At 45.4% G+C, this 57671-nt stretch carries 57 protein-coding genes and 1 tRNA gene (1 of these 58 running past the window's edge); 37 read left to right on the top strand and 21 right to left on the bottom strand.

The genetic code is table 11. The annotated features are described in order from the left end of the window. Window positions 1-137: 137 nt before the first annotated feature. From OCV68_RS04695 to OCV68_RS04710, 4 genes are all read left to right on the top strand, one after another. A complete protein-coding gene (locus tag OCV68_RS04695; RefSeq protein WP_262571108.1) occupies window positions 138-1313 on the top strand; it encodes a cation diffusion facilitator family transporter in 1176 nt (391 codons plus the stop codon). 603 nt (window positions 1314-1916) lie between these two features. Next, on the top strand, window positions 1917-2927 hold the full coding sequence (locus OCV68_RS04700; RefSeq protein WP_262571110.1) for an McrB family protein: 1011 nt from the start codon (window positions 1917-1919) through the stop codon (window positions 2925-2927). Window positions 2928-2945: 18 nt separating this feature from the next. Then, on the top strand, window positions 2946-4277 hold the full coding sequence (locus tag OCV68_RS04705; protein ID WP_022473804.1) for an McrC family protein: 1332 nt from the start codon (window positions 2946-2948) through the stop codon (window positions 4275-4277). A gap of 160 nt (window positions 4278-4437) precedes the next feature. Continuing rightward, window positions 4438-6333, top strand: a complete 1896-nt coding sequence (locus tag OCV68_RS04710; protein WP_262571113.1) for a bifunctional diguanylate cyclase/phosphodiesterase — start codon at window positions 4438-4440, stop codon at window positions 6331-6333. Between the two features lie 174 nt (window positions 6334-6507). On the opposite strand, the gene OCV68_RS04715 is transcribed toward OCV68_RS04710, so the two are convergent. From OCV68_RS04715 to OCV68_RS04730, 4 genes are all read right to left on the bottom strand, one after another. Then, window positions 6508-8907 (bottom strand): glycogen/starch/alpha-glucan phosphorylase, encoded by a 2400-nt coding sequence (locus tag OCV68_RS04715; protein WP_262571115.1) that lies wholly within the window; start codon window positions 8905-8907, stop codon window positions 6508-6510. A gap of 327 nt (window positions 8908-9234) precedes the next feature. Further along, the gene (locus OCV68_RS04720) at window positions 9235-10284 is read right to left on the bottom strand and encodes a DDRGK domain-containing protein (protein ID WP_262571117.1); all 1050 of its coding nucleotides are present in this window, start codon (window positions 10282-10284) and stop codon (window positions 9235-9237) included. A 305-nt stretch (window positions 10285-10589) separates the two neighbouring features. Next, window positions 10590-11597, bottom strand: a complete 1008-nt coding sequence (gene galE, locus OCV68_RS04725; RefSeq protein ID WP_022474762.1) for a UDP-glucose 4-epimerase GalE — start codon at window positions 11595-11597, stop codon at window positions 10590-10592. A 116-nt stretch (window positions 11598-11713) separates the two neighbouring features. Then, window positions 11714-12538, bottom strand: coding sequence for a helix-turn-helix domain-containing protein (locus tag OCV68_RS04730; RefSeq protein ID WP_022474761.1), 825 nt, complete (start codon window positions 12536-12538; stop codon window positions 11714-11716). A gap of 207 nt (window positions 12539-12745) precedes the next feature. On the opposite strand from OCV68_RS04730, the gene OCV68_RS04735 reads away from it, so the two are divergent. From OCV68_RS04735 to OCV68_RS04745, 3 genes are all read left to right on the top strand, one after another. After that, complete coding sequence (locus OCV68_RS04735; protein WP_262571119.1) at window positions 12746-13504, top strand: tRNA 2-thiocytidine biosynthesis TtcA family protein; 759 nt, start codon at window positions 12746-12748, stop codon at window positions 13502-13504. Between the two features lie 4 nt (window positions 13505-13508). Beyond that, window positions 13509-15074, top strand: a complete 1566-nt coding sequence (locus tag OCV68_RS04740; protein ID WP_262571121.1) for an NAD(P)H-hydrate dehydratase — start codon at window positions 13509-13511, stop codon at window positions 15072-15074. A gap of 63 nt (window positions 15075-15137) precedes the next feature. After that, the gene (locus tag OCV68_RS04745; RefSeq protein WP_262571123.1) at window positions 15138-15956 is read left to right on the top strand and encodes a hypothetical protein; all 819 of its coding nucleotides are present in this window, start codon (window positions 15138-15140) and stop codon (window positions 15954-15956) included. Between the two features lie 417 nt (window positions 15957-16373). Here OCV68_RS04745 and OCV68_RS04750 read toward each other — a convergent pair whose 3' ends face one another. From OCV68_RS04750 to OCV68_RS04810, 13 genes are all read right to left on the bottom strand, one after another. Then, a complete protein-coding gene (locus OCV68_RS04750; RefSeq protein ID WP_262571125.1) occupies window positions 16374-17108 on the bottom strand; it encodes an LppM family (lipo)protein in 735 nt (244 codons plus the stop codon). Window positions 17109-17211: 103 nt separating this feature from the next. Further along, window positions 17212-18228 (bottom strand): tRNA (adenosine(37)-N6)-threonylcarbamoyltransferase complex transferase subunit TsaD, encoded by a 1017-nt coding sequence (tsaD, locus tag OCV68_RS04755; RefSeq protein WP_022474756.1) that lies wholly within the window; start codon window positions 18226-18228, stop codon window positions 17212-17214. Then, window positions 18218-18670, bottom strand: a complete 453-nt coding sequence (gene rimI, locus OCV68_RS04760) for a ribosomal protein S18-alanine N-acetyltransferase (protein ID WP_262571127.1) — start codon at window positions 18668-18670, stop codon at window positions 18218-18220. Before rimI ends, tsaD begins: the two co-directional genes overlap by 11 nt. A gap of 86 nt (window positions 18671-18756) precedes the next feature. Beyond that, complete coding sequence (dusB, locus tag OCV68_RS04765; protein ID WP_022474754.1) at window positions 18757-19743, bottom strand: tRNA dihydrouridine synthase DusB; 987 nt, start codon at window positions 19741-19743, stop codon at window positions 18757-18759. Between the two features lie 23 nt (window positions 19744-19766). Next, a complete protein-coding gene (locus OCV68_RS04770) occupies window positions 19767-20939 on the bottom strand; it encodes a hypothetical protein (protein WP_262571130.1) in 1173 nt (390 codons plus the stop codon). Between the two features lie 41 nt (window positions 20940-20980). Next, the gene (prmA, locus tag OCV68_RS04775) at window positions 20981-21943 is read right to left on the bottom strand and encodes a 50S ribosomal protein L11 methyltransferase (RefSeq protein WP_022474752.1); all 963 of its coding nucleotides are present in this window, start codon (window positions 21941-21943) and stop codon (window positions 20981-20983) included. Window positions 21944-22211: 268 nt separating this feature from the next. Then, window positions 22212-24626, bottom strand: coding sequence for a phenylalanine--tRNA ligase subunit beta (gene pheT, locus OCV68_RS04780; RefSeq protein ID WP_262571132.1), 2415 nt, complete (start codon window positions 24624-24626; stop codon window positions 22212-22214). 15 nt (window positions 24627-24641) lie between these two features. Beyond that, window positions 24642-25253 (bottom strand): hypothetical protein, encoded by a 612-nt coding sequence (locus tag OCV68_RS04785; protein ID WP_262571134.1) that lies wholly within the window; start codon window positions 25251-25253, stop codon window positions 24642-24644. 4 nt (window positions 25254-25257) lie between these two features. Continuing rightward, complete coding sequence (pheS, locus tag OCV68_RS04790; protein ID WP_262571136.1) at window positions 25258-26277, bottom strand: phenylalanine--tRNA ligase subunit alpha; 1020 nt, start codon at window positions 26275-26277, stop codon at window positions 25258-25260. 426 nt (window positions 26278-26703) lie between these two features. Next, on the bottom strand, window positions 26704-27111 hold the full coding sequence (locus OCV68_RS04795) for an RNHCP domain-containing protein (RefSeq protein WP_147622963.1): 408 nt from the start codon (window positions 27109-27111) through the stop codon (window positions 26704-26706). Between the two features lie 155 nt (window positions 27112-27266). Then, a complete protein-coding gene (locus OCV68_RS04800; protein WP_262571138.1) occupies window positions 27267-28910 on the bottom strand; it encodes a glycosyl hydrolase in 1644 nt (547 codons plus the stop codon). Between the two features lie 3 nt (window positions 28911-28913). Further along, window positions 28914-30071 carry an amidohydrolase gene (locus OCV68_RS04805; RefSeq protein ID WP_262571140.1) on the bottom strand — a complete coding sequence of 386 codons (1158 nt, stop codon included), beginning with the start codon at window positions 30069-30071 and terminating at the stop codon, window positions 28914-28916. Continuing rightward, window positions 30071-30250, bottom strand: coding sequence for a hypothetical protein (locus tag OCV68_RS04810; protein ID WP_022474745.1), 180 nt, complete (start codon window positions 30248-30250; stop codon window positions 30071-30073). Before OCV68_RS04810 ends, OCV68_RS04805 begins: the two co-directional genes overlap by 1 nt. Window positions 30251-30952: 702 nt before the next feature. Between OCV68_RS04810 and OCV68_RS04815 the strand changes: the two genes are divergently transcribed. The 8 genes from OCV68_RS04815 (at window position 30953) to OCV68_RS14680 (ending at window position 36778) form a co-directional block, all read left to right on the top strand. Continuing rightward, window positions 30953-32011 (top strand): 3D domain-containing protein, encoded by a 1059-nt coding sequence (locus OCV68_RS04815; protein WP_262571141.1) that lies wholly within the window; start codon window positions 30953-30955, stop codon window positions 32009-32011. A gap of 331 nt (window positions 32012-32342) precedes the next feature. Beyond that, window positions 32343-33092, top strand: coding sequence for a sigma-70 family RNA polymerase sigma factor (locus OCV68_RS04820; RefSeq protein ID WP_022474743.1), 750 nt, complete (start codon window positions 32343-32345; stop codon window positions 33090-33092). Window positions 33093-33124: 32 nt separating this feature from the next. After that, window positions 33125-33598, top strand: a complete 474-nt coding sequence (locus OCV68_RS04825; protein WP_262571143.1) for a chemotaxis protein CheD — start codon at window positions 33125-33127, stop codon at window positions 33596-33598. 15 nt (window positions 33599-33613) lie between these two features. After that, on the top strand, window positions 33614-34396 hold the full coding sequence (locus OCV68_RS04830) for a helix-turn-helix domain-containing protein (RefSeq protein ID WP_022474741.1): 783 nt from the start codon (window positions 33614-33616) through the stop codon (window positions 34394-34396). Window positions 34397-34498: 102 nt separating this feature from the next. Beyond that, window positions 34499-34575 (top strand) — tRNA-Arg (locus tag OCV68_RS04835). Window positions 34576-34909: 334 nt separating this feature from the next. Continuing rightward, window positions 34910-36178, top strand: a complete 1269-nt coding sequence (locus tag OCV68_RS04840) for an MFS transporter (RefSeq protein WP_262571145.1) — start codon at window positions 34910-34912, stop codon at window positions 36176-36178. A 97-nt stretch (window positions 36179-36275) separates the two neighbouring features. After that, a complete protein-coding gene (locus tag OCV68_RS04845) occupies window positions 36276-36635 on the top strand; it encodes an AraC family transcriptional regulator (protein ID WP_317259200.1) in 360 nt (119 codons plus the stop codon). Further along, a complete protein-coding gene (locus OCV68_RS14680) occupies window positions 36632-36778 on the top strand; it encodes a GyrI-like domain-containing protein (protein ID WP_317259201.1) in 147 nt (48 codons plus the stop codon). The genes OCV68_RS04845 and OCV68_RS14680 overlap by 4 nt, the downstream gene beginning before the upstream one ends. Before the next feature lie 81 nt (window positions 36779-36859). Here OCV68_RS14680 and OCV68_RS04850 read toward each other — a convergent pair whose 3' ends face one another. The 3 genes from OCV68_RS04850 to OCV68_RS04860 form a co-directional block, all read right to left on the bottom strand. Then, complete coding sequence (locus OCV68_RS04850) at window positions 36860-39586, bottom strand: calcium-translocating P-type ATPase, PMCA-type (RefSeq protein ID WP_262571147.1); 2727 nt, start codon at window positions 39584-39586, stop codon at window positions 36860-36862. Between the two features lie 212 nt (window positions 39587-39798). Further along, window positions 39799-41745: a beta-propeller domain-containing protein gene (locus tag OCV68_RS04855; RefSeq protein WP_262571149.1), complete on the bottom strand. Its 1947-nt coding sequence runs from the start codon at window positions 41743-41745 to the stop codon at window positions 39799-39801. A 27-nt stretch (window positions 41746-41772) separates the two neighbouring features. Continuing rightward, complete coding sequence (locus OCV68_RS04860) at window positions 41773-42300, bottom strand: RNA polymerase sigma factor (RefSeq protein WP_022474736.1); 528 nt, start codon at window positions 42298-42300, stop codon at window positions 41773-41775. Between the two features lie 974 nt (window positions 42301-43274). Between OCV68_RS04860 and OCV68_RS04865 the strand changes: the two genes are divergently transcribed. From OCV68_RS04865 to OCV68_RS04955, 19 genes are all read left to right on the top strand, one after another. Then, entirely contained in the window at window positions 43275-43559 is a 285-nt protein-coding gene (locus OCV68_RS04865) for a hypothetical protein (protein WP_262571152.1), read from the top strand. Beyond that, complete coding sequence (locus OCV68_RS04870) at window positions 43549-43884, top strand: hypothetical protein (RefSeq protein WP_262571154.1); 336 nt, start codon at window positions 43549-43551, stop codon at window positions 43882-43884. The genes OCV68_RS04865 and OCV68_RS04870 overlap by 11 nt, the downstream gene beginning before the upstream one ends. 20 nt (window positions 43885-43904) lie before the next feature. Beyond that, window positions 43905-45044 carry a helix-turn-helix domain-containing protein gene (locus OCV68_RS04875; RefSeq protein ID WP_262571156.1) on the top strand — a complete coding sequence of 380 codons (1140 nt, stop codon included), beginning with the start codon at window positions 43905-43907 and terminating at the stop codon, window positions 45042-45044. Window positions 45045-45293: 249 nt separating this feature from the next. Further along, on the top strand, window positions 45294-46238 hold the full coding sequence (locus tag OCV68_RS04880; protein ID WP_262571157.1) for a 3'-5' exonuclease: 945 nt from the start codon (window positions 45294-45296) through the stop codon (window positions 46236-46238). 82 nt (window positions 46239-46320) lie between these two features. Next, on the top strand, window positions 46321-46608 hold the full coding sequence (locus OCV68_RS04885) for a hypothetical protein (protein WP_262571159.1): 288 nt from the start codon (window positions 46321-46323) through the stop codon (window positions 46606-46608). Next, window positions 46598-46828: a helix-turn-helix domain-containing protein gene (locus tag OCV68_RS04890; protein WP_262571161.1), complete on the top strand. Its 231-nt coding sequence runs from the start codon at window positions 46598-46600 to the stop codon at window positions 46826-46828. The genes OCV68_RS04885 and OCV68_RS04890 overlap by 11 nt, the downstream gene beginning before the upstream one ends. 213 nt (window positions 46829-47041) lie before the next feature. After that, complete coding sequence (locus OCV68_RS04895) at window positions 47042-47383, top strand: MobC family plasmid mobilization relaxosome protein (RefSeq protein ID WP_262571162.1); 342 nt, start codon at window positions 47042-47044, stop codon at window positions 47381-47383. A gap of 1 nt (window position 47384) precedes the next feature. Continuing rightward, a complete protein-coding gene (locus tag OCV68_RS04900; RefSeq protein WP_262571164.1) occupies window positions 47385-48818 on the top strand; it encodes a relaxase/mobilization nuclease domain-containing protein in 1434 nt (477 codons plus the stop codon). Next, window positions 48818-49072: a hypothetical protein gene (locus OCV68_RS04905; RefSeq protein ID WP_262571167.1), complete on the top strand. Its 255-nt coding sequence runs from the start codon at window positions 48818-48820 to the stop codon at window positions 49070-49072. Before OCV68_RS04900 ends, OCV68_RS04905 begins: the two co-directional genes overlap by 1 nt. Then, entirely contained in the window at window positions 49054-49419 is a 366-nt protein-coding gene (locus OCV68_RS04910) for a hypothetical protein (protein WP_262571169.1), read from the top strand. Before OCV68_RS04905 ends, OCV68_RS04910 begins: the two co-directional genes overlap by 19 nt. A gap of 2 nt (window positions 49420-49421) precedes the next feature. Then, window positions 49422-50396 carry a hypothetical protein gene (locus tag OCV68_RS04915; RefSeq protein WP_262571170.1) on the top strand — a complete coding sequence of 325 codons (975 nt, stop codon included), beginning with the start codon at window positions 49422-49424 and terminating at the stop codon, window positions 50394-50396. Between the two features lies 1 nt (window position 50397). Next, window positions 50398-50712, top strand: coding sequence for a hypothetical protein (locus tag OCV68_RS04920; protein WP_262571173.1), 315 nt, complete (start codon window positions 50398-50400; stop codon window positions 50710-50712). 40 nt (window positions 50713-50752) lie between these two features. Further along, window positions 50753-51118 carry a hypothetical protein gene (locus OCV68_RS04925; protein ID WP_262571174.1) on the top strand — a complete coding sequence of 122 codons (366 nt, stop codon included), beginning with the start codon at window positions 50753-50755 and terminating at the stop codon, window positions 51116-51118. 79 nt (window positions 51119-51197) lie between these two features. Then, window positions 51198-52037, top strand: coding sequence for a hypothetical protein (locus OCV68_RS04930; RefSeq protein WP_262571175.1), 840 nt, complete (start codon window positions 51198-51200; stop codon window positions 52035-52037). A gap of 2 nt (window positions 52038-52039) precedes the next feature. Then, on the top strand, window positions 52040-52426 hold the full coding sequence (locus OCV68_RS04935) for a helix-turn-helix domain-containing protein (RefSeq protein ID WP_262571177.1): 387 nt from the start codon (window positions 52040-52042) through the stop codon (window positions 52424-52426). A 54-nt stretch (window positions 52427-52480) separates the two neighbouring features. Beyond that, complete coding sequence (locus OCV68_RS04940) at window positions 52481-53791, top strand: DUF4116 domain-containing protein (RefSeq protein WP_262571179.1); 1311 nt, start codon at window positions 52481-52483, stop codon at window positions 53789-53791. Between the two features lie 16 nt (window positions 53792-53807). Next, window positions 53808-54062: a hypothetical protein gene (locus OCV68_RS04945; RefSeq protein ID WP_262571180.1), complete on the top strand. Its 255-nt coding sequence runs from the start codon at window positions 53808-53810 to the stop codon at window positions 54060-54062. 2 nt (window positions 54063-54064) lie between these two features. Further along, window positions 54065-54664, top strand: a complete 600-nt coding sequence (locus OCV68_RS04950; RefSeq protein WP_262571182.1) for a 3'-5' exonuclease family protein — start codon at window positions 54065-54067, stop codon at window positions 54662-54664. Window positions 54665-54705: 41 nt separating this feature from the next. Continuing rightward, entirely contained in the window at window positions 54706-56517 is a 1812-nt protein-coding gene (locus OCV68_RS04955; RefSeq protein ID WP_262571183.1) for a PcfJ domain-containing protein, read from the top strand. Between the two features lie 73 nt (window positions 56518-56590). Here the strand turns inward: OCV68_RS04955 and OCV68_RS04960 are convergent, their stop codons facing one another. Further along, on the bottom strand, window positions 56591-56800 hold the full coding sequence (locus tag OCV68_RS04960; protein ID WP_262571184.1) for a hypothetical protein: 210 nt from the start codon (window positions 56798-56800) through the stop codon (window positions 56591-56593). A gap of 201 nt (window positions 56801-57001) precedes the next feature. On the opposite strand from OCV68_RS04960, the gene OCV68_RS04965 reads away from it, so the two are divergent. The 3 genes in view from OCV68_RS04965 to OCV68_RS04975 are tightly spaced (at most 15 nt apart) and all read left to right on the top strand, a layout consistent with a single transcriptional unit that may run on beyond the window. Further along, entirely contained in the window at window positions 57002-57334 is a 333-nt protein-coding gene (locus tag OCV68_RS04965) for a hypothetical protein (RefSeq protein WP_262571185.1), read from the top strand. 15 nt (window positions 57335-57349) lie between these two features. Then, entirely contained in the window at window positions 57350-57592 is a 243-nt protein-coding gene (locus tag OCV68_RS04970; protein WP_022475864.1) for a hypothetical protein, read from the top strand. Window positions 57593-57607: 15 nt separating this feature from the next. Then, window positions 57608-57671, top strand: the 5' portion of a protein-coding gene (locus OCV68_RS04975) for a TnpV protein (RefSeq protein WP_262571187.1). Its footprint extends 266 nt past the window's final position; 64 of the gene's 330 nt are visible here — the first part of the coding sequence; the start codon lies at window positions 57608-57610; the stop codon falls past the right edge of the window.

The following is a 57671-nucleotide window of genomic DNA, read 5'->3' on the forward strand; positions in this document are numbered from 1 at the left end:
AACCGATTTGTTATTTGTTACAGATTGTAAATTTCGTGATTAGCCCAATGCAACGTATTGCAAAAAAATATTACTTGTGGTAATATTATAGGAAACACTGTAAGAATGATTTAACTTTTCATAAAGTGAGGCATATTATGACAGATTTTCTTGTTAAGCACTTTGTAAAAAACTACACCGACACCGAAGATATAAAGGTGCGTGAGAATTACGGCACAATGGCGGGGATAACGGGCATTGTGTGCAATATTTTTCTGTTCGTGCTGAAATTTGCCGTGGGAACGCTTTCAGGCTCCATATCCGTGCTGTCGGACGCATTCAACAACCTGTCGGACAGCGCCAGCTGTGTGGTGACGCTTTTCGGCTGCAAAATGGCTGCAAAGCCGGCGGATAAGGATCACCCGTTCGGTCACGGCAGAGCGGAATATCTCACTTCCCTTATCATCGCCGTTATCATAATTCTGGTGGGCTTTGAGCTGCTCAGATCATCGGCAGGGAAGATAGTCTCCCCCGATGAGGTAAAGTTCAGCGCCGCAGCACTCATCTCCCTTTTTGCGTCCATAGGCGTAAAGCTGTGGATGTCCGTTTTCAACACAAAGCTGGGCAAGCGCATAAACTCCCCCGTGATGATGGCAACAGCGCAGGACAGCAGGAGCGACGTTATCGCCACATCTGCCGCTGTTATCGGTCTTACCGCCTCCCTTTTCACCACTCTCCCCATAGACGGTGCAATGGGCATAGTGGTATCAATATTCATTATCAAGGGCGGCTTCGGCATCGTTAAGGACACTGTAGATGACCTTATCGGCAAGCCCGCCGACCATGAGCTTATCAAAAAGATAGAGGATATCGTCACCGCTCCCGACAAGATAATCGGCGTGCATGACCTGGTAGTCCACGACTACGGCCCCGGAAAGAAGCTGGCAAGCTGCCATGCGGAGGTGCGCAGCGATGAAAATTTCGTAGCCGCCCATGACGTGATAGACGGCATTGAGCGTGATATTTTCAAAAAGCTTGGCATTATGATGACCATACATATGGACCCTGTTGATGTGGATAACGAGCAGACAAACGCCTGCCGCAAGGCTGTCGAGGAATATGCGGCGCAGCTTGACCCACGGCTCAGGATACACGACTTCCGCCTTGTCCCCGGCGACACCCACACAAACCTTGTTTTTGACATTGTTGTCCCCTACGACTGCAAATATTCAGAAAGCGAGCTGAAAGAGAAGCTTTCCCAGCTTATGAACGCCTCGGAGGACACCAGATATTACCTTGTTATAACCATCGACCGTGACTTCGGCGAGGAGTAATGCCCTTTGCATAAACAGGCCGTTTACCTACTGTAAAATCTGCACAAAATCAGTATCTAATATTTTCTTTTTTCAATCGTTTACGACCCTTGACATTATTCCCTGCCTGTGTTATAATCATACTTGCAACAAAGTAATTGATGCGGCCGGATTGAACTGCATCTTATATTGTGACAGCGCAGCAGATGATACTCAGTGTATAACTTCTTGTTTGCAGTACATTTTGTATAATGAATATTGCACTAAATTGTGCATTCATACGAAAATGTAAAAGTTGTTATATAGATATTGACTAAAGCGCATATATGAGTTATAATATATATGATGTTAAGTTCTTATATTTCAATGTTAACATCCGTTTTGTTGTCTCCTTTCTTTTGTTCTACACATATTATTTTATGTAATCTGATCTTGGTTAAGCAGGGCTTATGCTCTGCCTTTTTTTTGCACGGTTACGAAAACGTATTCGTTATTAAACATAATGTGAACTCGTTCAGGAAGCGTGCAGAATATACAATTTAACATGAAACTATATTGCGTTTTTAATGCAAATGTGATATAATGAAAAAAGAGTATTTTTTTGTGAAAGGCATGGTCATGTTTATGGGTAAAAACATCATTCTTTACGGTCCTCCCGGTACAGGTAAAACTTACAACTCGGTCAACTATGCTCTGGCTATAATTTATAACATTCCTGTTGAAGCTGTTATGAAAAAAGATTACAACGCCATGCTGGACCGCTACAACGAGCTGAAAAACAATTTCGGTCAGATAGAATTCACCACCTTCCACCAGTCTATGGGATACGAGGAATTCATCGAGGGTATCAAGCCCGTTTTTCTCGAAACTATGAACGAGCGTGGTGAGCGTACACGTAAAAAGGAAATGGTCTATGTCGTTGACAAGGGTATCTTCCGTGAGTTCTGCCAGAAAGCCGCAGAGCACCCCGACGAAAGATATGTTTTCATCATAGATGAGATCAACCGTGGTAATATCTCCAAGATCTTCGGTGAGCTTATCACCGTTATCGAGCCTTCAAAGCGCCTCGGTATGCCCGAAGAAGTAAAGGTAAGGCTGGCATATTCCCAGGAGCCTTTCGGCGTTCCCAACAACGTTTATATCGTCGGAACCATGAATACCGCCGACCGCTCCATCGCCCTGCTGGATACTGCTATACGCCGTCGTTTCGACTTCGTCGAGATGCTCCCTCAGCCCGAGCTTTTCCACGACACCTATGTCGAGGGCGTAAGCATAGAGCAGCTGCTCACAATTATCAACAAGCGTGTTGAGATACTCTGCGACAGAGAGCACACTATCGGACATGCCTACTTCATGTCACTGAAGGAAGACCCCTCTATCCAGCGTCTCGGCTCTATCTTCAAGAACTCTATCGTTCCTCTGCTCCAGGAGTATTTCTATGGCGATTACCAGAAGATACGCTGGGTTCTGGGCGACTACAACAAGGAGCCTGAGGAGCAGTTTGTAAAGGCTCTCGCCATCGACTACAAAAAGACCTTCGGCGAAAACGTTGAGCTTTTCCTCGATGTCGATGATACATACGAAATAAACGAAGCCGCTTTCTGGAACATAAACGCTTACAGCAAGCTGCTGTAATTTGGAGGGCTTCCGCAAATGGGAAAAAGAGACCGTTACAAGCTGCGTGAAACGCAGTTCTTCACCATAGAGGGCTCTTCGGAACGGGAGGGCGGTATCCCGCTGCCTGAGCATATTTTTGATATGCTTGAAGGCTTTGTGCTGGAAAAGAAAATGCCCGACCCAAGGGGCATAAACAGCTATATCCTCACCGCTGAGGGAGAGGGAAGCGAACGTATCCTCCGTGCAGGCGGATATGTGGGTGCTATGGTCTTCAAGGACGGAACTCAGGTAGAGATCCTGCCCATGCTTGCCGCAAGGAACCGCAAGGGCGAATATCTTTCAAACAAAAGAGTTCTGCTCAATATGCTCAAATCAATGAAAGCCCTGCCTCTTACAAACTACAATCTTAACACCCGTGCAGCCGAAAATCTGAATATATTCGAAACTTTCATCCTTGCCTTTATTAACGAGGTTCAGGCGATAGTTCACAACGGTCTGAAGCAGTGCTATGCTCCTCACATCGAAAATGAACGCTTCCTGAAAGGAAAGGTAATATATTCTCTCCACGCCACCAAAAACTTTGCCCACAAGGACAAATTCTACGTTCAGTACGATGTTTTCACCGTTGACCGCCCCGAAAACAGGCTTATAAAGTCAACGCTGAAATATCTGCGGAACATAACCTCCTCCGCCCGAAGCAGAAACAAGCTGGAGGCGCTTATAGCAAACTTTGACGGCGTTGAGTATTCCCAGAATTACGAAAGGGACTTTTCCGCTTCCGTAATCGACCGCAGTATGCAGGGCTATGCAAATGCGCTGCGCTGGGCGGAAATATTCCTGCTCAGCCGATATGTCACCGTGACAAAGGGCAGAAACATGGCATATGCCGTTATCTTCCCCACAGGCGAGCTTTTCGACAGCTACACCGTGTATAATCTGGGAAGAATGCTGGATAATCAGCGCTTCCGTGCTGAAATTCAGAAAAAGCGCTATCCGATGCTCAACAGGCCAATGCCAAAGGACAGCTCACAGGCGCTGGCTGTTATGACCTGCCGTGAAAACGGTATGAGAGTTGTTTTTGACTCAAAGTGGCAGGAGCTTAACGCAGATGATGAAAACTGCGGTATTCTCCAGACTGATATTTACGATTTGTATAATCTTCTTGAAATATACAAATCGAACAGTGTCTGCTACATATACCCCCTCACAAGAGAAATGCGTGAGGACAGGCGTGAGATATGCTTCAAAAACGAGGACGGTATCCTTGGAAGAGTATGCTTCGTGGATATCGGCGACATGGAGGGCAGCCTTTCGGCAGTCCTCGAACACATCTTCGGTCAGAAGATATCCGCAGATACCGCAGTATAAATACCATAATATAACACATCAAAATCCCGATATTCCGAAACATAGCGGAATATCGGGATTTTTTTATTGGTTATAAGATGATTATAATTAAATTAAAGAGATTGAAGATTTATTCACAATATGATATAATACAAGCATAAGATATATATGGGGTGATATTTTGCTTTTTTTCAACAATATCCGCTTCCAGATAGCAGCTGCCGCAGTGCTTATAATAATCATTTTCGATTACCTGCGCAACCCGCACCTGAAGCTGATGTCAACAAGCGCATTCCGTGCAATGCTTATATGCACTGTCTGCAACCTTATGCTTGATATTTCGACAGTTTATACAGTGACGCATCTTGATACAGTCCCCCCGCAGCTCAACAGGTTTCTGCACCAGCTGTTCATCGCCAGCGTTATAATGGTGCTGTTCTTCAACTTCCTGTATGTGCTTATCCTGAACAGAAATCAGGAAAGGCTTACAAAGCGCACTTTCGGGGCTGTGATAGCTCCGCTGGCAATATCTGCCGCAGTGATCATCGCAGGCAAGCTCGAATTTTTCGCCTCCGACAAGGGCGCATATTCCTATGGTCCCATGGCGGATATGGTCTATGTCTGCGGTCTTATCTACCTTGTGATGACCTTCGGTATAATCTACAGCAAAAAATGCACATTGTCATCATATCAGAAAATATCCGTTCAGGTAGGTATGTTCATATGGCTGGGCAGCCTGGTAGTGCAGAGAATATTCCCTACGGCACTGCTTTCGGGACTGGGCTGCGTGCTGATGGTGCTGTGCGTATATTTCTCCTTTGAGAACCAGAGGGAGAATTACGACGCTGAGACCATGTGCTTCAACCGAAACGCATTTCACCGCCAGATGGCTGAATATTACGCCAACCGCAAGCCCCTGAGCATAGTGAACGTTACGCTGGAAAATTACGAGCGCATCAACACAATGTACGGCCATGAGTACGGCAGAAAAGCCATGCTGTGCGCCAAGGAAATGATAGACGGAGTTCTGGGCGGAAGCGTTTTCCACTCCCGCAGCAACACGTTCACCGTTTTCTACAGCGACTGCGAGATAGATTGCCGCAAGCTGGAATCGCTGCGCCACGCACTCTGCTCCCACTGCTTCCCCGACGCTCAGCTGGAATTCAGGATAAGCGTTATCGACCTGCGGAAATATTCCAACGGCACCGACGAGGCATATGAGCTTATGCGCTTTATGAAAGAATACGGCAAAAGCTCCGACGAGGTAATATGCAGGCTGGACGACAGCATTATCGAAAAGAAGTTCCGCCGTGACAAGATAGATAAGCTCCTTACCGAAGCCGTGCAGAACGACGGATTTGAGATGGTATATCAGCCCATCTACAGCACCGAACAGGGCAGGTTCAGGTCTGCGGAAGCGCTTGTGCGAATGAAAAACACAGGCGACCTGGGCTTTATCTCGCCCGAGGAGTTTATTCCCATTGCCGAGGAAAAGGGGCTTATAATGGATATAGGCGACATTACCCTGCGCCTTGTGGCGGACTTTGCCAAGCGCCGCACACTTACCGACAAGCTGGAATATATCGAGGTGAACCTTTCGGGAATACAGGCGTGCGCCCCCGAGCTGGAGGGCAGGCTCACAAAGATACTGGCTGAATATGATATCCCGCCCGCATTCATCAATCTGGAGATAACCGAGACCGCCGCACTTGATTCGGGCGAGGCATTCGATACAAACGTGTCCGCCCTCAGGGAAAGCGGATTCAGCTTTTCAATGGACGATTTCGGCACAGGCTACTCCAATCTTTCACAGATGAACCAGATGCGCTATGACCTGGTAAAAATGGATAAGAGCATAATCTGGGACGCATTCGGCAAGGGTAATGAAACGTCCGAGCGTCTGCTTGCTTCGGTTATTCGACTGCTGAAAGCCATAAATGTAAAGATAGTAGCCGAGGGCGTTGAAACCAAGGAAATGACCGATTATCTCACCGAAAGGGGAGTTGATTATTTGCAGGGATATTATTTCTCGAAGCCTGTAAATGAAGATAAGTTCCTTGAAGTTATATCGGCATAAATACAAACAAAAGCACCCTGCACTGACTGTGCAGGGTATTTTTGTGGGCGATGCGGCAAGCAAACCCTTTGCCTTGTGCTTATTTGTGCTGACTTTTTCATTTGCTTCACGCCCTTTGGGACGAAAAAAAGGCTGATGCGTTTGCACCAGCCTTTTCTTATATAAAGCTTATTCTTACTTGGTAAGCTTCCAGATGTTCTTTGCGTACTCGTCAACAGCACGGTCAGCAGAGAACACACCTGCACCTGCAATGTTGTAAAGGGACATATTGTTCCACTTTGCAGGATCCTTGTAGCACTCGGAAACATACTGCTGTGCGGACTGATATGCGTCAAAGTCAGCCAGAACCATGTAGGGATCCTTGTACTTGAGGGTGTTTGCAACTTCCTCAAATGTGCAGCCGTTGATGCCCCTGTACATCTTGTTGAGTGCCTTGCGGATAACCTCGTTGTTGTTTACGTACTCTTCGGGACGGTAGCCCTGTGCCTTCTTTGCAAGGACTTCTTCTGTGGTCATACCGAAGATGAAGATGTTGTTCTTGCCTACCTGCTCCTTGATCTCAACGTTTGCGCCGTCAAGTGTACCAAGGGTAAGAGCACCGTTGAGCATGAGCTTCATGTTACCTGTTCCCGATGCCTCTGTACCTGCCAGAGAGATCTGCTCGGAAACCTCTGCTGCGGGCATGAGCAGCTCGGAAAGTGTTACACGGTAATCTTCAAGGAAGAATACCTGAAGCTTCTTGCTGATAACAGGGTTCTTCTTGATCTCCTCGCCCAGTGCCCAGATCATCTTGATGATCTGCTTTGCAAGATAGTAGCCGGGAGCTGCCTTAGCTGCAAATACGTAGGTCTTGGGCTGGAACTCCATGTTGGGGTCCTCCAGGAGAGCGTTGTACTCTGCAATGATATTGAGAGCGTTGAGGTTCTGTCTCTTATATTCGTGGAGACGCTTTACCTGAACGTCAAAGATTGCATCGGTGTTAAGAACAGTACCGTAGTTCTGCTTAACGAACTTTGCAAATCTCTTCTTGTTTTCCAGCTTGATCTTAGCCAGCTGCTCAAGTACCTGCTTGTCGCTGTCGTACTTAGCAAACTTGGAAAGCTCCGCTGCGTTCTTCTTGAAGCCGGGGCCGATGGTATCGGTAAGGAGCTGGGTAAGTCCGGGGTTGGACTGGAGAAGCCATCTTCTGTATGCGATACCGTTGGTAACGTTCTGGAACTTATGAGGAGTGTAGCTGTACTCGTTCTTGAATACATCTTCCTTGATGATCTCGGAGTGAAGCTTGGAAACGCCGTTTACGCAGTGAGAAGCGCATACGCACAGGAGTGCCATGTGGATCTGGTTGTTCTGGATAATGGACATTCTGGAAACCTTGTTTCCGTCGCCAAGACGCTCCATAAGCTCTTCGCAGTAACGGCGGTTGATCTCGCAGATAATGTCGAAGATACGGGGAGTGATCTGGCGGACAAGGTTAACGTCCCACTTCTCCAGAGCTTCAGCCATAACGGTGTGGTTGGTGTAAGCAAAGGTGTTGGTAACGATGTACCAGCTCTTGTCCCAGCTGTAGCCGCAGTCATCGAGGAGAACACGCATAAGCTCGGGGATAGCAAGAGTGGGGTGAGTATCGTTGATGTGGATAGCTACCTTCTCGTGGAGGTTATCGAGGGTGCCGTAAACGCTCATATGGCGGTTTACGATATCGCCGATGGAAGCTGCGCACATAAAGTACTGCTGACGGTATCTGAGGCTCTTGCCCTCAAGGTGGTTATCGTTGGGGTAAAGTACCTTGGAGATAGCCTGTGCAACAGTGTTCTGGCTGAGAGCCTTAGCGTAGTCGCCCTGATTGAACATAGCCATATCAAAGGAAGGAGCCTTTGCCTTCCACAGTCTCAGAACGGAAACGCCATCGCTGTCGTAGCCGGGAACATACATATCGTAAGGAACAGCAACAACGGTGCTGTAGTTCTTGTAGGAAACGTGGTGGTACTGCTGATCCCAGTATTCCTGAAGCTCGCCGTCGAAATGAACTTCGATGGACTTATCGGTCTTGGGAACAAGCCAGCTCTCGCCGCCGGGAAGCCAGTTATCGGGAAGCTCTGTCTGCCAGCCGTCCTCTATCTTCTGCTTGAAGATACCGTACTCGTAGCAGATGGAGTAGCCCATTGCAGGATAGCCGTCGGTAGCAAGACCGTCAAGGTAGCAGGCAGCAAGTCTGCCCAGGCCGCCGTTTCCGAGACCTGCATCAGGCTCGTAATCGTAGATACGGTCAATGTTAACGTCCCACTTCTTGAGGATATCCGTTACCATATCGTTTATTTCAAGGTTATAAAGGCTTGTCTTGAGAGAACGTCCCATAAGGAACTCCATGGAAAGGTAGTATATTTCCTTCTTTCCTGCAGAATGTACCTGATTGCTGAACTTTCTTCTCTTTTCTTTCAGCAGTCCTACAACGACTGCTGAAAGTGCCTTGTAGATCTGATTATCGGAAGCGTCGATAGGAGTGACATTTGCTTCGTTCTGAAGCTCCTGACGGAGTCTCTCCTCAAAATCTTCCTTATTGATTATTGGCGTCATGATTTTTTCCCCTTCTTTTGAATAATTTTCAGCAGCCTTGAATGAATGTATATCAGGTGATATACACCGGCCGCCATAACTGCTCAGAAACAATGCTGCACAGAAAGAATACCCACAGATGCCTGCGCAGCCCGTATGCGTATCCACGCAAGGAAAAATAAGCAAAATATGCCTATCTAAATTATAAAATACAGATGAACTTTTTTCAATAGGTATTATATACAAATATTTTCTACCGCCGCAACGATAACTTGATTAAACGTTTAATCTTACAGCATATGGCCGAAAAAAGCCGAACAGAAGCGATATCCTGCCCGGCTTTGTAAGTTATTCCGTTACGTTTGCGGCTGTGTCGGAGATGTCGGTATCCTCTTCATACTCGGCATATTCATCGGGCAGAGGCTCGGGGTCGGGAACAGCTTCAAGCTCCAGACCATCTGCACGGTGCTCGGAAAGGAAATTGCGCCAGAAATCAACGGCATAGTCAAAATTAGTCTGCATCTTCTCTTCGCTCATGCCCATGGTCTTTACAGGCTTTCTGAAAGAAACATACAGGTCGGTGTCGTCAACAGTATCGCAGCCCAGCAGCTCCATAAAATCGGTGCCTGCAAGGCGGTATCCTATCTCCTCGGCATAAGGGTCATCGGGGAACAGCTCACGGCAGTCCGCAAAAACGCCGTCCAGTATGTCAAGCTCCTGATATGACTCCTTGTCGCCTATGACCATGACCATATTTCCCGACTGGAACTCGCCGATAAGCTTTGTGCGGTCGCTCTGGGCAAGATAAGCCGATGCCCTGTCATTATCCTCATAGCCTGCGGGGATATAGTACAGGCGGACAAGCTTTTCGCCGTTGCCGTTAACATCTTCGCCGTACTGGCTCCACAGGGGAGTGAGCTGACCCGAATAATAGCTCATATCATAATCGGAAGCGATGTACATGGCGGAAATATCGGGGCGCTCACGGGTAACAAGGTCCTGTATAAGGAACGCCGCCAGGCCGATGAAAAGCGCTCCCACAATAAGATATGCCTTGTTGTGATAGATAAAGTTCGTGAACTTTTCCCATGCGGAGTATTTCTTCTCGGGAACTTTTTCCTCGGGGATATCCTCCTCGGAGATAATGCCCTGTTTCAGCTTTATAAGCTCCAACCTTTCCTTTCGGAGCTTTTCCTCATATGCCTTGCGGCGCTGCTCCTCACGCTTTGCACGTTCCTCATTCTGACGTGCTTCCTCTTCAAGCTCTTTGCGTCTTTCCTCTGCGTCTATCTCACGGACAGTCTGCATAAAGGACTTGGGCTTCTGCTTTTTGCCGCTTGCTTCTTTGTTTTCGGATTCTGCGCCGTTCAGCTCATTTTCTTTTTTTTCGTTATCCATCTTATCACCCTGTAAATTTTATAAAAGACTTTATAAATTTTATAAAAAAGGGGACAGCAAACACACTGTCCCCTTATGTTCTTTTATTCTATTATAAGCCTTTGCAAGAGATGTGTCAAGGGTGATTTTGTAAACAGTAATACTAATCTTCAATCGTTCTATAGGCAAAGCCGACAGATGAAATAAGACCAATCTAGGAAAGTGACCGCAGGCGGGCTTGCCGCCCGGCAAGGGAGCTTGACGAAGAATGGGCTTATTTCAGCCGAGGATTTGTCTGTAGGTTGATTGAAGATTAGTATAATATATCAAAGTCCCTCGGGATTGTTCTTGATAAATCTCCAGCTGTCCTCGCACATTTCCTCAATGCCTCTTTCAGCTCTCCAGCCAAGCTCTTTTGCAGCCTTTTCGGGGTCTGCATAGCACTCGGCGATATCGCCTGCACGTCTGGGCTTGATAACATAGGGAATGTTTACGCCGCTTGCCTTGATGAACGCATTGACAACATCAAGAACGGAATATCCCTTGCCTGTGCCAAGGTTCCAGATTCCGACACCTGTCATGGAACGAACCTTCTGTATAGCCTTTACATGACCAAGCGCCAGGTCAACAACATGGATATAGTCTCTTACGCCTGTGCCGTCGTGGGTGGGATAATCGTTGCCGAATACGCCAAGCTCAGGAAGCTTGCCCACTGCCACCTGCTGGATATAGGGCATAAGGTTGTTGGGGATACCGTTGGGGTTCTCGCCAAGCTTGCCGCTCTTGTGGGCGCCGATGGGGTTAAAGTATCTGAGGAGAGCTATGCTCCACTCGTTGTCGGAGGTGTAGATATCCTTTAAAATGCCCTCTATCATAAGCTTTGTGGAGCCGTAGGGGTTAGTGGTGGAAAGAGGGAAGTCCTCTCTGATAGGCACGCTCTTGGGGGAGCCGTAAACAGTTGCGGAGGAGCTGAAAACTATTCTCTTGCAGCCGTGGTTCCTCATAACATCGCAGAGGATAAGTGTGCCTGTAATGTTGTTGTGATAATATTCGATAGGCTTTCTTACGGACTCGCCTACTGCCTTGAGGCCTGCAAAATGGATAACGGAATCTATCTTGTTTTCCTCAAACACCTTTTCAACAGCAGCTCGGTCAAGAAGGTCTGCATTGTATGACTTGAAATCCTTGCCTGTAAGCTCCTTTACGATCTCAAGAGCCCTGGGTTTTGAGTTGCAGAAGTTATCGAGGACAACTATCTCCTCGCCTGCATTGAGAAGCTCCACACAGGTGTGTGAGCCGATATATCCTGCGCCGCCTGTTACCAGAATTGCCATAATAAAACTTCCTTTCTGTATTGGTGGTTTTCGCTTTTGTTATCTTGTAACCTCATTATATCATCATAAGCCGCCGATTGCAATAAAAAATAATATCATTTATATGGATTATAGTATCATTTTTTAGACTGCCTGTATTCCGAGGGAGATATGCCCACGGCTTTTCGGAATGCTCTGGAAAAATACATTCCGTCCTCATATCCTGCGGAGCGTGCCACTGCACCTATGGAAAGGTCTGTGGAAGCAAGCAGATTTTTTGCTCTGCTCATGCGGCAGCGGATAAGGTACTCCGCAGGAGTTATGCCCAGCTCCGACTTAAAGAGCCTGAAAAGGGTTATTCGGGTGATATCCGCCGCATCGGCGATATCGTCCGCAGAAATGGGCAGAGGATAATTTGTCTCGATAAACGCCTTTGCCGCCTCCAGCCTGCGCAGATTCCTGTTCTCACGCAGCTGCGCCGAGGTGGATTTCTTTATGAGCAGCGATAAGAGAATATAAAGCCTGCCCGTAAGCTCCACGTTCTCAAAAAGCTCCTTTGCCGGGCAGGACAGGATATTCTCCATAGCCGCAGCCACGTCCGCACCGCAGCCGTGCATAACGGGAGACGAAGCGGAAAAGTCCGTTTTGCCAAGGATAGCATCAGCATCGGAACCTCCGAAATTCACCCAGTAATATTCCCACGGGTCGTCATTGTCCGCAAAATATTCTATCTCGGTAAGGGGACGGATAAGGAAAACATCGCCTGCGGAAAGGGAAAAGCTGCCCTCGGGAGTGATGTAAGTACCCTTTCCCGAAACGATAAAATGAAGTATGAACTGCTCTCTTACGCCCTTGCCCCAACGCTGAGAAGGCTCGCATTTCTGATGTCCCGAGTATGTGACCGTCAGCGAAATGCTCTCCCCGGGAACGGCTCTCACGGTATGCTTGAATGCCCCTGACATATTACAGCCCCTTTTCTTATTGTTAGGACTATTATAACATATGCCAATGGATTTTACAAGCACATAATACTAATCTTCAATCAACCTACAGACAAATCCTCGGCTGAAATAAGCCCATAGAACGATTGAAGATTAGTATAAGGCTCTGTTTTTCTTGATTTGCTCCGTCTGTTATGCTATAATATCACATAGAAAGAGGTGCGGATAATGCAGAAAATGCTTGGATATATGAGAAAGACTATTCAGGAGTTTGACATGATACAGGACGGCGACAGGATCGCCGTGGGCGTTTCGGGCGGCAAGGACAGCCTTGTGCTGCTTAAAGGGCTTATCGAGCTGAGGCGGTTCATCGGCATCGATTACGATGTGGTCGCCATTACCCTTGACCCACGCTTCGGCGGCGTGGAGGGGGACTACAGCAGCGTGGCTCAGATGTGCAGCGAGGCGGGAGTTGAATACCACCTTATCCCCACGGACATCGGGCAGATAGTTTTTGATATCCGCAAAGAGCTGAACCCCTGCAGCCTGTGCGCAAAGCTCCGCCGGGGCGCTCTCCATAACGCCGCTAAGGACGCAGGCTGCAACAAGATAGCGCTGGGTCATCACTTTGACGATGCGGTGGAGACCTTTATGATGAACCTGCTGAACGAGGGCCGTATAGGCTGCTTTTCTCCCGTTACTCACCTTGCCCGCTGCGGACTGGTGCAGATACGCCCTATGGTCATGGCTCCCGAAAAGGAGATAATACGTGCAGCAAGGCGACTTGACCTTAATGTGGTAAAATCAAAATGTCCCGCTGACGGTCACACCTCCCGCCAGAGAACAAAGGAGCTTCTGGCAGAGCTTGAAAAGACCAACAAGGGCGTTACCGAGCGCATTTTCGGTGCCATGCGCCGTGGAAAGATAGACGGCTGGGCAGGAAAAAGCTTTGAAAATTACGAGAATAATATAAAGGATAAGGAGTGATGATATGTACCTCGCCACCCCCTCACAAATGAAAGCCGCCGAGGCAAATGCCGTTGCCGCAGGCGAGACCTACATCGGGCTGATGGAAAATGCAGGTGCCGCCGCTGTCCAAGAGCTTTGCAGGTGTGTTGATATAAATGCTGACAGCCGTGTGCTCATAATATGCGGCAGAGGCAACAACGGCGGTGACGGCTTTGTTATGGCACGTCTCATTGCAGATATGGGCGCCCGGGTTTTTGTTACCCTGCCCTGCGGCGCTCCCAAAAGCGGCATTGCGCTGGAGGAATACGCAAAGATAGCCCACAGCAAAATAACATTCCTCGACACGGACGATGAACGGATATCCGACAGATATGACGCTGTTGTTGACGCAGTTTTCGGCACAGGCTTCCACGGAGAGCTATCCGCCGATATTATCAGCCTGTTTTCAAGAATATCAAAGGACAGCTTTATCCTTGCGGCAGATATCCCCTCGGGGGCTGACAGCGTAACGGGAAAAATATCGGCAGGAACGCTTATGTGCGGTCTTACCATCACATTCGGCGCTCCAAAGATAGGCATGACCCTTTTGCCCGCACAAATAAACTGCAGTAAAATAATTGTCCGTGAGATAGGCATTACCGAAAGCTGCTTTGAAAATACGGGCGCTCCCATTATGATGACCGATGCTATGGCGGAGAAATGCGTTCCCGCAAGGGGACAAAGCTGCCACAAGGGAACTTTCGGCAGGCTGCTTATAATCGCAGGCTCGGAAAATATGAGCGGTGCGGCTGCCATGAACCTGAAAGCTGCCCTCAGGAGCGGTGCGGGACTGGTAAAGCTGGCTTCCGTCCCCGCTGTTATCGACCGTGCGGCGGCAGGAATATACGAAGCCACTTTCTGCACTCTTTCGGCAAACGAAAGCGGAGCCATATCCTCGGACGGGCTGACAAAATTATGCTCAGCTGCCGAAAATATGACCGTCATTGCCATGGGCAGCGGTCTTTCCTGCTGCGATGACACCAAAGAGCTGGTACGTGGAATGATAAGCTTCTGCGGCGAAAAAAATATTCCCCTCATTCTTGATGCCGATGGTCTAAACTGCATCGCCGACAGCATAGATATTATCAGAAATGCAAACTGCAAAGCTGTGCTTACTCCGCACGTCGGCGAGCTTGCCCGCCTGCTGGGTATAACTGCTGCCGAGGTAATGGCAGACAGGCTTTCCGCCGCTGCGGCTCTCAGTGAGAAAACAGGCGCTGTGGTAGTTGCCAAGGGCATTCCCACATATATCGTCTCCCCCCAAAAGCGCTGCGCTTCCTACAGCGGCAACGGCGGACTTTCCAGAGGAGGCAGCGGAGATGTGCTCACGGGCATCATCTCAGGCATATGCTCCATGAACCGTGGGGAAAGGCTGTATGAGTGCGTGTGCGCCGCAGTGCATATTTTCGGCATTGCCGCCGATATGGCTGCCGAAAAGCTTTCCATGAGCGGAATGCTGCCCACGGACGTTATCGCACAGCTTCCTTTTGCGTTCAAGCAAATACGTCCCGAAAAAATGTGCCGATTCAGTGCCGAATACCGCAGGTAGCGAGCAGCGATACGTATCACGGCTCGGAAGGGGACGAAATCCAACCGTGAAAGGAATGGGTATATGAAAAAGCTCATGGGTATGATAACTGTTATGATGTGCGTTACAGCCACAGGCTGTTCGGCAGCGGAGGTGCTTTCCTCGCCACCGCAGCCGCAGATAACAGGCGGCTTCACCGCCGACTGCTCTGTGACTGCCTACATAATCCCCCCGGGGGAGAATGCGGAAAGCGAAACGGAATTTACCTTTTCGGGGCAGACAAAGCGGCTGGGAAGCGGCTTCTGGAGCATGGAGATAACCTCTCCCGAGACCATAGCGGGGCTTACCGTATCTTCGGCGGACGATGTTCTCACCTCGCATCTGGGCGATCTTACCTTTGATGTTCAGACCTCATCTCTGCCCGATTCATCTCCCCTGACGGCTTTTTTCTCCGCCATGGACAATGCGGCGGCTCAGCTTGAAAGCACTTCTCTTTCAGCAGGGGAAGACGGCGGCTGGGTATATTCTGGTGACGGCTGCACTATCATTTTTGACAGCTGCGGAGTTCCAGTATCGCTGGCAACAGGTCAGCCCAAAATGACCGTAAGCTTCTCAAATTTCACAGCAGGGGAGATATCCGAGACTCCTTCGTCTGAGATCACATCAGAAACAACTCCAGCAACAATCGGTGAAACGGAAATTCAGACATCTGCTGAGACTACAGCCGAGACAACTGCTGTTACAACTGCTATCACAACGTCCGTATCAACAGAACTTTCAACAACTGCTGTTGAAAGTGTCACGGAAGCCACCGTTTCAACTGCGCATACAACTCATACCGAAGCACATGAACCTGCTGAGACTACTGTTCCCACATCGGCTGAAACAAGCGTGAATACATAAAATTCTTTCTTGTGCTTGTGACTTATGTTGATTTGTCCGTACCTGCGCCTTACGGCGGAAACCAAAATCGCCGTTCCTGACGGAACGTCTCTTGGTTTCAAGCCGCCTGCACTTTAATAGTTTTTTGCTTATATTGATAGAAAATATTTATTTGCAGGGCTTTGAACTCAATGCGCAGGCGGCTTATTAGAATTTATAATTTGCACGCTATAGCTTAATTGCTTTTACCGTTAACGAACGGATTTCGTCCTCTGCGGAGGACGACCAGATGGCTCTGCCCTCTGGACACCCGCAAGCCTTTCGGGAAAAAGGCTTGACCCAAACCCTTTACCTTTGTGCTTATTTGTGCGGATTTGCCATTATACTTCACTATATAAAAAATGAGCTGCTGCATCTTTGTGCAACAGCTCATTTTGCTTATTCAATTATCTCATCATCTGGATCGGTGATAGGCTCGGGGCTTTTTTCCTCGGGCTTTTTCTTTGACTTTACAGCCACGACTGCAATAACTGCGATTATAACGACAACTGCCGCCGCAGTTCCCGCAATGAGAGGAATATTTACCTCCTGCGATACCGCAGAGCAAACTGTCTCGGCACAGGGGCTTATTTCAAAGGTTATCACGCCGTCATCGCCCACAGTTCCGCCTGTGCAGGACTTAACCTTGCCGGGGAGCTTCATTGTGAAGCCGATTTTGAACATTGAGTTTGCCATTTCCTCATACTGAGCTGCGTCCTCGCCCTCTTCTGCCATTTCCTCGCCAAGCAGGTTTGCAAACACGCCGTTAAAGGTATAGGTGCGCACAAAGGGATTGCCGCTCTTTACAACGGAGAACTCATTGAAAATGGTGTCGCCCTGCTCGCTGGGATTGGTCATATCCTCGGCAAGCTCGCCGTATGTGGCATAATCGCTGGTATATTCATAGCCCAGATACTCGTCGCCGTCGATGGTAAAGGTCTGTATCTCGTGCTCGGTACCTTCAAACATCTCATCGCTGTAATAATCCTTCTGAACGGCATATCTGCCCACCGCATTTGCTGTTCCGTCGGGATTTACCGTAATGTCGATGCCGATGTGCATACAGCCTGTCATAAACAGCGCCATTGCTGCGGAGCATACTGCCGCCGCTGCTTTTTTAAATGATCTTTTCATATTTACCCCCATATTTTTCTCTTAAAAGATTGATAATCTTATAACAATATTTTATCACATATTGTTACAGATTTCAACATTTATTTCAAATTTAACATTTTATTTATATATCTTCCAGACTGAGCGTTGCTATGGCATTAAGGCTCTCGTCCCCACGCTTGCCTGCCATATAATCATAATAGCCCTGACAGGATATCATTGCGCCGTTGTCGCCGCAAAGGTAAAGGGGAGGCATATAAACGGAAAAGCCACGCTTTTTGCACTCCTTTTCCAGCAGTCCTCTTACGCCTGAGTTTGCGGAAACTCCGCCTGCAAGGGCAACTGTCTTATAGCCCAGCGCCTTTGCCGCTGCGATAGTCCTGCTGACAAGCATTTCGGAAGCCGTTTTCTGGAATGATGCCGCAAGGCTGTTCTTGTCAAGCTCCTCGCCCTTTTGCTCGGCGTTATGGGCAAGGTTTATGACAGCTGTTTTAAGTCCGCTGAACGAAAAATCAAACTCGCTGCCCGTTACCCTTGGTATTGGCAGATGATATTTGTTGGGGTCGCCCAGCTGAGCTGCCTTATCAACATGAACTCCGCCGGGGTACGGATATCCCAGAACTCTTGCGCACTTATCAAACGCCTCTCCTGCCGCATCGTCTCTTGTCCTGCCTATTACCCTGAACTTGGTATAGCTCAGCACCTCGACTATATGGGAATGACCGCCGCTTGCCACAAGGCACAGATATGGCGGCTCCAACTCGGGGTGGGCGATGTAGTTTGTGGCAATATGCCCTGCAATATGATGAACTGGGATAAGGGGCTTGTCAAGCGCCATTGCCAGTCCCTTTGCAAAGCTTGTTCCCACCAGCAGCGCTCCGATAAGTCCCGGGGCATATGTTACCGCAATGCCGTCAAGGTCATCAAGGGTGCAGTGAGCCTCGTCCAGCGCCATGCGCACCGTGTCAAGGATATTTTCGCAGTGCCGCCTTGAAGCTATCTCGGGCACAACTCCGCCGAACTTTTTGTGCTCCTCCACCTGTGAAGCCACGATATTTGAAAGAATAGTGCGTCCGTCCAGCGAAACGGAAGCAGCTGTTTCGTCGCATGAGGACTCTATTCCTAAGATCTTAACACTCATCCTGATCCCTCTCTATCCTGCGTATCATAACGATTCCGTTCTCCTTGGGGTCGGAGTAGAAATTCTTCCTGATACCAACGCTTTCAAAGCCGTTTTTCTCGTATATTGCAATGGCGTGGGCGTTGGACTCACGCACTTCCAGCGCTATCTCCTCCGCCGTGTCGGGCAAAGCGCATATGAACGCTTCAAGCAGACTGTCTCCGATGCCCTTTCTGCGCATTTGGGGGCTTACGGCAAAATTTTCGATATATCCCTGATGACCGTCGCAGTTGCCGATGATATATCCCGCAATTTTTCCGTTCTCCTCAGCGGCAAGGATAATCTCCGCCTGTGAACCGACAGAGCTTTCAAACGCCGCCTCCGACCATGGGTCAGTGAAGCATTCCTTTTCGATTTCCGCCATCTGACCGATATACTTTTTTTCAGCTCTGATAATGTTCATATTACCATTTCCTTTTTTACTGCATGAAGATATGTGAGCCGTGTGCCGATATTTTTCAAAAGCAGAAATTGTTCTGCAAGAACATATCAGCAAATACCTTCTGCTTTGCGAATTTCTTCAATAAGTGCTTTTAAGTCTGCAAGGGAAGCAAGACTGCCGCATCGGCTGCGATAGGAAGCCGCTCCCTTTATGCCCTTGAGATAGAAGGCACATTCCCGTCGGGCTTCCGCCATGGCAGTATGCTCACCCTTGAAGCTCACCGCAAGCTCCGTCTGATGATACATAGCTTCCAGACGTTCTTCCAACGTAGGCTCGGGGGGGATAATGCCATTTTCAAAATAGCTTTCTATCTGGGAAAATATCCACGGATTGCCGTAGCTTCCCCTGCCAACCATTACAAGGTCGCAGCCTGTCCGGCGGTACATATCGGCAGCACTTTCGGCGCAGTCGATATCGCCGTTGCCGATAACGGGAATTTTTACAGCCGCCTTGACCTGCCTTATAATATCACGGTCGGCTTTGCCGTGGTACATCTGAGTTTTTGTCCTGCCGTGAACGGTAAGCCCCATTGCCCCCGCCGCTTCCATAGCCTTTGCAAACTCGGGAGCGTTTATGGAATTTTCGTCCCAACCCGAGCGGAACTTCACCGTAACAGGCACATTGCTTGCGGCAACAACTGCCTTTGTAATGGCATATGCCCTGTCAATATCCTTCATAAGGGCGCTTCCGCTGCCGTTTCCTGCAATTTTGGGAACAGGACAGCCCATATTGATATCAAGGATATCGGGCTTGTATTTCATAAGCATCGCCGCCGCTCTGGCGCAGAAATCAGGCTCCTCGCCGAATATCTGCAAGGCATACGGGCGTTCCCTGTCGTCAACGGTGCAAAGCTCTTCGGTCTTGCGGTCGCTGTAGCAAAGCCCCTTGGCGGATATCATTTCGGAGACCATGTATGCCGCTCCGTGCTCCTTACACACCAGCCGATAAGCCCTGTCCGCCACCGATGCCATTGGCGCAAGTGCGGCAGTCTGCTTTATCTCCACGTCTCCTATTTTAATGGTCTTTATTTCCATGACAAAACTCTTTCAACACAAAATCATTTATTTTCTGACATTCCTGCCTGCAAATTGCGAGCAAGGTAAGCCTTTGTCACAAGGGTCTCGTTACCGTCGGCAAACAGTGTTATCTGCCTGCCGTTGGAGATAAGGATACCCTCATCGCACAGGGAGTAGTCAAGCACGCCCTTTTTCAGCACGGTCTCGGTGCCGTCAGCCTCACGCTTCACAAGCACTCGGCTCAGGGGCATAAAGCCCGAAAGCTCGCCGTCCTTTGCGTCCTCAGCCTTGGCTATCTCCTTGGCTTTTATAACATTTCCGTCGATGATGATGTCCTTGGCGCTGCGTTCCTTTGTCTTTTCATTGTTCGGCAGACCCGAGCCGCCGCTTTTGAGTGGTTCGCCGCCCCATATTGTGCACATAAAGTTCAGCCAGCCGAAAAGCCCTTTCAGCAGCCTTACAGGGAAGAAAAGCACGTCGGTGAACTTGATACCGTCCCTGCTCTTTTCGCCGCCGTAGGGCTGGCGTATGTAGTAGATATTGCCGTATTTATCATCTTTTATCTTGTAATAGTCATACTTTGGGTCGGTGAGAAACTCCTCCATCTCACGGGTAACAGTGTCAAGATATGCGCCGCTTCTGGGAGAAATGCCGCCGATAACGCCGTTTGCATCTCTGCCGTAGCCTGCGGTGGAAAAATATATCCTGCCCTTGTTAAAGCGGCTCCAGTAAGGGTCTTCCTCAATGGTGTCGCCGTCGGTGAACTCCTCATATGCGGAAGAAGGCGGCTCCATCACGCCGATATGCAGGTGCATTGAGCTGCCAATGCTCACCGCCAGCTTGCCGTCAAGGAAATCAAATGCGCCGAAGCTTATGTCGTTGCCCGAAAGTATAAGCCCCTCGTTCATATCCGTGCGATCGGTGCTGCGGCGGTAAAGGGAAGAAGAGCCGTCCAGCTGAATGCCGTAGATAAGCCCTCCGTCTTTGTCGCCGCAGCAGGCAAGCCCCGTTATTCTCGCAGGCATTTCGATAGTCTCCGCTTTCATTGCAGTGCCTGTGAACATTGCGCCCGAACCTGTGGTCTTCCACTCGCTTCTCCTGCGAATACTGTCAAGGGTCTCCTTGTATTTTATAACACGTCCGCAGGGGATTTCGGTCTTGTTTGAGTTTTCAAAGCTGTAAATTTTGTTTTCAGAGGTGTAGATGATATTCATATCGGTCAGCCTTTCCGCAAAGTATTCTGTCTGATAAGCAATTATTTTACAAAGGAAGCCGCAGCCCAGCCGCCCGATTCCCTAAGCTCTGTGCGCTTGAAGCCTGCCTTTTCCATAGCAGCCATTACCTCGTCGCAGCGCTCGATGATGATTCCCGAAATGATCACGGTTCCCATGGGAACCAGGAAGTCGCCGAACAGGGGAGCCATGGCAATAAGCACGTCCGCAACGATATTTGCAGTGATAAGGTTATATCCGCCGCCTATCTTTTTGCGAAGCTCCTCATCGCCTATAATGTTGCCCGCATAGGTAACGTACTTATCGGGAGTGATGTGGTTCTTTTCCGCATTCTGCTTTGCGATCTTCACGCTGTTAAGGTCAATATCAACAGCGCAGGCATTGTCCGCACCAAGCAGAAGAGCTGCAATGGAAAGGATACCGCTTCCGCAGCCAAGGTCAAGCACCTTGTCATTCTCGTGAAGTGTTTTTTCAAGCAGTTCAAGGCAAAGCTGTGTTGTGTTGTGCTGACCTGTTCCGAAGGAGGACTCGGGATCTATTTCAAGAACAGTCCTGTCGGTCTCCTCCAGAGGCTCCCAGGAGGGCTTTACAACAAGCTTGTCGCCCACTTTAAGGGGCTTGAAATACTGCTTCCAGTTGTTAGCCCAGTCCTCTTCACGGACGTTGGAAAGCTCACAGACAAGGCGGCCGAACTTCTTTTCGGTATCAAGAGCGGCAAGCTCAGCCATCTCGCTCCTTACCATAGCCAGCATATCTGCCCCCTGAGAATTATCCGCAAGATAGAATGTTACGCAGGTCTCGCAGTTTTTCAGGTTCATAAGGTCATCGTCGATATAATCCCAGTTGCCTGTTTTGTCGTTGAGGAAGTCCTCAAAATCCTTAGCATCCTTTATAGCAAAGCCTGTAACGCCTACGCCAAGCAGTCTGCCGCAGACAGGCTCGATACCTTCGGTGGTGGTATAAACGTTTACTTCTGTCCAGTTCATATTAAATTCCTCCGTGTATTTATTTACGCATTGCTCCTTTTATTATAGTACAAATCCGACTTTTTTGCAATAGAAAGTGAAAAATAAACATATGCTATAATACTAATCACCAATAAAACTATAGACAAAAAATCATCGCATAATCCATATACGCAAGATTATGCTCGATTTTTTGTATAGTTTTTAATTGGTTCTTAGTATAAAAAATAATACAAAAGAGCTGCTGCATCTTGTGCAACAGCTCTTTCGGATATGCTGTGATCATTTATCAGCTTCTTATCTCAGCGCCCAGCTCGGAGAGCTTCTTCAGCGCCTTCTTGACAGCTGCGTCAGCCTGTTCGTCGGTAAGAGTACCGTCGTGAGAACGCATTACAATGCTGAATGCGGCGGACTTCTTGCCGTCGGCTATCTGCTTGCCCTTGTAGATATCGAAGAGCTTTACGCTTTCAAGTATCTTGCCAACGCCCTCGGAAATTGCCTTTTCAAGGTGAGCAACGGGGATATCCTCATCGCATACAACTGCAAGGTCACGGGTGGTAGCGGGGTACTTGGGCAGGGGCTTATATACCTTCTGAATGGAAGCGGCCATCATCTCGGGGAGATTGAGCTTTGCGGCATATGCCTTTACGCCGATGCCGTAGTTTTCGAGAGTTTCGGGGTGAAGCTCGCCGAAGATACCGATGGCAACGCCATCCTTGAATACCTCTGCGCATCTGCCGGGGTGGAATGCGGGAGCTTCGCCGAAGTTCTCGGAGGTTCCCTTGCAAGGCTCATACTCAGCGCCTACGATTCCCAGTGTGTCAAGGAGCTTTTCGATAATGCCCTTCATGCTGTAGAAATCGTACTGTGCGCCGTACATACCGAAGCACATTCTTGCAGGCTCCTCAGGCAGTTCGCCGCCCTTGGGGAGATATTCGTTGCCCATTTCAAAGAGGCAAACGCTTGCGTTTCTGTTATTGTAGTTGGAAGCCATTATCTCGCACATGGAGGGCAGGAGAGATGTTCTCATAACAGAGGTATCCTCGCCCAGAGGGTTTGTGATAACAACAGTGTTTCTAAGATTGCTGTCCTTGGGAAGTCTTATCTTGTCGAAATACTTGGGGGAGATAAAGGAGAATGTGGTTATCTCGTAAGCGCCCAGAGCAACGGCAGTATTCATTGCCTTTCTGGTGAACTTCTGTGCAGGGGTCAGCTCACCGCTGGCAATACCTCTGATAATGGTCTGAGGGATATTGTTGTAGCCGTAAAGACGTGCTATCTCTTCTGCAAGGTCGTTCTTGTACTCGATATCTATTCTGTAAGCGGGAGCATATGCCCAGCCGTCCTTAACTTCAATTTCAAGCTTCTTGAGGTATTTTATCATATCCTCCTCGGAAATATCTGTGCCAAGGAAGTTGTTTATCCACTTTGCGTCAAAGGGAGCCTTTTTCTGAGTGTCCTTGTGGGTATCGCAGTCAATAAGCTCGGTAACGACCTCGCCGCAGCCCAGCTCTTCAACCAGCTCCAGCGCTCTCTTGATGGCAGGCATACACATTCTGGGGTCAAGACCCTTTTCAAAACGTGCGGAAGCGTCTGTTCTCATGCCCAGAGCCTTTGCAGTGGTTCTTACGCTTGCGCCGTCAAAGCACGCAGCCTCGAATACAACGTCAGTTGTGTCGTCCATGATACCGCTGTATTCGCCGCCCATAACGCCTGCAACGGCAACGGGCTTCTTGCTGTCGGCAATTACCAGCATCTTGGGGGAAAGCTCTCTCTCAACGCCGTCAAGAGTGGTTATCTTCTCGCCCTCTGCGGCATTTCTGATGTTGATGGAGCCGCCCTCGATGTAGCGGATATCAAATGCGTGCATGGGGTGACCGTATTCCAGCATTACAAAGTTTGTGATATCAACAAAGTTGTTGATGGGGCGAACGCCGCTGGCACGAAGTCTTTCTCTCATCCACAGAGGAGAGGGGCCTATCTTTACGTTCTTTACAACGCCTGCGATATAGCGTGAGCAAAGCTCGGTGTTCTCGATATTTACTTTGAGATAATCGGCAGCAGTTCCGCCGATGCCCTTTATCTCAGGCTCCTTGATGTTAAGGGGAAGATCAAAGGTAGCGGCAGTCTCTCTTGCAAGGCCCAGAACGGACATACAGTCGGGGCGGTTTGAGGTTATCTCAAACTCAACTGTGGTATCGCCGAAGTCGATAGCCTCGTGGATATCCATACCGGGATAAAGAGCCTTTTCGGTCTCCTGCTTTAAGATGAAAATGCCGTCAGCAATGGCATAGGGGAAGTCGTGGGTAGTAAGACCCAGCTCGCCCAGTGAGCAGAGCATACCGTTGGAAGCAACGCCTCTCAGCTTGCCCTTCTTTATCTTAACGCCGCCGGGAAGGGTGGAGCCGTCCAGCGCAGCGGGAACGAAATCGCCAACGTTGTTTTCTCTGATATTGGGTGCGCCTGTAACGATCTGAACAGGCTCAGCCTCGCCCACATCTACCTGGCATACAACAAGGTGGTCGGAATTTTCGTGGGGCTTAACGTCCAGTATCTTTCCCACAACGACCTTGGATATCTCGCTGCCCTCAGTTTCATAGCTTTCTACCTTGGAGCCGCTCATTGTGATGCCCTGGCAGAAATCCTTTATGCTCATGTCTCCGATATCAACATAATCGGAGAGCCATTTCATTGAAAGATCCATTTATATATTTCCTCCTCATTTTTTTCTGATAACGATAATGCTTCCTGCCTTTAAAGTATTATAATACTCTTCCATATTCGCTTTCTGATAATTCACACGGAATTTAAGCTCCGCATTGGGGCATTTCTCTGAAAGCAGCTTATAAAAGCTTTCGTCCATATTTCCCAGTCCCACGGGAACATATATCCTGCCGAAGCTTCTTGTTCTGAAAGTCATATTTGTGGCAGAGGGTGAACCGACATATGTGTTTGTGATGATCTCCATTATCTCGTAGTAGGGAAGTATAAGCCCCTCCTTTGAGAAGAGATATTCTGAGGTCAGTGCGAAAACTCTGTACCACTCACAACGTTCAAGCTCTGCTGCAATTTTTTCGGCAGATGCTTCCGATATCGCTTCAAGCTGTCTTTTCATCGACCTGCTCTGAATAAGATTCATCGTGATAAGAGCCACGGTGGTCACAACGGAAATTATCCGCCAGACCACGCTGTAATCCCTGCCGTCAAGGAACCTGAGCAGCGGGATAAGTATAAGCGTATAGACTATGCTCAGAATATTCCACAAACGCTGCTTAAATTTAAAGCGCTTTTTGTACTGCCCGAACAGGCTGTTTTTGTCGGCACTGTCCATTTTATCAGAACTGAGACAAGAATCTCATATCATTCTCGTAAAGCATTCTCATATCGTTGATATTGTATCTGCCCATGGTAATACGCTCAAGGCCGATACCGAAAGCAAAGCCGCTGTAAACCTCGGGGTCGATGCCGCAGCCTCTGAGGACTTCGGGGTGAACCATGCCTGAGCCCAGAAGCTCAACATATCCCTCGCCCTTGCACATGGAGCAGCCCTTTCCGCCGCAGTTGAAGCAAACAAGGTCAACCTCTGCGGAGGGTTCGGTGTAGGGGAAGTGGTGGGGACGGAGACGTATCTTGGCGTCCTTGCCGTAAAGCTTCTTCATAAGCAGGTCAAGTGTGCCGTACAGGTCGCCGAGAGTTACGCCCTTGTCGATAACAAGTCCCTCTATCTGGTGGAAAAGAGGAGAATGTGTAGCGTCAACTGCGTCGGAACGGTAAACACGGCCGGGAGAGATTATTCTGATAGGAGGCTTTCTCTGCTCCATGGTACGTATCTGTACGCTGGAGGTCTGAGTTCTGAGAACCACATTGTCGTTGATGTAGAAAGTATCCTGTGTATCTCTTGCAGGGTGATGCTTAGGCATATTGAGCGCCTCAAAGCAGTAATGGTCGGTCTCGACCTCGGGGCCGTCAACAATATCAAAGCCCATGCCAAGGAATATTTCCTTTACTTCTTCAAGCACTGCTGTGAGGGGGTGAAGTCTGCCAATTTCGGGAGCCTTGCCGGGGAGAGTAACGTCGATGGTCTCCGCAGCCATTTTATTTGCAGCTGCCTCAGATCTGAGAGCCTCTGCCTTTTCTGTGATCTTAGCCTCGATCTCGCTTCTTACCTTGTTTGCAAGCTGACCGATAACGGGTCTTTCCTCTGCGGAAAGTCCGCCCATCTGCTTGAGTATGGCGGTAAGCTCGCCCTTTTTGCCGAGAAACTTAACTCTCAGCTCTTCCATTACCTTAAGGTCGCCGCATTCGGACAGCTCTTTCTGAGCTGATGCCAGAATCTGCTCTAACTGCTGTTTCATTCAGTTCGATCCTTTCTTTTTATATGATTTTAATTGTTTTGCTGTACTTTTTTGCTGCTTTAACAACAAAAAATCCCGTCCTGCATTGCCGCAAAGGCTTATGACAGGACGGGATATATTATCCCAAACCACCCGTACATAATAAGGACAAGCATCCTCTCCGCCGTAACGGGGCTTTTCCGTCCGCTCCTACTGTGATTTCAGAGCAGCCACTCACGGATGAAATTCATCGGAAGCAAACGCAAAGGAAGCTTTCAGCCCAAGGCTCCCATTCTCTGAAAATGCGTATGCAGACCTTGTAAAAGGCTCTGCAAGCTGCCGCTTACTGTGTCCGGTCGGCGTGTTTTGTGTACAGCTATTCAAATACATCTTTATTATACACGTATTTTTCCCAAATTGCAAGGGCTTTTTGAGATTTTTACAATTTTATTTTTCATCATCAAAGACTGCCTTTTGCAGCTCCTTTATATGCTCAATGGGAAAGGGCGGCTCTGCAATGGGGCGCATGGCTATTGACATCAGCTTCACGGGATTGTCGTCAGCGGCAATTCGGTTGGAGCTGAGCTTTCCGCAGCGGCGGCAGCGATGTATCAGCGCCCACTCGCCGTTTTTGCGCACCCACACTCCCACTGCGTCCATTATACCTCCGCAGTCGGAGGCTCTGTCTCCGGGCTCGTCATCGACGTGCAGACTGGAAAGGCAGTTGGGGCAGTGGTTGCGGTGGTCGGTTCCCGCTCCCTGAGGGGAGCATATCCAGCCGCATACCTTGCAGGTAAAGGTCTCATTGCAGGCTTCGTGTCGGTAGTCCTTGTGATTTTTAGAATTATGCTTCATATTTCCTCCAAAAGATTATCCTTTGGGAGGCGTATGACGTATGCTGTTAAGTAACAGTTCTGAGATTTACAGTCAAGCCTCCCGGCCTGCTGCTATATCCATTGTAATATTCGTCAAACAAATTTCCTTTCTATTCGGCATAATGCCGTTTGATTTTAGTCAAGAGGATAATTCTGAAGGTCGGGCAGCTCATCAAGAGTAAGAACTCTTTCGTGGTTGTATGCCTTTGTGAGCAGCTCGACTGTGGTGTATTCATCGTTGATAACAACGCCCAGCTTCATGGTAAAAGGATCGCTCCAAGTGCCCCAGAAAAGCCATCTTGCGTTGTCGTTGAACACCTTGTCGGGATCCATTACGCAGCCGTTTTCGGTGAGGGCGATAAGCTTGGTCTTGGTTCCGTAGTTTGTTGCCATATCGTCAAAACGTCCGCTCTGGGAGGAGTCAACGTGGTTGCCTGCGTAGATATCCCAGCCGTTGATATCAACAGTCTCATCGCCGGGGTACCATGCAGGGTCCTGACCGTTCCATACCCAGATAAGGTTTGTAAGGTTATGCTCGTTGGTCATCTTGTCGTACATTACGTTCCAGAGCTTCTTGTAGCTCTCAGGCTCGCAGTTGCCCCACCAGAACCAGCCGCCTGCCGCCTCGTGGAGAGGTCTCCAGAGAACGGGAACGCCTGCGTCACGGAGACGTGCCAGCTCGTTTGCCATGTTGTCGATATCGTCCATAAGCAGCTGATATGCAGCGTCGTCCTCGCCGTTCATTATCTTGTCAAGGTCAAGCTTGGAGCCTTCCTTGTAGAAAGAGCTGTACCAGGGCTGATCGCCTGAATTTACGGCATAGTCCTCGGGAGTGGTCCAGTGCCAGCAGAGCTGAACTATTCCGCCTGCATTCTTGTACCAGTCGTATGCGTATTCAACAGTCTTTGACTCAGCGCCGTGAGCCTTGCTGCCAAGACTGTAGTTGCCCATATCAAGTCCCAGAACTGCAAAGGTCTTGCCTGTCTTTGCGGTTATCTTTTCATACTCGGAGGAAGCACGGCCCTCATCGGCATACTGTCCCGCAAGGGAATATTTGCCGTAGATATCGCAGAGGAACTTGTAAAGTCTCTTTGTGTTTTCATCGGCATTGGGATTTACAAGAGTGGGTTCAACCTTGTATGTATCCTCGGTAATGGGAGTTGCCGCAGCGGTAAGGATAAGGCAGTCGATATCCACATATCCCCAGCTGGGGGTAATGGTTATCTCATGAGTACCCTTGTCAAGATAGATGTAGCTCAGAAGTGTGTCGCCGAACTCAGCAGGGGAATTGGTAGTGATATCGCCCACTTTCATGCCGTCAACGAGAACGTTGTTTACTCTGCCCTCGCTGCCCATGGTAAGGAAGTTCATATCATAAAATCCGCTGTACTCGATATCGGCAGTCATGGTGAGAGCATCGCCCTCAACGTTTACGCCATTGACGTATGCGCCGCCAGATGCGTCGGGAAAGTCATTTGCCTTGGCATTTCCCTCCAGCTTTCCGCTCTCAGCCTCAACGGTCAGAGAGAAGTCAGCAGGAACGTCCGACTTGGTAAGAGGATAGTCGGAAAGGTCAAGGTCAGTGTTATATTCCGTTCTTATCTCGCCGAAAACAGCCTTTATGCCATCGTCGTTTGAGGCTGCATCGGACACGGAAACTGCCGATGTTTCAGCCGCACTTTCGCTGTCCTCACCGTTCTGCGCATCGCCGCAGGCTGCAAGAGAGCAGCACATTGCCGCTGCGGATATGAGCGCAATAGTCTTTTTAAGCTTGGTCATATTTTATTTCCTTTCAAAAACGATTTTTCCGTTTATCATAGTCATGCAAACGTTAGTCATTATCTCAAACGGGTCGCCGTCCAGCAGAATAAGGTCAGCGTCCTTGCCAACGGTAACAGAGCCTGTTCTGTCAGCAAATCCGCCCAGCTCTGCAGCGGTTATGGTCAGCCCTTTGAGAGCCTCATTTTTAGGCATACCGTACTTGCAGCAGTAAGCCGCACCTGCGGTAAGGAAGTTGATGGGCGTTTCGGGGTGATCGGTGCAGATGGCGGTCTTTACCCCGGCAGCGCACAATTTTCCTGCATTTTCAAGGCTTGCATGGGCAAGCTCGGGCTTTCCACGGTCGCAGATGATAGGCCCCACCACAGCCTCCGCATGAGCTTCGCCCAGCAGGTCGGCTATAAGATGCCCCTCGGTGCAGTGAATGAGCAGCGGCTTCAAGCCGAACTCCTTGCATATCCTGAGAGCGGTCATGATATCGTCTGCACGGTGGCAGTGGATATGCGCCTTGACTTCTCCCTTTAATAATGGTATAAGAGCTTCGCACTTGATATCATAATCGGGCAGATCCTCAGGCTCCTCTGCACGCTCGGTGAGCACCATATATCTGCGTGCCTTTTCCAGCGCCTCACGGATAAGAGCGGCTGTTGCCATTCTTGTCTGGGGAGCGTCGTCACGCTCGGTGTAATAGGACTTGGGGTTCTCACCCAGAGCAAATTTTATGCCCACTGTGCCTATGAGCGCTTCATCAAGGCACCTTGCGGCAGTTTTGAGCGCAACCATATCTCCGCCTATGGGATTAAGGGAGCCAACGCCCGTTACAACGCTTGTAACGCCTGCGCTGACCGCATCGGCAAAATAACCGTCCATGAAATTAAGCCCGTCAACAGCTCTAAGCTGGGGCATAACAGGGTCGCTGCCCTCGTTTACGTCAATGCCCTCTTCCCCTGCGCCGTCGCCGATAAAGCCCATATGGGTGTGGATATCAATAAAACCGGGCATAAGGAGCTTTCCCTCTGCGTCGATATCGGACTTTCTGACGTGCTGCGGCATACCCTTGCCTACTTCGGCGATCTTGCCGTTTTCCACAAGAACATATCCGCAGCCGATCTCGTCCCCGACCATGGGGAGAATACGGGCGTTATAAATATACATACTCATCAGCTCAGTCCGCACTCGTCATAATCCTTCCAGCGCTCGTTGTAATTCCTGTTGCTTATCATTCTGTAAGCAATATATCCTGCGGAAACAAGGAACAGGAACAGAGCTGCCACCACAGGAGCGGCAGTGCGTATCATTATACGGGCATTATCAAGTCTGGGATCCTTTTTCTTATCCATAATGAAGTCTCCTTATATTTATATTGTAATAGTATATCTGCGGGTGTCATACCTGCGGGTATGCAAAATGCAGCAATACATCATGATACTATTATATACTGTTGCGGAATTTTTTTCAAGTAAATATGCTGATTTTTTTGCTCAAAAGCCCTTACAGGGCCATATAGAGCCAAAATCAGCACATTGCACAAAAACTTATTTATCATCTGGCGCATTTGTGCGTTTTGTTGAATATCAGTCGCAGATACGGTATATAAACATACACAAAGTGATTAACAAATGTGATATTGTTCACTAAAGTACCCTTATACTTGGCGTATTATAGCCTTTTTGAAATGCAAATTCTTTGATTTATGATAAATGCCCAAAAAATCGGGTCAAATGTTCATGTTACAACAAAAGAAGCCTGAAAAATCGAGGTTTGTGTGAATATTTTCTACAATTATTAAGCAAACTGCACAAATCTGCGCTTTGATTTTACTTTGACACTTTCAAGAAATTACGCTATAATTACAAGTGTAATCGGTTTTGTAACCGTTTTGAAACTTTTTGAAAGTATGATATGTTTAATCAGTCGGGAAATTCCGTGCAGTCAGTCCAGCGGATAGAGAGTTTTAAACTTTCCGTAAAGTCCGACTTGAAATCTCACAAAGGTGGTAATCTTCGGCGCCCGGCAAGCGCCAGTATTAAGGAGCTTTTTTTATGAACGATAATTCTAAGATAACAGCGGAAAGGCAGACAAAAATAAGATCTTCCGTAAAGAAATATATAGCAGCAGGCATGACCGCAGCAGTATTTGCACTCTGCACCGTTATCGGCGCAGCAGGAGCAGGCGAGCCTGAGACCGTTGATTTTGAAACAGATATTATCCCCACAGAAACAGTTGCAGCTCAGACTGAGATCGCTGACGAGCCTGCTGAGGATATTGAGGTTTCCGAGACACTTACCGCTCAGGTAGCGGTTTTCCCCTCGGAAAAGAATATTAGCACAGATGAAGATGCAGTAAGCACATCGGCAGATGAATCTACTGAAATTGCTTCCGATGAAGTTGATTCAGACATAGCAGAGACCGAGGCAGTTACCACTTCCGAAGAAACTGCTGACACAGATTCCGATGATCTTGATGAAGAGATATTTGATGATGAGGACTCGGAAGCTCCCACAGGCTCTTTTGTTTCCACAGAGGGCACAAAGGCAAGTGTTCCGGCAGTTTCCGCAAAGTCAAGCCCCAAGTCCCATAAGGCTGACAAGGCAGAGGTAAAGATAGTAGTTCCCGAAATGTCCTCCGAAGCTCCTATCCAGCCCGAAACCGAAGCTGTTACAACAGTTTCCGAAGATATCGCAGTTTCCGAAGATATCGCAGTTACAGAGGAAGCCTTTGCAGATGCTCCCGCAGCAGTAAATGCAGTTTCCAGATTTGAAGTTCCCGACTGGCTCACACTGGACGAAAACGGTGTTCCCACTGAATATGTTGATACTATCAGCGGAAAGTCCTGCGCATACACCGCAGACCCCGGAGCGCTTATGTCCACAGGCAAGGCAGTTTTCCAGGGCTATGTGGCAGTTGACCCCAACATTATCCCCTACGGCTCCGAGCTTTACATAGTTGCGGACGACGGCGAGGTTTACGGCTACGCCATCGCAGCAGACACAGGCTATTCCGTAAGACAGGGTCACATAGTCGTTGACCTATTCATGGACGAGTACAACGACTGCATTCAGTGGGGCGCAAAGAACGTTACCATTTATGTTCTCAAGTAAAAATACATACCGCATTCCGCAAGGTCTGCGGTATTTTTATAGAAGATAAATATACTTATAGTATTATTGTAAGTATATTATACTAAATTATAATTTGTATAATTAAAAACTCTCAATACATATAGTATATTATACAAATAATTATATATTACATATTTTATCCGATTTGTATATTAAGTTTTATCCGCATATATGGTATTGTGCAAAACAAACAATTTAAACGTTTAAATATCTAAATCCAACGCCTGCCCTTTTCCCAAAAGCCTGTAGAAATATTTTAAAAGTTATGCTATAATGTTTTATATAGGTATTTCGGGAATGGAGGGATAATATGCGTACAGACGATATGTCGGAGCTTTTCTGCACCTATCGCCGCACAGGTGACAAGGCAGTGCGCAACGAAATTGTTATGCAAAGTATGCACATTGTGCGGTATGCAGTTATCTCCACCAGAAATATGTTCCTGCGCTTCACGGACGAGGATGATATATCAAATGAAGCGGTGCTGGCGCTCATATCCGCCGCCGAGTCATTTGTGCCCGAAAAGAATGTTCGGTTTGAGACTTATGCCTCCATCAAGGTGAGGGGGGCTATAATAGACTATATCCGCCGCATGGACAGCGTGCCCAGAGGGGTGCGCCGCTTTGCAAAGGAATATGACAATGCCTTTTCCCTGCTCTACGCTCAGCTTGACCGTGAGCCTACAAGGGAAGAACTGGCGCATCATATGGGAATGACAGTGGAAAAGCTGGACAGCTATGCGCTGAAGGCTGCCGCCTCCCATACCCTTTCCTTTGAAGAGCTGCTGTTCAGCGGCTTTGAAGCTCCGAATGACCAAAAGGACGGTTTCAGTGAGGCCGAACGCCGACTTATGCTGGAGGAGCGCAGAAAGCTCCTTGCTCAGGCAATAGAACAGCTGAGCGACAAGGAGCGGACAGTCATAACACTTTATTATTACGAAAAACTGAGGTACTCGGAAATAGCGGACGTGCTTAAAATATCGGAATCAAGAGTCTGTCAGATACATTCAAAGGCTGTTGAAAAGCTGAGAAAAAGTATGGCGGAATATCTGGAGCAATAACAAAACTTATAACACAAAAGGTGGTGCAGGTAATGGTCAACGTTGGCATAGCAGATCTGAATGTGGTGAAATATCCCGATGTGCTGGCTACCTATGCCCTTGGCTCCTGCGTTGGCATCTGCCTTTATGACCACAAGGCGAAAATTGCGGGAATGGCTCACATAATGCTCCCCAGCAGCGCCGAGTCTCAGACGGAAAATGACAATATGCGCCGATATGCCGACACGGGCGTTGCGGAGCTTATCAGGAAAATGTGCAGCTACGGGGCAAAAAAGCGCCGCATCACCGCAAAAATAGCAGGCGGGGCGCAGATGTTCAGCGGCGACTCAGATGTTTTCAGCATCGGCGAACGGAATGTTGCGGCAGTAAAGCAGGCGCTCCAAAGCAGTAAGATACCCATTGTGGCAGAGCAGACGGGTCTTGACTTCGGACGGACGGTCTTTTTCTACTCCGAGGACGGCACTATGGAAGTAAGAGCGCCCTCCCGCCCTGCAATAAAGGTTTGACAAGGGGGCATTTGAATGAAAATAGGCTCCATAGGATATAACTATTCCCACAGCGATAACTTTGTCATGGACCGCCCCGGCGGAAACGGCTGTCGGCTATTTCTGCTCATCAAGGAGCCGTCCATTTTCATCATAGACGGCACCGAGCACAAGGTCAAGGAAAATTCCTTTGTAATGTTTTCCCCTGCCGTGCCGTGCAGATATTACGGTCAGGGCAGCGTTTACACCGATGACTGGATATATTTCGATTTTGAAGAGGGGGACGAGGAGCGCTTTTCGGAGCTTGGCATTGTCCCCGACAAAATATTCTACCTTGGAAATATTGAGGAGCTGTCTCAGCTTGTGCGGCTGATGGCATATGAGCATTACTCCCACGAGCCGTATCACGAGGAGATAGAACGCAGATTTACGGAAATATTCCTGCTGAAGCTTGGCAGGCTCATAAGCACCTCCAACCGCCACTCACAGATATATGCGGACAAGAGCAGCAGCTTTATCCGCCTGAGAAGCCGCCTTTACTCCATGCCCGACATTGCCGACGACGTGGATAAAATGGCTGCGGAGATGAACATGAGCCGCTCGGGCTTCCAGCACGCCTACAAGAAGATATTCGGCGTGGGCGTAAAGCAGGACATAATAAACGGCAGGCTGGAGCTGGCAAAGCGCCTGCTCATATCCACCACCCTCAGCGTAAAGGAAATAGCCGAGCGGTGCGGATATTCCAGCGAATACAGCTTTATGCGCCAGTTCAAGGAGCGCTGCGGTCAGACTCCCACTCAGTTCAGGAGCTGTCTGTGACGTTTTGTTGGCAGATCCCGCATTTTGCGGTAAAAAATTCACACCGACCCATTTTTCGCCTTGACAGGACAACCATTATTGGGTATAATAATATATGGTTTCCTGTCCGTAGCTCAACTGGATAGAGCGTCAGACTCCGACTCTGAAGGCTGTGGGTTCAATTCCCGTCGGGCAGACCACGTATTATAGCCGTTTGCGAGCATTTGCAGGCGGCTATTTTATTTCAATCCTAATACCGCTCCTAACACGTCAAGACGCTGAATCCGGGGCTTATCATATGAAATATACCTGCCCAATGCTGTATCTGATAATTGTAATATCGTCTTTTGCAGCTTATTGATTGAAATCTCAGAACAGGCATAGTATAATAAATGTAACCATATAAAGGGGGGATAACAATGATGCTTTGTATTTACACAGCTCCATGCAAGGAATGACGAATTGCATGGAGGAATGATCCGCCGTCATGCCTTGCATCTGACTGAAATAAATCAGAAAAAGGAGCAAGGTAATATGAAAACCTTAAAGGAACTTAAAAATTTTATAATTCTCTGGCTCACTCAGTCGTTTTCGGCGCTGGGAAGCTCTATGACAAGCTTTGCGCTTGTGATATGGCTTTACAGTGACAGCGGTTCGGCGCTGACCACCTCGCTGCTGACGGTATGCTCATATGCGCCGTATGTTTTGATGAGCATTTTTGCAGGTGCGGTAAGCGACAAATGGAACAAGAAAGCGATCATGCTTATCTGCGACAGCTTTGCTGCGGTCTGCACTGTCATAATTCTTATACTGCTGAAAACGGGCAGCCTTGCCGTATGGCACCTGTACATTCTCAACGCCCTGAACGGCTTGATGAATTCGATCCAATCACCTGCTTCGGACGTGGCTGTCACGCTGCTCACACCCGAAAAGCATTATCAGAAAACAAGCGGTATGCGCTCATTTTCAAACTCGCTTGTGTCCATTCTTACGCCTGTTCTGGCAGCTGCTGTGATGTCGTTTGCAGGCATTGAAGCTGTCATCGCCTTTGACCTTACCACCTTTGCCGCAGCATTTCTTGTCCTGATGTTTTTTATCAGAATACCGCAGGTCGCCCGGGACTCCGACAGCAAGGAAACGATTTTGCAGTCGGCAAAAAGCGGACTTTCCTATTTGAAAGGAAATCAGGGTATCCTCTGGCTTATCCTGTTTTTATCGGCGATTAACCTGATAGCATCAATGTACAGTGCGGCACTTCCTGCGCTTATTATTTCAAAAGCAGGCGAGACGGCATACGGTATCGTAAACAGCTGTGTCGGCGTGGCAACACTTCTCGGAAGCGTTGCGGCAACCGTATTTCCAAAGCCAAAGAGCAGGATCAATGTTATCTGCAACTGCCTGCTCATCTCCATGAGCACGGAAAATTTCCTGCTTGCTTTCGGAGATAACACCGTCATATGGTGTATCGGTGCATTTCTCGGCTGGGGCATTATCCCGCTGATGAGCGCAAATTATGACGTTATTTTCAGAAGCAATGTGCCTAAGCAAATGCAGGGGCGGGTCTATTCTGTCAGAAATACTCTGCAGTTTTTCACCATTCCCGTCGGTTATTTCCTTGGCGGCTTTCTGGTGGATAATGTCTTTGAGCCGCTTATGGAAAATACGCAAAGCGGCTTGCTCAAAGGCATTTTCGGCAGTGGAAAGGGCTCGGGTGCGGCAATGCTGTTTTTCTTTATGGCTGTATCGGGTGTTATTGTTTGCCTGATTTTCCGCAGGATAAAGGCACTGAGGGAGCTTGAATAAGATTATTTACATATACCCCGCCACAAAAAGCACAAAAAGTCGGGCATAACAATCCCTCATGATGTATAATATCATCAGAGGGTAAGGAGGAGACATCATGAACATATGGAAAGGGATACAGAATGCCATAAGGTACATCGAGGACAACCTCACCGAGGAGCTTGACATTGCCGATATCGCAGCAAAGGCGCACATATCTGCATTTCACTTTCAGCGGATATTTTCCGTGCTGTGCGGCTTTACGGTGGGGGAGTATATCCGCAGCCGCAGGCTCAGTATGGAAGGCTCCTACAGTGAGATACCGAAGTTCTGGCAGGAGCATATGTCGGACAGCGGCTTTGTCATCGGTGACCCCCGGCAGGAAGTCCCCGAGGGATACGAGACAAAGCAGATACCCGCAGGCACATGGGCAGTTTTCCCTGCCACGGTGCGATGCCCAAGGCACTCCGGGACGTGAACACAAGGATATGGAACGAATGGCTCCCCAACTGCACCGAGTACAGGCTGGGCGGCAATTACGACATTGAAATGTACACCGCTCCCACGGAAGACCCTGCCAAGACCTACAGCGAAATATGGATACCTGTTGTTAAGGCATAAGAATACCCCCTGTTTCTCTTTTGAAGCAGGGGGTATTTATTTTAGGGATAATTCATTCTGCGCACTGCACTGTCAAACAAATTATTTTCTTACCGCACCGACTATTGCCTTTCTGATAAGGTCAACGGGGATAATGGAAACCGCCATCACAAGCACTACTATCCACTCGGTAAGGTTAAGCCCATAGCAATCCAGCACCGCTCCGCCAAGGTATGTCATAAGCACCTGCACCACGGTGATGATGCCAAGAATTTTAAGGAAGCCCTTGTTTCTGCCGATGTTATCCATAAGGTTCATTTTCTCCGTTCTTGCGTTGAAAGCGTTGAACACCGCCGCAAAGATGAAGAAGCAGAAATAGCCTGTGAGGAGATAATTTGTGCTGTCCTCAGCATTTCCCACTGTGTATTCACGGAAGAAGTTTGCCATAAATCCGTCTGTTCTGAATGTGTCATTTGAGGGGTCAATGCCGGTTATGAGCATCACAAGGCTCAGGACGAATATCCACAGCGCACCTGTGATTATCTCAGACCACATATACTTGTTTACGATAGGTTCCTTTCGGGACTTGGGCTTTTCAGCCATATAACGGTGAAGTGCAGGCTCGCCTCCGAATGCCAGAGCTGCCAATGTATCCATTACAAGGTTTATCCAGAGTATCTGAGTGATCGAAAGGGGATTTTCCATGCCGAGCAGGGGACAGATAAAGGAAATAACCACCGCTGCAACGTTGATGGTCAGCTGGAAGATGATAAACTTTCTTATTGAGTTGAAGATAGTTCTGCCGTAAAGGATAGCCTTGTCAATGGAGTTGAAATTGTCGTCCAGGATAACAATGTCGGAGGCTTCCTTTGCGACCTCGGTGCCGCCGCCCATTGCAAAGCCAACGTCCGCCTTTTTAAGTGCAGGGGAGTCGTTTACGCCGTCGCCTGTCATACCTGCAACAAGGTCAAGCTCCTGAGCTATGCGCACAAGCCTTGACTTATCGGAGGGCAGTGCTCTTGCAATTACACGGATATTTTTCAGCTTGTCCTTGACCTCATCATCGGTGAGCTTTGCCAGTTCGTCGGAGGTAAGCACAATGTCTGTCTTTTCATTGGTAAGCAGTCCTGCGTCCTTGGCAATAGCCACCGCAGTATCCTTTCTGTCGCCTGTTATCATGACAACCTGAACGCCTGCGCCCTGAACTTCCTTGATAGCTGTAACGGACTCGGGACGTACCTCGTCTCTTATGCCCAGTATTCCCACCAGAGTCCAGCTGCCCTCAGGGAGCCTGTCGCTGTCAGGCTCGATGCTGTCATCGGATATTGCCAGCGCCAGCACACGTATAGCACGGGAAGCCAGCTCGTTTATAGCCTCCTCCACGGCAGTGCTGCCTGCAAGCTCTATCCTGCTTCCGTCGGGAGCAAGGTAGTATGTGCATTTTGCAAGGAGCTTTTCAGGTGCGCCCTTTATAAGAGTACCCTTGAAATCGTCGCTCTCAACAGTTGCGGCGGAGTATTTATTGTCGCTGTTAAAGGGGATAGAAGCATACTTTGTCATTCCGCAGGAGGGTGCTCCCGCAGCAAATGCCAGCACAGCTCTTTCGGTGGCGTTTCCGCCGATGACCCTTGCGTCGCTGCCTGTGCCGTTTATCATGGCTGTGGTATTTTCGGTAATGCAGGCTGTAAGCATCTGACCCAGCTTGTCGGGGACTTCAGCGCAGGTCTTGTATCTTCTGCCCTTGCCGTCAACGAACACAACAGCTTCCAGCTGACCTTTTGTAATAGTACCGGTCTTGTCGCTGAAAAGAATGTTAAGGCTTCCTGCTGTTTCAATTCCCGCTATCTTGCGGACAAGCACGTTATCTTTGAGCATCTTGCCCATGTTAAGAGCGGAAACAATGGCTATCATAAGGGGCAGACCCTCGGGAACTGCCATTACGATGATTATTACCGCAAGAATAAGTGCGTCCAGCAGGTCGGTTATAATGCTTGCGGCACCTGTTGCAAAATATGCACCGAAGCTGCCTGCAAGGACTATTCTGTGGATAAGGAGTGCAACGGCAATGGCAATGCCGCCGATATATCCGAATTTGGAAATGCCGTTTGCCAGGTCGCCCAGCTTTACTTTAAGGGGCGACTCTCTGTCGTCCTCCTGCTGAAGCTCGCCTGCGATCTTGCCGTAAACGGTCTTATCGCCGACGGTGGTGGCTTTCATTACGGCGTTGCCCGAACATACAACAGTTCCCCTGAACACCTTGTATTCGTTGAGAAAGTCCAGCGCCTCGCCCTCAGGCTCGGCGTAATCCTCGGGCTGGGTTATTTTCTTAGCTTCCGCAGCCTCGCCGTTGATAACGGACTGATCTACCTTGATATCGCCGTCGGCAAGGATACCGTCAGCAGGTATCTTGTCGCCTGACTGAAGCATGATAAGGTCGCCCGCAACGATATCGTCAATGGGTATCTCTTCCACGCTGCCGTTTCTGTAAACCTTGCAAAGTATCTTTGAAGCCTCTTCCTGAAGCTTCTGGAAAGCGTTCTCGTTTCTGTACTCGGAGAATGTGGATACCAGCGTTGCAATGACTATCGCCGTCGCAATGCCGATAGGCTCGTACCATTCCACCTCAGCATCAACCACGCCCATTTTTCCGAGAATGAAAATAATGACGTTGATGCCAAGTGCCACACAGAGAATTTTTATCATGGGGTCGCCGAAATTTGCCTTGAGCTTGTCCCAGAAGGTCTCAGTCTCCACTTCCGAAAGGCGGTTGCTGCCGTTCAGCTTTCTGGATTCCTCGACTTCCTTGTCGGTAAGTCCGTTGAATTTCATAACATATCTCCTTGTTTTAGATGTTATTATATTATATAAGTAAACAGGAACCTCCGAAATGAAGATCCCTGTAATTTTCTGTGCTGAATGTGGTAATTATACCATTTTATGATTTTTATGTCAATAACTTTTCCCTTTTTCTAACCTTATTTTAACCTTTGAATGGCAAAAAAATACGGACGGCTTTTACACCGTCCGTTTGCTGTTTTTTATCAGAATACAAATGTATCCGCAACGGTCATATCATCAAGATCAACGGAAACCATTCGTCCGCTGCCGATGATATAAAGCACTCCGTCAGTAACAACAGCTCTTTCAAAAGTGTAGCTGTCATCAATGTCGTTGTACTCGAAAACGCCCTTCTGAGTGAAGCCGTTCTCATCGTATCCGAACACGAAGTACTGGTTCTTCACGCCGAACTCGTTGACGCTGGAAACGGGGATACCGACTATTTTGTTGTCGGTGTCGATAAGCATTGCCTTCTTGTCGCTTAGGGCAGGGGACTGCACCTTGGGGAACCGGGCAAACACTGTTTCGCTTATCTTCTCGCCGCTGTCTGCGCTGTAAAGCTCCAGTCTGAGACCGTTATATCCGCCGTTTTCGTCCTCACAGGCGGTTATGCCTGCCATAAGTCCGTCGGAAAGCTTGCTGACATAGGGTGCGATGAAGCACTTTGTCTCAGCATTTTCCACAGGAGCACTCTGGTCAAGGTCAACCACGAGAGAAGCATCTGTGCGGTTATTTTCAATAAGACTTGCATAATTGCCGTCAAACTTGACGGAGCCGATTATCACACCGGGAAGAAGTCCCTCTGCCTTGGAGATCACTGCAAGTGAGCTGTCAAGCGTGTAGATATCGGTAACTGCCATTCCGTTTTCGTCAAAGCTGCGGCAGGCGATCCTGAAACCACCCTCGCTCTCTGCCATGCTGTACCTGCTGATAAGCTCGCCCTCAACAGTTCCCGAAGCTTTGTAGGAAAGACCGCTTTCAGAAATTGCAAAGGAGGTAACAGCTGTGTAGGACTTGCCGTCCTTAGTGCCCGAAAATGCCACATAAAGGGTATCATCGGAGCAGAAAGCATTTGCATTGCTGCCCAGAACAGCCTTTACGGAAATGTTCACAGGCTCGCTGCACTTGACGGAGGAAATGATAGTGTAATCGGTATTGTTCGCTCCCTGGGGAACTGTGATATCCTCGGCGGCAACGTAGTGCTTTTCGCCATCGATATAGTAGCCGGGAACGTAATTATCAAGGTCAGCATTCTCGTCAAGGGGCGCTCCTCTGTAGTTGGAGTATCCCGTTACGAGGTACAGAACGCCGTTATCATCTATCCTTGCGGAGTTGTATTCGCCGTTCTGCTTATATGTTTTGATATGAGTAAGCGAGTCGGAGGAAATTGTGTATATATCTATGACCACATTTGTATGGTCTCTGCCGTCCTCAGACTTGTCACCGGAAGCTTTTTCTTCGCTTACAAGCACAAGAGAATTACCTCTTACATACATCTCAAAGGGAGGATTTTCGGTGGTTATCTCCTGTTTTACCGCCATATTGTCCTTTGAAACAACGTAGAGAGTTCCGCCGCAGATATAGTAGATAGAGCTGTCATCGCTCTTCACGATATCGGCATCTGAAAAATCAGAGCACACGGCATCAATATTCTTGCGTGAGGTATCCTCAGCGGGCGCTTCCGTAATAGCGGGAGTTGTTTCGGTGGCAGCGGGCACATCGGTGATTGCAGTGTCATCGGTGATAATTTCCACACCGTCGCCATTCTCGGCAGCGGCAGTTTCGCTGTTGGCTTCCGAATTAAGGTAAATTCCCGTGTAAATGCTGTACAGCTCATCATAAGACTGTACCTGAACAGCCTCGTAGTTGATCTCGCTTTCGATATCAACAGGCTTTGCGGTCTGCTGGCGAACAGCGGCAAATCCGCCTGCCAGAGCTATGCACGCAGCAGCTGCGGCGATAGTACGCATAATAATAGTACGGTTCGTTTTCTTTGCCGTGATCTTTTCGGAACGGTCAATGTCTGCGCTTGTATTTTTCTGTGCGCTGCGGTCTGCGTTCCTGAGCATTGCTTCAATATTCACGGGCAGCAGTTCCTCGGGAATATCAATGCTTTCAACGGCTTTTCTGAGATCCTTTTCAAAGCTCATGCTTCCGGCCTCCTTTCTTCAAAAAATCTAAGTCAGCAGCTGTTTCAGTCTGGCTTTCGCCCTTGCTACCTTTGAACGAACGGTGTTTGCATTTGTTCCGAACATTCTGGCAATCTCTTCGCTTTTATAGCCTGAAACAACACTGAGTGACAGCACCATACGTTCCTCTTCGCTGAGCTGCTTAAAGCCTTCCATTACCTCTATGCTGCCGAAATCTATTTCTTTACTTACAGCAGCCTCTTCGGCATCGCTGAGATCGTCCACATCTTCCCGGAAATTGTTTATCTCTTTATATTCCTTGCGCTTGTTTTTTATCTTTACCGTAAGGATCTTTATTATCCAGGCTTTGAATGCTTTTTCGTCCCTCAGCTTTGATATGGAGGTGTAAGCTTCCAGCACCGTGTCGCTAACCACATCGGAAGCATCGTGTTGATTGTTCAGGTTCAGCAGAGCGATCCGGTACAGATCCTTGTAAACAAGGGAATAAAGTTCGGCAAACGCTCCGGCATCTCCCGCCTGTGCACGTCTTACAGAGGCGGTAAAGTCCAAGCTCATTGTATTGAATCACCTCGCACCCGCTTTTGCAGCAAAGCGGATTGATATGATCTCGTACCGAGTTTATATATATGCTCGCTCTTCTGAGCCCTGTCATATATATAGTGCAGATCTGCGTGCGTTTTGTTGCAGAGAATTTTTATGTTTGGATATTCTCACAATCCATCACTGCATCAGATTTGATTTTTACCGCACTTTGCACAATTTCGGCAGAGATCCGACAGAATTTTGCTTATTGGAAATATATCTTAGGCAAATAATGATCTTCATTTATGATCTGCGGCGATGCTATAAAAGCCGCAGAAACCGACCCGTTATACTTGGGCAATATATAGTTTATTTTACCCCAGATACGCTGTTATGTCAATATATATGATGTAAATTATTTGGAAGATGATGGAAATAGGGAGCATTGACGGATTTTGCCGAAAATGGTATAATTATTTTGCTGCCTTACTCCGTTCCCTAACCGGAAGGAGGTGAGCCGGATGGAATTTCTCATTTCTTTTCTTATATCTGTCGCAGCAGGAATAGTCACAAACTACATCTGCAAGTGGCTGGACGGAAATAAGAAGTAAAACAAAAAGGCAGTCAGCACAAAAGAACGCCCTCGGAGGTCGCAACTCCGAGGGCGTTCGATTTGTGATCCGAATGGAACACTCATTTCTTTTCGTGATAATTATACCACGTACATATATTTTTGTCAAGCAATAAAAAATTATTCCGCAGGCAAAGCAAACAAAAAACCGTTTCAACTATTGTCGAAACGGTTGTTGGTTGCGGAGGCAGGATTTGAACCTACGACCTTCGGGTTATGAGTATTACGGCAGACAAAAATCAAGTAAAATACCATTTTTTATACATAACTGATAATCTCAGTGTTATAAAAAGACTATCTTCAAACATCTGAACACTAAGTTCGGAAGATTGAAAATAGTCTTTTTTCTTTTCTCCGATAACAGGAGGACTAACTCGTGGAAGAATTACAGCAAATAATGCAGGATAAAGACCTTACATTGCAGGCAAAGGCGATATATATTTATTTTCTGCAAAATTCTAATGGCGAAAAGTCATTCAAATTGAAAAGTCCCTCTGCAATACAAAATGAACTGGGAATAGGCAGTCACACCTATTATTCTCACGTCCACAAACTTATTGATGGCGGCTACATCAAAATACAACAGACCCGTAATGAAAAAAATCGTTATAGTGGCGTGAAATGTATATTTTTAAACGGAGGAAAAGAAAATGAGCAGTAAGAAAAGAAATGTATCAAAAAAAGACCTTTTAGCTGTACACAATGACTTTGTGCACGATGAACGCCTCAGTTTCGATGAAATAGGTTTACTGGCATTTATGCTTTCTTGTCCAAATGGTTTTGATTTTTCTGCTGCTAAAGTCGCCAAAAGCCGTGGAATTGATATCATTGAAGTTAATGGAATACTTTCCTCTTTAAAAAATCACGGATACTACAGACAGATAAAACTCGTTGATAGGCACGGAAATTTTGTTGATTGGGCATACGAAGTTTCAGATGAAGTTCGACCTGAATGGATTGGGACTTCACCGATTGAACTCGCATAAAAAAGCAGGAGGTGAAAAAAGTGGGAGCAATACGAAGAAGTTTTAAAAAGAACTTCACGATGGTACACAACGAATACCTTAATGATCCTCGCCTTGGGGGAGCAGAAATGGGGTGGCTTACATATATGCTGTCAAGACCAGATAATTGGAATTTCTCAATAGAAGGTTTGGCTCATACTCATTCTGACGGTAAGACAAAAATTATAACAGCTTTAAACAAGCTGAAATCGTTTGGATATTTCAGACGAATCAAGCTTATTGATGATACGACAGGACGTATTATTGATTGGGTTTATGAGTTTTCTGACGAGCCGCATCCCGAATGGATTGAAACAGAGGATGAGTGTGAAATATGTAATAGCCCACATTCCGATTTTCCAGATGTGGAAAATCGCCCACAATCAAGTACAGATATAATAATTACAGATATTGATATTATTGATGATTCTGATTGCACCGCTTGTGCAAATGACGATGAAAAAGCAGAAGAAATATCTGATCAGGAGTTTTTTAATTATAACTCAGCGATTAAAGCTCAGATTGACTATGACCGCTTATGTGCGGAATGCAACAAATATGATGTTGACAGAATAAAGGATATCATTCTTGACGTCATGCTTTGCAAGGCATCAAGTGTAATTATCGGAAAAAAAGAAGAAATACCTACCGATGAGCTTAAGGAAATGTTCGGGCATATTGAGTATTCCCATATAAAAAAGCTATGCGAAATTATCGTTGGAAAGCAGATTCGCAATTTCCGAAACTACATCAGAAAATCGCTTTTTAATGCAATAAGCAACAAAAAACTGAAAAAGCCTACTGAATTTAAATCATACGATAATGAAACATTGCTGTTATACGCTGATGCGTGTGATAATAAATTCAATAACGAACAGATGGAATATATCGAAAACAGGCTGCTGTCGATTATTCCTTACTGTACGGGAAAAATTGACAAAAATGATGTGGAGCTTGAAAGATACGAATTTCTGCGTATGCTGTATTTGAGAATGAAGGCAGAAAGCAGTCAGAAAAAAATTTCGAATAAATTTAAATACTTCTGCGTAATGCTTGAAAAAGAAGAATACACCCCTTATACATCTTCCCCGCAATACAAAGAAATTATATGCGATTTTCGAGCACGCAATAAGAGCTTATAAATAGCAAGTAACGGAGGCTAAAATATGATTGACATTGTTTTTATGATTGAATCGTTTAAGTCAATGCCGCTGTGGTTACAGATTATTATATGTATTTTATCTCTTGTGTTTATTATAGGAACTGCATCTATAATATTTAAAGCAGAAGAAGAAGAAGAAAACACTTACAGAAAGCTTCTGGTGGCTAACATTATGAACTTACTCGTACTTATTAACATAGTGATATTTTATAATTAGGAGGAATAGAAAATGACAAATTATTTTGGAAAAGCAAGACTGATAAAATTGTTTTATCACTACATATCCGATCGTACAGAATTTTTAAAAAGCTTCAAGGCATATGTCAATGAATTTGGAAAAGAAATTATGTTTTTGTATAAGAAATATCGAGGCAGTGAGTGGTTGGAAATACACCATGATGGCTATTACTTCAAATTTTATGTATTTGGACAGGCATCCAAAACTATAGATTTTAAAGAATATCGGATTGATCTTGAAACTGATGGAGATGGCGGAGAATTAACAACCAAAACCTGCATTGTCAGAATAATAAGTTATTATACTGCTGATTTTTACCCATTCGTTAATAATAAAGATAAGACATTGGATTGCTATACAATTTCGAAAAAGCAAAGAAAGCCTGATGCAGCTGATCTTGTTGGAAAAGACTGTGACGTTATTTTTCTTGACACTGAAACAACAGGACTTGATCCTGAAGCAGATGAGATTCTACAGATATCGGTTATGAACAATAGCGGCGAAATACTGCTTAATAGTTATATTCGTCCTGAGCATAAGACAGAATGGACGGCAGCTGAAGCTATAAATCATATTTCACCACAAATGGTAAAAAATGCTCCATTGATGTCTGACATAGCACCGCTGATATCCAAAATAATGTCCGGAGCTAAAGTAGCTGTTGCATATAACATTGATTTTGACTGGCATTTTATTTCCAAGGCACTTGAAAAAAGTGACTTTGATTTTGAGAATGATACGCCTGAGCTTAGATGCTGCATGAAAAAATTTTCAGAAATATACGGCGAATGGGATAGCGAAAGGTTGAGATATCGGTGGCAAAAGTTATCAATAGCGGCTTCCTATTATAATATTCCATGGAGAGGACAGGCTCATGGATCACTTGCCGATACTTTCATGTGCAGAGATGTTTGGAACAAAATGAATGATGACTGAAATATTCATAATACTCATAGGACTGCTGCTTTGCGATTTTCTCACAAATGATAGGCTTAATTAAAAGGAGAAGCAAGCTACGATGAAAAAGGCAATAAATTTCTCAGATCTGACGCAATGCCCGTTTTGCGGATGTAATGGTTTTTATGTTCGACAGCACGCAGAGGGAACCGTAATATATCATCATTCCTTTGATGGTTCTGAATTTGATAATAATGATATGTATAATGGTCTCATTATTACAGGCGGCAAAAGAGCTTATTGTTCTCAGTGCAATAAATTTCTTGGAAATTGTGAAACCAATAAAATCAGTTTGCCGGCTTTGAAAGCTCTTTTAAAAAATGAGGAGGAAGAAGAAATTGGCAAATAAATGTACTTTAGAGGATTTAAAGGAAAGTGAGCTTGAACTGCTTGTGCCGCAAATGGTTGCAGATGTGCTTGGAACATCTGCAAAGACGCTTATACAAACAGCAAGAAATGCTCCTGATAGTTTGGGCTTTCCGGTCATTAAAATAGGAAAACGTGTAAGATTTCCCCGACGGGCTTTTGTTGATTTCATGTCGGGTAACTTACAGGATAAATCCAGATGATTTTTTCCTTTTCAGCCCATCGTGTTGCGAAAAAGTGCGATGCTTGCCTCCGGGCCTGGATTTTTGCAGGCTTTTCGGTTGCGGCACGAGAAGAGCGACTAAATAAATAGCAAGCATAGAAAAGGTATATACCTTTTCCCATTATCTGTAATTTCAGATAATGGTAGGGGTAAACACCCCTAATACCCCAAATTGTAAAAAGAGGTAACTACTATGCCGTATGGAAAAGATAGAATAATGAAACTTATTGGTTATTCACCTAAAGAATGGGCTATTATTTCTGAACGATCCAAGAAATTGGGAATGAGAACAGGAACCTATATTCGCACCATTTCTGTTCAAGGCAGCATAAAGGTTTTTAATCTCAAAGAGCTTTCTGATGTATATAAGGCCATGAACAGGATCGGCGTGAATATCAATCAGATATCGACTGTCGCAAACAGCACAAAATCAATTTATCAGAAAGATATTGAGGATTTGCAAGAAGAAATAAAGCAGCTTAGGCTTGTTGTTGAGGACTGGCTTTCGCCGCTTCAGTCGGAGGAGCTGTTGTAATGTGCCTATAGTAAAATACGTTGCGGTTCATACTACTCCATTGTCTAACATTGAGTATATTCTGAATGGTGACAAAAATGACGAAATGAAATTTGCAACAGGAATAAATTGTACTGCCAATCCTCAGGAGGCGTATGACGAGTTTCGCAGAACATTCGAGATATGTGCAAAGGAAAGATTTTTCAAATCTGAGATTGTCGCAGACAAGGACAAGTCCGAAAAACCAAAGCAGAAAGAAAAGGTGCGTATTCATCATTACATACAATCCTTTTCCCCGGATGAAAATGTCACTCCTGAGGAAGCTCATCAGATCGGTATTGAATGGGCGAAAAAGGTTTTCGGAAATAATCATCAGGTCATCGTGAGTACACACGTTGATAAGGATCACATACATAATCATTTTGCGGTGTGCCCATATAATCTGGACGGAAAACAATGGTATGCAAATTACAAGTCGCTTATGAAAGTGCGGAAGATTTCAGATGCTATTGCACTTGAACACGGTCTGCATATTATTGAAAGCCCCAAACACAAAAATACGATGAAGTATAATGAATGGCTTACACGAAAAAACGGCACATCATGGAAACAGAAGCTTTGCAATGATATTGACAAAATTATTCTGGATAAAAACGTAAAAAATCTTCAAGACATTGAGATGAAGCTGTCAGAGAAGGGATATGTTGTGCATCAAGGTAAGTATCTTTCGATAAAAGCGCCAAAGCAGAAATATGCGATTAGAAGTTTTCGTCTGGGAGATGGGTATTCCATACCTGACTTGGAATATCGTATTTTACATAAGGATAAAGAAATCAGTCCTGCTGCTATTGAACGCCTATCCGGTATCCAGAGAGAATATGCAATATGTATGCGCCAGATGCAGATAAGCATTTTTATAAAAAAAGAAAAGAAAACTACATATTCAGATTTGAGGAAAAGTGCAGATCTGCTTAATTATCTAAGCTTAAATAATATAACATCTGTATCAGAATTTGAAAACAAGCTTAACTGTGCAGCTGAAAAATATCAATCATTATCAGATAAGCATGATGCGCTTGCAAAGCAAATAAATGCTATGAAAAAAATAATAACAGACGGCGAAAGCTATCTTGCACTGTCATCCGCTGACTTTCTTACTTCAGAAGAAAAAGTAATGTATAATAAGGTTTCTTATGTTGAGGCAAGCGGAATAACCGACAGGGAGGATTTGAATGCGAGAAAATCCAAATTAGCAATAATCAAAAACGAGTTAAGCGATACTGCAAACCAATTAGAGCTGTTTAAATCAGAAAGAGATACTATCGCCGCTAATTATGAGACATATTTAAAAAACATGTCAAATCCTTCATATGCACCCCACCAGGATTATCAGCTTGAGCCGCAGCCCGAAGAGAGGCTTTATAGAAGAAATAATGAACAGGAGGTAGAACGATAATGTCAAGCGATTATAAGAAAACACAAAACATATTTCCGCATCCGAAGCGTGATGATTTGAAAAAGTTAACTGCTAAAGGCTGCATTTGCATAGCAGATCAGGTGAAAACTAACACAGCATCCAACGATGACTTTGGCAACTACACTCGGGAGGTTGTGATCGTAATACTGAAGGAACTTGCAAACAGCATGAGTCCTGGCGAAAGCCTCGACGAATGTTTCAGGAGGATAAAACAATGGAATTTAATGCAATAAACGGAGTTATTTTAATTGAGGAAGTTTGTAAATTTCCTATGGCATTACTAATCGTTGCGATGGTAATTGTTTGCTTTGGATTTTTTGTAGCGCAGGCTCAACTAATTAAGTGCGACAGCGAAAAAGGTCCATCGTGCTTAAATTTAATTGTCCTGATTATTATCACAGGCATTGTGGCATTCATACCATATGAAATTAACGACGATCCGTTGAATCTTGGAAAGCCGACAGGTGAGTATAAGGTAATTACAACTCAAGAGGTAAGTATGACTGAATTTCAGGATACATATGAAATCGTCGATTACAAAGATGGAGTTTATACGGTACGAATGAAAGGAGAACAATAATCATGGCAAAATCAAATTTTGAACCATACGCATATCTTTACGATAATGGATTCTTTGATCCGATAGAAGTGATAGTTGATGATAATGAAATACGTGTTCCGGAAACGATTGTGCCGGAAAATATTTATTATACTCCTTCCAAATCGACATCAAAAAATAGTAAACCAGACAAATATGAAAACTTTTTAAAAAGACTATACGAAATATGGAGGTATGGTTGTGATGGGTTGGAATTTGTCCAAAAAATATGGTTGCCTACTCTTCTGATATGTCTAATGGCCGGTGCAGCAGATGCAAAATACTTAAAAAGCAATCCGAAATACTTAATAATCCTGATTATAATATTTTCAATTATTTCACTTATTACAATAATATATGCGATATGGGATATGAATGGCGGTAAAATGCTAAAATCACTTTTGCTGAAGAATCAGGGGCTTTGTAAAAACCAAACATTATATACTTTAAATTTCAATTATGACGTTATACCTGTTAAACTTTACGATATTTATTTGGAAGGTAAGAACGATATCCTGTTTACCTGTACAACGTTAATTGGCTTAGAGGATAATTGCCTGCAAAAATATATTACCTTAAATAATGACGAACTGTTTTTAACACCGGAACAGGCGTTAGAACAGCTACCTGTCATTCAAAAGCGACAGATCAGCACATTGGCTGATATTTTGCAGGATAAATCAGCTGCATTCTTGAATGGAAAAGCTTTCAGAAAATATGCAGCGCTGTATTATAAGAAACAGAACGTAAGTTCATCAATATTTGATACGAGGCATGACCATATTGCTATTTATGATTTCCTGACAACTAAAGATAGCCTCATTAAATTCTGCAAATTTATAAAGGAAGCAAAATTTGAAAAAGCAGTAGCAGAGCAGAAAAAAAATGCACAGGCTGAAAAGGAACGAGCTATCTTAAATGATGCGCTAAGTTCATTAAATGTGAGAGGAGGTGTTTAAAATGGACGCAGACGAGATAATAGCTAAAATTTTGTTTGGACTGATAAAAGTTGCAATAATATTTGCAATATGTGTAAGAATAGATCTTCATTCTCAGGGAATTGATATGCGCAGCGGAGTGGTTTGCGATAAGCAGATCGTTCATCATACTTTTAATGATTCTAATGAGTATGTTATCACCATATCTAAACCTGCAACCGGGATTATGTACAAGTACTTACCGAAAGATGTAAAAACTGATTTTTCCGTCAGCCCCGAAATTTACTGTAAATATCAGGTCGGAGATGAGTTCGATTCTACCACAGAAATATGGTGATAATTCCCCAATGGGGAATAAAATGAAGGAGGATAATTTTATGGAATTTATTAATGGAGTTATTTTAATTGAGGCAGTTAAGTCGATGCCAATATGGTTGCAGATTACAGCATATTTTGTAACGCTTGCGATTTTCATCCTGGATATCTATATTACAGTTAAAGTATCAAGAAGCATTGCTGAGGGGGAATTTTTAAAGCCAATAGTTGCCGAAGTGTTGGGCGTAGCTTTGTTAGTCACCGCAGGAGCTTTCGCCAAAGGCGAGATAGGTGGAGACTACTTTAAAGTGCCAAACGGATTATATCGTGTAACTGTAACTGCGGAAACAGATATGACTGAATTTCAGGATACATATGAAATCGTCGATTACAAAGATGGAGTTTATACCATAAAAGTCCGTGAGTAAAAAACACATAAATTTCCACAGCCGTCATTATCGGCGGCTGCGGGTGATTCCCCACTGGGGAATGGAAAGGATAAGGATTATGAAAATAACATTTGATAACAATTCTTTTGTCGGTATCTCTATTGATACATATAACAGACGGGAATATGTTATTAAATCAGAAAATGGCGTTGAAACATATTGTGTTGAGGGAATAGGACGGTTTCTTTCGGATCACTTTGATTTTGCAAATCAGATTTTTACTCCTGATTTTTTTGAAGCCCAGAAGCACCTGAAACTGAATGCCGGGCATCAATATGATGTATTGGATGTGTTAAAAGTTTCTGCCCCTAAAATTATATCCGAATGGGAAGCTGCCTATGAATTTGAAAGCACTCACGCTGTTGGGGCATTGTATCTTATATATCGGAACGAACGGCAATATTTTGTTGCGGAAAAAGATATGATTTCACAAATCAGTTTTATAATCAATTATCTTAATGAGCTGTATGCCGCAGGAATGTTTCCTCGCTGCTGTATGAGCTGCGGCTCTCTTTTTCTTTCAGGCAAACGGCACGGTAATGTTCTTTGTTCAGACGAATGCCGCAAGAAAAAGAAAGTACAAAATACAATACATTATTACAGCGTATGTTCTGAAAATGAGAAATTGTATCTGAAAATATATCGAAAATGGAAAGAACGTGAACATCGTGCAGCTGATAACCACACCATCAGCGAGAGCGGTCTGGAGCAGCTTGATTGGAAACTAAAACAGCTTATTGTTATGCACAGAGAATGTGCTTATAGACGGGAGGAAGGAAGATTAAATGAAGCCGACTGGGCTGCTGCTCTTGAAAATTATGACAATGAGCTTTATGAATTATGGGATAATATAAAAAGCCATAAATGCCCCACTGGGGAACCGACAGGAGGTAAATAAGTGTGTTTTGGGATAAATACAATAAAATTTGTAAAGAAAGAAATATAAAGCCCCGAAAACTTGCAGCAGAACTTGATATATCGCCTGCAACGGTCACAAGGTGGATAAATGGCAGTGTTCCAAAAATGGAGACTGTAAAAAAGCTTTCGGAAATGTTACAAGTGCCTGTGGTGTATTTTTTTAATGAAGATGAAGAGCTTGATAATGTTCTGAAAATAGTAAAGGCAAGGAGAAATGTGCAAAAAATTGTTGAGCTGTGCGATGAACTTAATGACAGTCAGATAGATACACTTTTTATGTGCATCGCACAGATGAAAATAAAAAAGATTGAGGAGGAGTGTGAAAAACGCAAAGAACAAATCCTTTTGGATTATAATGCAGAGCTTTAAAATAATTTAAGAGGTTGAAAATTCCCCACTGGGGAACCGAAAGGAGTCGAAAATATGACAATAAAAGAATTTTGCACAGAATACGGTAAGTCAGAAACCAATGTCAGAGCAAAAATTGCACATAATAAGGATAAGCTGAAAGATCACGTTTCTAAAAGCCCATACACAAGGACGATTACTATTGATGACTTTGCTGTAAGCTTTCTTCTTGAAGATAGGAGAAGTAAAGGCAGCTCTGATGAAAGCTTTGAAAGGAAGTCAGAAGAAAAAGTGGTGCCAAAAGGCACTATGAGTAATGAAACAGCAGATGCTTTTCAGAATTGGAATGACGCAAAAAAGAAGCGGGTAATGGATATTTGTATGGAACAAGTAAAAAAATATCACAGGCAGCTTAGCTATATACCTGACAGCTTCAAAACCAAGGAGCTGTGCCGATGTGCCGTTGAAAATCACGGCTTGGCACTGCAATATGTTCCTGAGTGCTTTGTTACGAAAGAGCTGTGCGATATTGCTGTAAAGTCAAACAGTGTTGCACTTAGCTATGTCCCGGATAAATTCAAATCTTCTGAAATGATACAGACAGCTTTTAACAATTACAGCGAAGCTCGCAAACATTGCATAAGCAGTGATGAATTGGATAGAGACAGCAAACTGCTCAAATATGTTCCTATAATATTCCGAACGGAAGGTATATGCTTTAAATCACTACTTGTGAGCGATTGCAATGTGAAATATATTCCTATAAAGTACCTCAGTACCGATAAGTTTATAGAAAAGATGATAAGCTCACCGGTAAGCAGAAAATATATTTCTCTCAGTTTTTGGACAAAAGACAAAATAAAAGAAACCTTACAAAAGGATAATCAAACAAATTATGCAAATCGTTTTGGATTAAACGGTTATCCAAAGGAATGCTTCAACTACAAATTATATGTTGAATTCATTGACCAAAAGCTTATTGATCCAATGGATATTTATAGAAGCGATTATTATTCTTCTGTGCTTACAAGGGAGGAAATGAAAAAAATACGGCAAATTGATATTGATGAGCATAACAGGCTGGAGGAAATATATGCTCTGATACAGCAGGATTCCAAAAATATCAGACTTATGCCGACAAATAATAAAAAATATAGCGTTTATGCGTTGACGGCAGTTTGCAAATGTGGCGAAGCACTTAGATATGTCCCTATGGAGATGAGAACCGAGAATATGTGTCAAGCGGCAGTCGAAGATAATCCCGATGCAATTCTTTATGTTCCTGATGAATATAGACAGCAGATAATAGAAAATATACGTGAGAGAAATGATTGGATAAAGTATATCTTCGATGATGGATATTTATCGGATCTGTTTATAAAGTGAGAAAGGAAATGATCGTATGAATAAGGAATTGATTAAAACTATTATGGAGAACAGAACTGCTGACAAAGCAACTATGGACATTCTTCTCAGACTTCCTGATGAGGCGTATAATGAGCTTAAATACATAACCGAAAACTTCTTTGAAAATGGTGCTGATTGGGCAACAAGGCAGTTTCAAAGCATAATTCGCAAATATCTGAGTGATGATGAAGAGCTTATGCAGCTCATTGATGAAGATGAAAGGCAGTATGGTAATTTTAGGGAGAGATAAAAATGGGAGCAGAGATTTTAACTAAGGAAAAATACAGAAAAATGTACAATTTGGAACAAAAAAGAAGTGACGGACTGCGTGCTATGGCAGAAAATTTGATTACAGCGGATAAAAAAATTGTCATTGATATCGCAACCACAGGCAATAACACAAAGGAAGATGAAGTATATAAGCTCTCTGTTGTTGATATTAACGGATATGTGATTTTTGACAGCTTTTTTGCCCCTGAAAATGATCGTAACAAGTTTCAAATAAAGATGCTTTCTATAACAGAGAATGCTCCGCCGTTGTCGGATCAGCTCTTTAAAATAGATGAAATATTACTATCTGCCAATACTATTATTGGGTTTGGGCTTGGAAAGGTAATGGCATTTTTAAGACAATCCGGTTGTGTATGGAGAACAGACTATGATTTCGTAAACGTTCAAAGGACATTTGAGGATCATTGTGATACAAAAAAAGCTGCACTCAATGAATGTGCAGCTTACTTTGGATATGAACTTCAAGATGTTAAACCATATGAAACTGTAAAAAAATGCAATGCGGTCTTACATTGTTACAGAAAAATGATTGAAGAAGGGTGGGATATTGATATAGAATAGCTTATTTGTCTTTGCTTTATTTGTGAAGATAGGAGAAAAATATGAGAGAGAAAGTATATATATTTGACGAGCCAAATGCATTTATTACTGCTAGGCGTGTTAGAGCAATTCCTCCGTACTATTATGAGAGTAGAAGTCATCGACCAGTTTGGTTCAAAGAGCAGGGAGATATCAGAGAGTCTCTCTGCAAAATGACCCCAAAGATGATTTTAAAATGGGAAGCACAAAATAACATGACTTTGGAGCATGGAGTGTATTGCTGCAAATGCCGAAAGGTTATTCCTCCAAAAGAGTTAATAAGGGAATCTCCTAAAAAAGAGGAAGCTATTAAGCTATACGGGGAAGAATGGTACAGAGCTTTTGATGATTACGATGTTCATTTGAGCTCAATGAAAGAACAATGCCCTTATTGTGGACAGAATTTCAATCTCAGAACGTGCGATACTGTAAAAGATCATAATACATATGTATCAAGAATCAGAATATCCGAAGATGGGGATAAAATTTCATTGGCTATTACCCAAAAGACAGTCTTAATCAATCCTTTGTCAGGCTGCTTTATTTGCAAAAATTTCGGTTATCGTTATGTTTTTAACTGTCGGACCGGGCAGGCATACGCTCTCCCTTATTGGTGCAACGGTAAGAAGAAACAAGCTTCTGAACATATTCAATGTATAACGTATTCATCATTTATACGCTGTCTTGTTGAAGTTCCCTATAAAGCCGTAAAAGAGTTAGCAAGACAGATTTTTATAAAGCAAAATTATCCCGAGAAGTTAAAAGACTATATGGCTGCTATTCGAAGAAAGGATATACATTACAAAATAGGATTTCTTGCCCTTTGTAACAGATTCCCTATGCTGACAGTTAAGGAATGCACCGATTTATTTGCATTCAGTGAAGCGTTCTGTTGTGGAATCAATAAAGTGTTTTCAAAAATAAAGCCTGACTGCCCAAGGGAAATGTTTATATCGAATCTGAATATAGGATTGAAAAAATGCAAAACAGTGAAAAAGCTGTTGTCCAAAGATATATCTACTGTATATTTTATGGATTTATTCTTCAAGTTAGGATGCGAAGACACGAATTTGTTAGAGAATTTTGTAGGAAAATTTGATATGAATAAATACTATGATATGATTTTTTCAACAGATTCTTATGGCGATTATAGATTGTCAACAATAAAGAAGATGACAAAGGAGCTGATAAAGCTCAAAGGAGAGCCTTGGGTAGTTGCACAATTAATTAAATACTCTGCTTTAATTTATCTGGATGCCGTTATGATGTTCAAGCGTTTAAAAGATAGAGGAGTACTGACACAGCATGCCTTGAGAGGGAGTATTCAGGAAATTCATGACAGACTGTCTACAGACATTAATAAGCTCAGGTATGCAAATGTCATTTTAGACTATCCTGATGAAATGAAAAATAGATATAATCGCACTGTCAATGGACTTGATTTTGTACTGGCGAGGGAAACTGACGAGCTGATACGTGTCGGACAGAGAATGGGAATATGCGTGGGTGGGTACCACGATAAAGTTGCCGATCATATTACTACCATTGTTGTTGCATATAAGGACGATTTGCCAGTGATATGTATTGAAATAACCCGCAATGGCCAGATGAAACAAGTAAGCACATTCTATAACCATTTGGTTCAGGGGTCGTACGCTTATGCCCTTAAAGAATGGGTTGCACAATGTCAAGTCAAAACCTGTTTTTGCTCTCAATACGAACATATTGAAAGAAACCAAATAATCGATGATGCCGAGGTAGCACCGCTCAATTGTCATGACTTTCACACTTTGGAAATAGATGAGGACGGGAATGTCTTTTCCTTCTTCGATTAAATGTAGTCATAAATTATGGCATTGTAATCTTGTGAAAAATATGTGGTAAAATAGTGCTTATGAGATGAAAAAGCTACTTTTTTGCTGCTTTTTCCTTTTCCATCTCAATCATAAATCCATCACGCTCCAGAAGAGCAATCACGTAAGAATTTAGGCTGAATCCCCGGTGTGCAGCCTGAGCCTTATACTTGTCCTTGGCCCCCTTTTCGCAGCGCACTTTGAATTCGTCGAGCGTGGAAAGATATTTTTTGTTAGCCTTTAACTGAGCGGTTGTTTGCTTCACGGCGAATCACTTCCTTATCAATTTCCTATATTATAGCACACAAAGCATATGTGTGTACACATATATTTCCCACAAAAAAAGAAAAATAAATTTGTGTATTTTCACTCTTGATATGTGGGGACACATATGCTATAATATAGACAATAAAAAACTTCCCCATTGGGGAAATGCCAAGATCAGGACATGAAAGGATACGATATTATGACAACACTGTTACTTATACCCGTCAAGCTCATCGCAAAGGCTCTGCTTTATATTCTGTCCGCAATTATTTGCGTAATAGCGTGGGTCATAGGACTTCCGGCAATGATTTTTAGAAATCTCTGTGCTATTATTGGCGGTATATCAATAATAGCATTAACCATCATGCTCGTGATTGGAGCAGCACCTAATACAGTAAATCCCTTCCTTTGCTATGGAGCTTCCATAGGCGTTATACTCATTCCTATGATTCTTATTGAAATTATGAAAGCTTGCTTTTGTATTCGAGGCCGTCTGCTTGGCACTGCGGATAATATACAACTGATTGGATAACAGGAGGATGGCAGCATGAATATTGAAGATAACATAAAGATTCAGCAGGCTTTTGTACAAGCACGAATTGAATATGCAGCCGCTGAGGAAGAAAGGCAGAAAAAGATTAAGGAAAAGGCTCACGCCGCATTGATTATACGTCAACAGCAGGCGGCAGAGCGAAAGGCTTTAATCGACAGAATAAAAAGTGATCCGGAGCGCATGAAAAAAATGGAGGGTTATGCTTTTGAGGTCACAAAACCCAAGTACAATTTATAATCGGAGGTAAATATTATGGAAGAAATGGACATCAGGACTTTATCTAAGGGTAAATATGCAATTCAGAGAAAAAATGTGC

Origin of the sequence: Huintestinicola butyrica (genome assembly GCF_025567215.1) — a bacterium.
Classification (GTDB): domain Bacteria; phylum Bacillota; class Clostridia; order Oscillospirales; family Ruminococcaceae; genus Huintestinicola; species Huintestinicola butyrica.

Excerpts from the sequence above, each read along its gene's own strand:
- OCV68_RS04695 (WP_262571108.1), top strand. The coding sequence starts at position 138 with ATGACAGATTTTCTTGTTAAGCACTTTGTAAAAAACTACACCGACACC.
- OCV68_RS04700 (WP_262571110.1), top strand. The coding sequence starts at position 1,917 with ATGGGTAAAAACATCATTCTTTACGGTCCTCCCGGTACAGGTAAAACT.
- OCV68_RS04705 (WP_022473804.1), top strand. The coding sequence starts at position 2,946 with ATGGGAAAAAGAGACCGTTACAAGCTGCGTGAAACGCAGTTCTTCACC.
- OCV68_RS04715 (WP_262571115.1), bottom strand. The coding sequence starts at position 8,907 with ATGACGCCAATAATCAATAAGGAAGATTTTGAGGAGAGACTCCGTCAG.
- OCV68_RS04720 (WP_262571117.1), bottom strand. The coding sequence starts at position 10,284 with ATGGATAACGAAAAAAAAGAAAATGAGCTGAACGGCGCAGAATCCGAA.
- galE (WP_022474762.1), bottom strand. The coding sequence starts at position 11,597 with ATGGCAATTCTGGTAACAGGCGGCGCAGGATATATCGGCTCACACACC.
- OCV68_RS04730 (WP_022474761.1), bottom strand. The coding sequence starts at position 12,538 with ATGTCAGGGGCATTCAAGCATACCGTGAGAGCCGTTCCCGGGGAGAGC.
- OCV68_RS04735 (WP_262571119.1), top strand. The coding sequence starts at position 12,746 with ATGCAGAAAATGCTTGGATATATGAGAAAGACTATTCAGGAGTTTGAC.
- OCV68_RS04740 (WP_262571121.1), top strand. The coding sequence starts at position 13,509 with ATGTACCTCGCCACCCCCTCACAAATGAAAGCCGCCGAGGCAAATGCC.
- OCV68_RS04745 (WP_262571123.1), top strand. The coding sequence starts at position 15,138 with ATGAAAAAGCTCATGGGTATGATAACTGTTATGATGTGCGTTACAGCC.
- OCV68_RS04750 (WP_262571125.1), bottom strand. The coding sequence starts at position 17,108 with ATGAAAAGATCATTTAAAAAAGCAGCGGCGGCAGTATGCTCCGCAGCA.
- tsaD (WP_022474756.1), bottom strand. The coding sequence starts at position 18,228 with ATGAGTGTTAAGATCTTAGGAATAGAGTCCTCATGCGACGAAACAGCT.
- rimI (WP_262571127.1), bottom strand. The coding sequence starts at position 18,670 with ATGAACATTATCAGAGCTGAAAAAAAGTATATCGGTCAGATGGCGGAA.
- dusB (WP_022474754.1), bottom strand. The coding sequence starts at position 19,743 with ATGGAAATAAAGACCATTAAAATAGGAGACGTGGAGATAAAGCAGACT.
- OCV68_RS04770 (WP_262571130.1), bottom strand. The coding sequence starts at position 20,939 with ATGAATATCATCTACACCTCTGAAAACAAAATTTACAGCTTTGAAAAC.
- prmA (WP_022474752.1), bottom strand. The coding sequence starts at position 21,943 with ATGAACTGGACAGAAGTAAACGTTTATACCACCACCGAAGGTATCGAG.
- pheT (WP_262571132.1), bottom strand. The coding sequence starts at position 24,626 with ATGGATCTTTCAATGAAATGGCTCTCCGATTATGTTGATATCGGAGAC.
- OCV68_RS04785 (WP_262571134.1), bottom strand. The coding sequence starts at position 25,253 with ATGGACAGTGCCGACAAAAACAGCCTGTTCGGGCAGTACAAAAAGCGC.
- pheS (WP_262571136.1), bottom strand. The coding sequence starts at position 26,277 with ATGAAACAGCAGTTAGAGCAGATTCTGGCATCAGCTCAGAAAGAGCTG.
- OCV68_RS04795 (WP_147622963.1), bottom strand. The coding sequence starts at position 27,111 with ATGAAGCATAATTCTAAAAATCACAAGGACTACCGACACGAAGCCTGC.
- OCV68_RS04800 (WP_262571138.1), bottom strand. The coding sequence starts at position 28,910 with ATGACCAAGCTTAAAAAGACTATTGCGCTCATATCCGCAGCGGCAATG.
- OCV68_RS04805 (WP_262571140.1), bottom strand. The coding sequence starts at position 30,071 with ATGAGTATGTATATTTATAACGCCCGTATTCTCCCCATGGTCGGGGAC.
- OCV68_RS04810 (WP_022474745.1), bottom strand. The coding sequence starts at position 30,250 with ATGGATAAGAAAAAGGATCCCAGACTTGATAATGCCCGTATAATGATA.
- OCV68_RS04815 (WP_262571141.1), top strand. The coding sequence starts at position 30,953 with ATGAACGATAATTCTAAGATAACAGCGGAAAGGCAGACAAAAATAAGA.
- OCV68_RS04820 (WP_022474743.1), top strand. The coding sequence starts at position 32,343 with ATGCGTACAGACGATATGTCGGAGCTTTTCTGCACCTATCGCCGCACA.
- OCV68_RS04825 (WP_262571143.1), top strand. The coding sequence starts at position 33,125 with ATGGTCAACGTTGGCATAGCAGATCTGAATGTGGTGAAATATCCCGAT.
- OCV68_RS04830 (WP_022474741.1), top strand. The coding sequence starts at position 33,614 with ATGAAAATAGGCTCCATAGGATATAACTATTCCCACAGCGATAACTTT.
- OCV68_RS04840 (WP_262571145.1), top strand. The coding sequence starts at position 34,910 with ATGAAAACCTTAAAGGAACTTAAAAATTTTATAATTCTCTGGCTCACT.
- OCV68_RS04845 (WP_317259200.1), top strand. The coding sequence starts at position 36,276 with ATGAACATATGGAAAGGGATACAGAATGCCATAAGGTACATCGAGGAC.
- OCV68_RS04850 (WP_262571147.1), bottom strand. The coding sequence starts at position 39,586 with ATGAAATTCAACGGACTTACCGACAAGGAAGTCGAGGAATCCAGAAAG.
- OCV68_RS04855 (WP_262571149.1), bottom strand. The coding sequence starts at position 41,745 with ATGAGCTTTGAAAAGGATCTCAGAAAAGCCGTTGAAAGCATTGATATT.
- OCV68_RS04860 (WP_022474736.1), bottom strand. The coding sequence starts at position 42,300 with ATGAGCTTGGACTTTACCGCCTCTGTAAGACGTGCACAGGCGGGAGAT.
- OCV68_RS04870 (WP_262571154.1), top strand. The coding sequence starts at position 43,549 with ATGAGCAGTAAGAAAAGAAATGTATCAAAAAAAGACCTTTTAGCTGTA.
- OCV68_RS04880 (WP_262571157.1), top strand. The coding sequence starts at position 45,294 with ATGACAAATTATTTTGGAAAAGCAAGACTGATAAAATTGTTTTATCAC.
- OCV68_RS04885 (WP_262571159.1), top strand. The coding sequence starts at position 46,321 with ATGAAAAAGGCAATAAATTTCTCAGATCTGACGCAATGCCCGTTTTGC.
- OCV68_RS04895 (WP_262571162.1), top strand. The coding sequence starts at position 47,042 with ATGCCGTATGGAAAAGATAGAATAATGAAACTTATTGGTTATTCACCT.
- OCV68_RS04905 (WP_262571167.1), top strand. The coding sequence starts at position 48,818 with ATGTCAAGCGATTATAAGAAAACACAAAACATATTTCCGCATCCGAAG.
- OCV68_RS04910 (WP_262571169.1), top strand. The coding sequence starts at position 49,054 with ATGGAATTTAATGCAATAAACGGAGTTATTTTAATTGAGGAAGTTTGT.
- OCV68_RS04915 (WP_262571170.1), top strand. The coding sequence starts at position 49,422 with ATGGCAAAATCAAATTTTGAACCATACGCATATCTTTACGATAATGGA.
- OCV68_RS04920 (WP_262571173.1), top strand. The coding sequence starts at position 50,398 with ATGGACGCAGACGAGATAATAGCTAAAATTTTGTTTGGACTGATAAAA.
- OCV68_RS04925 (WP_262571174.1), top strand. The coding sequence starts at position 50,753 with ATGGAATTTATTAATGGAGTTATTTTAATTGAGGCAGTTAAGTCGATG.
- OCV68_RS04930 (WP_262571175.1), top strand. The coding sequence starts at position 51,198 with ATGAAAATAACATTTGATAACAATTCTTTTGTCGGTATCTCTATTGAT.
- OCV68_RS04940 (WP_262571179.1), top strand. The coding sequence starts at position 52,481 with ATGACAATAAAAGAATTTTGCACAGAATACGGTAAGTCAGAAACCAAT.
- OCV68_RS04945 (WP_262571180.1), top strand. The coding sequence starts at position 53,808 with ATGAATAAGGAATTGATTAAAACTATTATGGAGAACAGAACTGCTGAC.
- OCV68_RS04950 (WP_262571182.1), top strand. The coding sequence starts at position 54,065 with ATGGGAGCAGAGATTTTAACTAAGGAAAAATACAGAAAAATGTACAAT.
- OCV68_RS04955 (WP_262571183.1), top strand. The coding sequence starts at position 54,706 with ATGAGAGAGAAAGTATATATATTTGACGAGCCAAATGCATTTATTACT.
- OCV68_RS04965 (WP_262571185.1), top strand. The coding sequence starts at position 57,002 with ATGACAACACTGTTACTTATACCCGTCAAGCTCATCGCAAAGGCTCTG.
- OCV68_RS04970 (WP_022475864.1), top strand. The coding sequence starts at position 57,350 with ATGAATATTGAAGATAACATAAAGATTCAGCAGGCTTTTGTACAAGCA.